Annotated in this window: 52 protein-coding genes and 1 pseudogene (2 of these 53 running past the window's edge); 20 read left to right on the forward strand and 33 right to left on the reverse strand. The window is 70.0% G+C overall.

Going from position 1 to position 57,317, the window contains the following annotated elements; all coding sequences use genetic code 11:
- Positions 1–403, forward strand: the 3' portion of a protein-coding gene (locus BDK92_RS17010; RefSeq protein ID WP_121157595.1) for an LURP-one-related family protein. It extends 176 nt beyond the left edge of the window; only the last 403 of its 579 coding nucleotides appear in the window; its start codon lies beyond the left edge, outside the window; its stop codon occupies positions 401–403.
- Between the two features lie 145 nt (positions 404–548).
- The gene (locus BDK92_RS17015) at positions 549–1,733 is read left to right on the forward strand and encodes a serine hydrolase domain-containing protein (RefSeq protein ID WP_121157596.1); all 1,185 of its coding nucleotides are present in this window, start codon (positions 549–551) and stop codon (positions 1,731–1,733) included.
- A 128-nt stretch (positions 1,734–1,861) separates the two neighbouring features.
- Here BDK92_RS17015 and BDK92_RS17020 read toward each other — a convergent pair whose 3' ends face one another.
- From BDK92_RS17020 to purD, 5 genes are all read right to left on the reverse strand, one after another.
- Complete coding sequence (locus BDK92_RS17020) at positions 1,862–6,970, reverse strand: DNA repair ATPase (RefSeq protein ID WP_246017083.1); 5,109 nt, start codon at positions 6,968–6,970, stop codon at positions 1,862–1,864.
- Entirely contained in the window at positions 6,963–8,987 is a 2,025-nt protein-coding gene (locus tag BDK92_RS17025) for a flotillin family protein (RefSeq protein ID WP_121157598.1), read from the reverse strand. Before BDK92_RS17025 ends, BDK92_RS17020 begins: the two co-directional genes overlap by 8 nt.
- Positions 8,987–9,634: a hypothetical protein gene (locus BDK92_RS17030; protein ID WP_121157599.1), complete on the reverse strand. Its 648-nt coding sequence runs from the start codon at positions 9,632–9,634 to the stop codon at positions 8,987–8,989. The genes BDK92_RS17025 and BDK92_RS17030 overlap by 1 nt, the downstream gene beginning before the upstream one ends.
- Before the next feature lie 183 nt (positions 9,635–9,817).
- Positions 9,818–10,477: a hypothetical protein gene (locus BDK92_RS17035; protein WP_121157600.1), complete on the reverse strand. Its 660-nt coding sequence runs from the start codon at positions 10,475–10,477 to the stop codon at positions 9,818–9,820.
- 138 nt (positions 10,478–10,615) lie between these two features.
- Positions 10,616–11,866 (reverse strand): phosphoribosylamine--glycine ligase, encoded by a 1,251-nt coding sequence (purD, locus tag BDK92_RS17040; RefSeq protein WP_121157601.1) that lies wholly within the window; start codon positions 11,864–11,866, stop codon positions 10,616–10,618.
- Positions 11,867–12,263: 397 nt separating this feature from the next.
- Here purD and BDK92_RS17045 point away from each other — a divergent pair, with 397 nt between their 5' ends.
- Positions 12,264–13,019, forward strand: coding sequence for an endonuclease domain-containing protein (locus BDK92_RS17045; RefSeq protein ID WP_246017084.1), 756 nt, complete (start codon positions 12,264–12,266; stop codon positions 13,017–13,019).
- Between the two features lie 119 nt (positions 13,020–13,138).
- Here the strand turns inward: BDK92_RS17045 and BDK92_RS17050 are convergent, their stop codons facing one another.
- Positions 13,139–14,425 carry an adenylosuccinate synthase gene (locus tag BDK92_RS17050; RefSeq protein WP_121157602.1) on the reverse strand — a complete coding sequence of 429 codons (1,287 nt, stop codon included), beginning with the start codon at positions 14,423–14,425 and terminating at the stop codon, positions 13,139–13,141.
- A 126-nt stretch (positions 14,426–14,551) separates the two neighbouring features.
- Between BDK92_RS17050 and BDK92_RS17055 the strand changes: the two genes are divergently transcribed.
- Positions 14,552–15,547 (forward strand): diacylglycerol kinase family protein, encoded by a 996-nt coding sequence (locus tag BDK92_RS17055; protein WP_121157603.1) that lies wholly within the window; start codon positions 14,552–14,554, stop codon positions 15,545–15,547.
- A gap of 91 nt (positions 15,548–15,638) precedes the next feature.
- Complete coding sequence (locus tag BDK92_RS17060) at positions 15,639–17,675, forward strand: MinD/ParA family ATP-binding protein (RefSeq protein WP_425462239.1); 2,037 nt, start codon at positions 15,639–15,641, stop codon at positions 17,673–17,675.
- Positions 17,676–17,757: 82 nt separating this feature from the next.
- Here BDK92_RS17060 and BDK92_RS17065 read toward each other — a convergent pair whose 3' ends face one another.
- Positions 17,758–18,186 (reverse strand): DUF3151 domain-containing protein, encoded by a 429-nt coding sequence (locus BDK92_RS17065; RefSeq protein WP_121157605.1) that lies wholly within the window; start codon positions 18,184–18,186, stop codon positions 17,758–17,760.
- 245 nt (positions 18,187–18,431) lie between these two features.
- On the opposite strand from BDK92_RS17065, the gene BDK92_RS17070 reads away from it, so the two are divergent.
- Positions 18,432–19,712 (forward strand): LOG family protein, encoded by a 1,281-nt coding sequence (locus BDK92_RS17070; RefSeq protein WP_425462240.1) that lies wholly within the window; start codon positions 18,432–18,434, stop codon positions 19,710–19,712.
- Positions 19,713–19,789: 77 nt separating this feature from the next.
- On the opposite strand, the gene fbaA is transcribed toward BDK92_RS17070, so the two are convergent.
- Positions 19,790–20,818, reverse strand: a complete 1,029-nt coding sequence (gene fbaA, locus BDK92_RS17075; RefSeq protein ID WP_121157607.1) for a class II fructose-bisphosphate aldolase — start codon at positions 20,816–20,818, stop codon at positions 19,790–19,792.
- A gap of 174 nt (positions 20,819–20,992) precedes the next feature.
- On the reverse strand, positions 20,993–21,376 hold the full coding sequence (locus BDK92_RS17080) for a phage holin family protein (protein WP_121157608.1): 384 nt from the start codon (positions 21,374–21,376) through the stop codon (positions 20,993–20,995).
- 203 nt (positions 21,377–21,579) lie between these two features.
- Here BDK92_RS17080 and BDK92_RS17085 point away from each other — a divergent pair, with 203 nt between their 5' ends.
- On the forward strand, positions 21,580–21,828 hold the full coding sequence (locus BDK92_RS17085; protein WP_121157609.1) for a hypothetical protein: 249 nt from the start codon (positions 21,580–21,582) through the stop codon (positions 21,826–21,828).
- Positions 21,829–21,857: 29 nt separating this feature from the next.
- Here BDK92_RS17085 and BDK92_RS17090 read toward each other — a convergent pair whose 3' ends face one another.
- Positions 21,858–22,964, reverse strand: a complete 1,107-nt coding sequence (locus BDK92_RS17090) for an LCP family protein (RefSeq protein ID WP_170208604.1) — start codon at positions 22,962–22,964, stop codon at positions 21,858–21,860.
- A gap of 350 nt (positions 22,965–23,314) precedes the next feature.
- Between BDK92_RS17090 and BDK92_RS17095 the strand changes: the two genes are divergently transcribed.
- From BDK92_RS17095 to BDK92_RS17120, 6 genes are all read left to right on the forward strand, one after another.
- Positions 23,315–24,898 (forward strand): LPXTG cell wall anchor domain-containing protein, encoded by a 1,584-nt coding sequence (locus BDK92_RS17095; RefSeq protein ID WP_121157611.1) that lies wholly within the window; start codon positions 23,315–23,317, stop codon positions 24,896–24,898.
- 121 nt (positions 24,899–25,019) lie between these two features.
- On the forward strand, positions 25,020–25,547 hold the full coding sequence (locus BDK92_RS17100; RefSeq protein ID WP_121162303.1) for a SigE family RNA polymerase sigma factor: 528 nt from the start codon (positions 25,020–25,022) through the stop codon (positions 25,545–25,547).
- Entirely contained in the window at positions 25,544–26,842 is a 1,299-nt protein-coding gene (locus BDK92_RS17105; RefSeq protein WP_121157612.1) for a hypothetical protein, read from the forward strand. Before BDK92_RS17100 ends, BDK92_RS17105 begins: the two co-directional genes overlap by 4 nt.
- A 136-nt stretch (positions 26,843–26,978) precedes the next feature.
- Positions 26,979–28,445, forward strand: a complete 1,467-nt coding sequence (locus BDK92_RS17110) for a 3' terminal RNA ribose 2'-O-methyltransferase Hen1 (RefSeq protein WP_121157613.1) — start codon at positions 26,979–26,981, stop codon at positions 28,443–28,445.
- Between the two features lie 81 nt (positions 28,446–28,526).
- The gene (locus BDK92_RS17115) at positions 28,527–31,064 is read left to right on the forward strand and encodes a polynucleotide kinase-phosphatase (RefSeq protein ID WP_121157614.1); all 2,538 of its coding nucleotides are present in this window, start codon (positions 28,527–28,529) and stop codon (positions 31,062–31,064) included.
- 183 nt (positions 31,065–31,247) lie between these two features.
- A complete protein-coding gene (locus tag BDK92_RS17120) occupies positions 31,248–31,958 on the forward strand; it encodes a DedA family protein (RefSeq protein ID WP_121157615.1) in 711 nt (236 codons plus the stop codon).
- A 358-nt stretch (positions 31,959–32,316) separates the two neighbouring features.
- Here BDK92_RS17120 and BDK92_RS17125 read toward each other — a convergent pair whose 3' ends face one another.
- The 14 genes from BDK92_RS17125 to clpB form a co-directional block, all read right to left on the reverse strand.
- Positions 32,317–32,694 carry an ArsR/SmtB family transcription factor gene (locus BDK92_RS17125; RefSeq protein WP_091081602.1) on the reverse strand — a complete coding sequence of 126 codons (378 nt, stop codon included), beginning with the start codon at positions 32,692–32,694 and terminating at the stop codon, positions 32,317–32,319.
- A 57-nt stretch (positions 32,695–32,751) separates the two neighbouring features.
- Positions 32,752–33,291 carry an orotate phosphoribosyltransferase gene (pyrE, locus tag BDK92_RS17130; protein WP_121157616.1) on the reverse strand — a complete coding sequence of 180 codons (540 nt, stop codon included), beginning with the start codon at positions 33,289–33,291 and terminating at the stop codon, positions 32,752–32,754.
- 189 nt (positions 33,292–33,480) lie between these two features.
- A complete protein-coding gene (locus BDK92_RS17135) occupies positions 33,481–34,293 on the reverse strand; it encodes an SDR family NAD(P)-dependent oxidoreductase (protein ID WP_121157617.1) in 813 nt (270 codons plus the stop codon).
- Between the two features lie 19 nt (positions 34,294–34,312).
- Positions 34,313–34,984, reverse strand: coding sequence for a hypothetical protein (locus tag BDK92_RS17140; protein ID WP_147457024.1), 672 nt, complete (start codon positions 34,982–34,984; stop codon positions 34,313–34,315).
- A 119-nt stretch (positions 34,985–35,103) separates the two neighbouring features.
- Positions 35,104–35,916: a hypothetical protein gene (locus BDK92_RS17145; protein ID WP_147457025.1), complete on the reverse strand. Its 813-nt coding sequence runs from the start codon at positions 35,914–35,916 to the stop codon at positions 35,104–35,106.
- A 130-nt stretch (positions 35,917–36,046) separates the two neighbouring features.
- Positions 36,047–37,639 (reverse strand): polyamine aminopropyltransferase, encoded by a 1,593-nt coding sequence (locus tag BDK92_RS17150; RefSeq protein ID WP_246017085.1) that lies wholly within the window; start codon positions 37,637–37,639, stop codon positions 36,047–36,049.
- Positions 37,636–38,517, reverse strand: a complete 882-nt coding sequence (locus tag BDK92_RS17155; protein ID WP_246017086.1) for a hypothetical protein — start codon at positions 38,515–38,517, stop codon at positions 37,636–37,638. Before BDK92_RS17155 ends, BDK92_RS17150 begins: the two co-directional genes overlap by 4 nt.
- On the reverse strand, positions 38,517–38,942 hold the full coding sequence (locus BDK92_RS17160; RefSeq protein WP_121157620.1) for a DUF350 domain-containing protein: 426 nt from the start codon (positions 38,940–38,942) through the stop codon (positions 38,517–38,519). Before BDK92_RS17160 ends, BDK92_RS17155 begins: the two co-directional genes overlap by 1 nt.
- A gap of 39 nt (positions 38,943–38,981) precedes the next feature.
- Positions 38,982–39,407: a DUF4247 domain-containing protein gene (locus BDK92_RS17165; protein WP_121157621.1), complete on the reverse strand. Its 426-nt coding sequence runs from the start codon at positions 39,405–39,407 to the stop codon at positions 38,982–38,984.
- Positions 39,404–39,991 (reverse strand): DUF2617 family protein, encoded by a 588-nt coding sequence (locus BDK92_RS17170; RefSeq protein ID WP_121157622.1) that lies wholly within the window; start codon positions 39,989–39,991, stop codon positions 39,404–39,406. The genes BDK92_RS17165 and BDK92_RS17170 overlap by 4 nt, the downstream gene beginning before the upstream one ends.
- A gap of 2 nt (positions 39,992–39,993) precedes the next feature.
- Positions 39,994–40,659: a DUF4178 domain-containing protein gene (locus tag BDK92_RS17175; RefSeq protein ID WP_121157623.1), complete on the reverse strand. Its 666-nt coding sequence runs from the start codon at positions 40,657–40,659 to the stop codon at positions 39,994–39,996.
- Between the two features lie 108 nt (positions 40,660–40,767).
- On the reverse strand, positions 40,768–41,745 hold the full coding sequence (locus BDK92_RS39690) for a hypothetical protein (RefSeq protein WP_147457026.1): 978 nt from the start codon (positions 41,743–41,745) through the stop codon (positions 40,768–40,770).
- Positions 41,746–41,829: 84 nt separating this feature from the next.
- Entirely contained in the window at positions 41,830–42,207 is a 378-nt protein-coding gene (locus BDK92_RS17185; RefSeq protein ID WP_121157625.1) for a hypothetical protein, read from the reverse strand.
- A 94-nt stretch (positions 42,208–42,301) separates the two neighbouring features.
- Positions 42,302–44,893, reverse strand: a complete 2,592-nt coding sequence (gene clpB / locus BDK92_RS17190) for an ATP-dependent chaperone ClpB (RefSeq protein WP_121157626.1) — start codon at positions 44,891–44,893, stop codon at positions 42,302–42,304.
- Positions 44,894–45,072: 179 nt separating this feature from the next.
- Here clpB and BDK92_RS17195 point away from each other — a divergent pair, with 179 nt between their 5' ends.
- The 3 genes from BDK92_RS17195 (at position 45,073) to BDK92_RS17205 (ending at position 47,392) form a co-directional block, all read left to right on the forward strand.
- Positions 45,073–45,573, forward strand: coding sequence for a cation:proton antiporter regulatory subunit (locus tag BDK92_RS17195; RefSeq protein WP_121157627.1), 501 nt, complete (start codon positions 45,073–45,075; stop codon positions 45,571–45,573).
- 4 nt (positions 45,574–45,577) lie between these two features.
- A complete protein-coding gene (locus BDK92_RS17200) occupies positions 45,578–46,789 on the forward strand; it encodes a cation:proton antiporter (RefSeq protein WP_121157628.1) in 1,212 nt (403 codons plus the stop codon).
- Between the two features lie 171 nt (positions 46,790–46,960).
- Positions 46,961–47,392 (forward strand): hypothetical protein, encoded by a 432-nt coding sequence (locus BDK92_RS17205; protein WP_121157629.1) that lies wholly within the window; start codon positions 46,961–46,963, stop codon positions 47,390–47,392.
- A gap of 59 nt (positions 47,393–47,451) precedes the next feature.
- Here the strand turns inward: BDK92_RS17205 and BDK92_RS17210 are convergent, their stop codons facing one another.
- From BDK92_RS17210 to BDK92_RS40820, 3 genes and pseudogenes are all read right to left on the reverse strand, one after another.
- Positions 47,452–47,640: a DUF397 domain-containing protein gene (locus tag BDK92_RS17210; RefSeq protein ID WP_170208605.1), complete on the reverse strand. Its 189-nt coding sequence runs from the start codon at positions 47,638–47,640 to the stop codon at positions 47,452–47,454.
- Positions 47,631–48,122: pseudogene (locus tag BDK92_RS40340) on the reverse strand (DUF5753 domain-containing protein); the annotation flags it as partial. The gene BDK92_RS17210 and the pseudogene BDK92_RS40340, both read right to left, overlap by 10 nt.
- A 12-nt stretch (positions 48,123–48,134) precedes the next feature.
- Positions 48,135–48,548, reverse strand: a complete 414-nt coding sequence (locus BDK92_RS40820) for a helix-turn-helix domain-containing protein (protein ID WP_342775827.1) — start codon at positions 48,546–48,548, stop codon at positions 48,135–48,137.
- A 121-nt stretch (positions 48,549–48,669) separates the two neighbouring features.
- Between BDK92_RS40820 and BDK92_RS38420 the strand changes: the two genes are divergently transcribed.
- The 3 genes from BDK92_RS38420 (at position 48,670) to BDK92_RS17225 (ending at position 49,902) form a co-directional block, all read left to right on the forward strand.
- On the forward strand, positions 48,670–48,864 hold the full coding sequence (locus BDK92_RS38420) for a hypothetical protein (RefSeq protein WP_147457027.1): 195 nt from the start codon (positions 48,670–48,672) through the stop codon (positions 48,862–48,864).
- Positions 48,861–49,139 carry a hypothetical protein gene (locus BDK92_RS17220; RefSeq protein WP_121157631.1) on the forward strand — a complete coding sequence of 93 codons (279 nt, stop codon included), beginning with the start codon at positions 48,861–48,863 and terminating at the stop codon, positions 49,137–49,139. The genes BDK92_RS38420 and BDK92_RS17220 overlap by 4 nt, the downstream gene beginning before the upstream one ends.
- 70 nt (positions 49,140–49,209) lie before the next feature.
- On the forward strand, positions 49,210–49,902 hold the full coding sequence (locus BDK92_RS17225) for a DUF6348 family protein (RefSeq protein WP_121157632.1): 693 nt from the start codon (positions 49,210–49,212) through the stop codon (positions 49,900–49,902).
- Here the strand turns inward: BDK92_RS17225 and BDK92_RS17230 are convergent.
- From BDK92_RS17230 to dnaK, 6 genes are all read right to left on the reverse strand, one after another.
- Positions 49,899–50,492: a class I SAM-dependent methyltransferase gene (locus tag BDK92_RS17230; protein ID WP_211349259.1), complete on the reverse strand. Its 594-nt coding sequence runs from the start codon at positions 50,490–50,492 to the stop codon at positions 49,899–49,901. The genes BDK92_RS17225 and BDK92_RS17230 overlap by 4 nt on opposite strands.
- Before the next feature lie 334 nt (positions 50,493–50,826).
- On the reverse strand, positions 50,827–51,900 hold the full coding sequence (locus tag BDK92_RS17235) for a serine hydrolase (RefSeq protein ID WP_147457028.1): 1,074 nt from the start codon (positions 51,898–51,900) through the stop codon (positions 50,827–50,829).
- Between the two features lie 168 nt (positions 51,901–52,068).
- A complete protein-coding gene (locus tag BDK92_RS17240) occupies positions 52,069–52,509 on the reverse strand; it encodes a heat shock protein transcriptional repressor HspR (RefSeq protein WP_121162311.1) in 441 nt (146 codons plus the stop codon).
- Positions 52,510–52,536: 27 nt separating this feature from the next.
- Positions 52,537–53,733, reverse strand: a complete 1,197-nt coding sequence (gene dnaJ / locus BDK92_RS17245) for a molecular chaperone DnaJ (protein WP_121157634.1) — start codon at positions 53,731–53,733, stop codon at positions 52,537–52,539.
- A 95-nt stretch (positions 53,734–53,828) separates the two neighbouring features.
- Positions 53,829–54,701 (reverse strand): nucleotide exchange factor GrpE, encoded by an 873-nt coding sequence (locus tag BDK92_RS17250; RefSeq protein WP_121157635.1) that lies wholly within the window; start codon positions 54,699–54,701, stop codon positions 53,829–53,831.
- Between the two features lie 161 nt (positions 54,702–54,862).
- Positions 54,863–56,752 carry a molecular chaperone DnaK gene (gene dnaK / locus BDK92_RS17255; RefSeq protein WP_121157636.1) on the reverse strand — a complete coding sequence of 630 codons (1,890 nt, stop codon included), beginning with the start codon at positions 56,750–56,752 and terminating at the stop codon, positions 54,863–54,865.
- A gap of 295 nt (positions 56,753–57,047) precedes the next feature.
- Here dnaK and BDK92_RS17260 point away from each other — a divergent pair, with 295 nt between their 5' ends.
- On the forward strand, positions 57,048–57,317 hold the 5' portion of the coding sequence (locus BDK92_RS17260; protein WP_121157637.1) for a GTPase domain-containing protein. Its footprint extends 1,596 nt past the window's final position; the window shows 270 of its 1,866 coding nt (coding positions 1–270); it begins with the start codon at positions 57,048–57,050; its stop codon lies off the right edge, out of view.

Below are 57,317 nucleotides of genomic sequence, written 5' to 3' on the forward strand. Positions count from 1 at the left end.
CGACACCAAGCAGCAGGCGGTGCTCGGCTTCAAGGCACGGCAGGCGATCGACCTCGGTGCGACGTACGACATCACCGACGCCGCCGGCAACGGCATCGGCCTGTTCCGCAAGGACTTCAAGGCGTCGCTGCTCCGCTCGACCTGGATCGTCGAGCAGCCCGGTCTCGGTGCCGCCCGTGGCCAGGAGCGGAGCCTGCCGGTGGCGCTGCTGCGCCGCTTCGTCGACTCGCTGAGCTGGCTGCCGTACCACTTCGACTTCCTGATCGGCGACCAGCCGGCGTTCTCGGTGGTCAAGAAGTGGGGCCTGCGTGACAGGTACGTCATCGAGGTGCAGAACCCGCAGCTCGACCGCCGTCTGGTGATCGCCATGGCGGTTGGCCTGGACGCGCTCCAGAGCCGCTGATCGACCAGCACACCCCCGACGGGCCGTCCGCACCGGACATCCAATGCGGACGGCCCGCTGTGCCACCCGTAAGGCGGCCGATCCGGGGAAGCCGGGGGTCGTGACCCGGATGTAGCGCGGGTCGCCGGCCGAAAGAGTGGATCGCATGAGATTCGCCAAGAGCCAAACCGGCGCCCTCGCGCTCCTGCTCGGTACGACCCTCGCCGTCGGCATCTCGGGCCCGGCTCTCGCGTCCGCTTCGAGGACCGCCGGACATCCGCCCGCCACCTGCCCGGCCGGCACCCTCGACGGCACCGGGCTGCGGGCTGCCATCGCCGACCTGCCGACCACCGAGGCGACCAGCGCCCAGGTCCGGCTGACCACCCCGGCCGGCTGCTGGACCGGCGCCAACGGCGTCGGGGACCTCCGGACCGGATCACCGGTGCCACCCGACGCCCGGTTCCGGATCGGCAGCGTCACCAAGGTCTTCACCGCCACCGTCGTCCTGCAACTCGCCGCCGAGCGCCGGGTGGACCTGGACGCCCCGGTACGCCGCTACCTGCCCGGCCTGCTGACCGCCGACTACGACCGGCTGACCGTACGGCAGCTGCTGAACCACACCAGCGGACTGCCGAGTCCGAAGCAGCCGGACGACATCGAGTGGGCGATCGACCACCGGTACGACCACTGGACGCAGGAACGGATCGTCCGCGAGGCGCTGCGCAACGAGCCGGTGTTCACGCCCCCGGGCTCGAAACAGCAGTACACGAACATGGGTTACATCGTGGCCGGCATGCTGATCGAGAAGGTCACCGGGCACCCGTACGCGCGGGAGATGCAGGACCGGATCTTCGGGCCGCTCGGGCTGCGGGACACCTCCGTACCCGGAAACGACCCGACCATCCGCGGCCCGCACGCCCACGGCTACCAGACCGTCAGCCGGAACGGGCAGACCGAACTGGTGGACGTGACCAACTGGAACCAGTCGATCACCCCGGCCGCCGGTGACATCATCTCCACCCTGGTCGACCTCGACCGCTTCGGCGCCGCACTGTTCGGCGGACGGCTGCTCCCGGCCGCCCAACTCGACGAGATGTTCACCGTGCCGCAGGTGGACGACCTCGACGGCAAGCCGGCGGTGTACAGCGTCGGCCTGACCGCGTTCAGGCTGTCCGAGAACGAGGTGATCTGGGTCAAGAGCGGTTCCCGGTACGGCTACTCCAGCGCCATCGCCGCCAGCCGGGACGGTAGCTTCCGGGCCGCCTTCTCGATCACCTCCACCGACGCCAAGGGTGACGAGCAGACCGGGGTCAGCGGAGCGATCATCGGGGCCGCCCTGGCGTTGCGCTGACCCTCCGAATGCCCGCCTTGACGGTCGTCCGCGCCCCCAGGCACGCGTTGATCATGAAGTTGGCGCGCTGTGAGCGCGAGAAATCCGCGCCAACTTCATGATCAACAGCCTGGGGTCGGGGTGGGGTGTCAGGGGGTGGGGCGGGTGGCCCGGGTTATGGCGGACTCGATGGCGGCGATGCGGTCGGCGAGCAGACCGAGAGCGCCGACCGCGCGACCGACCGCGTCGTCGGAGTCGCCGCCGAGTGCCCGCTCCCGCAGGTACGCGGCCTTCACCTCGGCCCAGCGGCGGGACTGCTCGTCGGTCAACCGACCCCGCAGCTCCGCCAGCTTCAACAGGTTCGCCTCGGCCCCCGCGGCCAGGGTCTGCGCCTCGCCGAGGTAGTGGTCGTCGATGACCCGTTCCAACTCCTCGTCGTTCATCACCGGCACGATCCGCTCGGTCAGCTTGTTCATGTTCCGGTACGAGCCCTGGAGCAGGAACGGAGGCTCGGTACGGGACGCGTCCGCCTGCGCCGCCGAGTTGATGTACGCCCGGTTGTTCGCCAGCACCACCTGCTGCACCCGGATCAGCTTGCGCAGCACGGAAAGGATCTGATCCAGTTCGACCGCGGCGTACGGATGGGTGAGCTGGTCCGCCCGTACCGTCTCGTCGCCCCGGGCCAACCGGACCAGCAGCTCCAGGTCACCCCGGTCCCGGCCGGCGAGCGGCGCCAGCACCGGGTTCGAGGTGACCGCGTTCTCCAGGTAACTGAGGGCGAAGACCTCGTCCCGCCCGGAGAGCACGTCACCGAGGTTCCACACGTCGGCCCGGTTCGCCAGCATGTCCGGCACCCGGAACCGCCGCCCCGACTCGGTGTACGGGTTGCCGGCCATGCACACCGCGAACCGCTTGCCGCGCAGGTCGTAGCTGCGGGTCCGGCCGTCCCAGACCCCTTCCATCCGGCGCTGCCCGTCGCAGAGGGAGATGAACTTCTGCAACAGCTCAGGCGAGGTGTGCTGGATGTCGTCGAGGTAGAGCAGGACGTTGTTGCCCAGCTCCAGCGCGAACGAGATCTTCTCGACCTCCTGGCGGGCGGTGGCGTTCGGCGCCTCGGCCGGGTCGACCGAGGTGACCGCCGAACCGAGCGCGGGCCCGTTCACCTTGACGAAAACCAGGCCGAGGCGGCTGGCGACGTACTCCATCAGAGTGGTCTTGCCGTACCCCGGAGGGGAGATCAGCAACAGCAGGCCCATCTGGTCGACCCGCTTGGTGTCGCCGCTGGCACCGATCTGCCGGGCCAGGTTGTCCCCGATCAGTGGCAGGTAGACCTCGTCCAGCAGCCGGTTGCGGACGAACGAGCTGAGTACCTTCGGCTGGTGCTCGGCAAGCCGCAACCGGGTCCGTTCGCGCGCCACCAGCTCGTTGCGGCGACGCTGGTAATCCCGGTACGCCGGCACCCGCACCCGCCGGAACCGCCCGGTCCGGGCGAGCAGTTCGTCGATCCGCAACGACAGCCGCCCGTCGACGATCCGGGGATGGGTGGCGAGCAGCCCCGACACCTCGACGGAGAGGGCCGCCGCGGACTCGTGCCGGGGCAGCCCGGCGCCGCAGAGTTCGATCGCCACCGCCTCCGGCAGGTCGTACGCGTCCAGCGGTTGCCCGGTGCCGGCTGACCCCTCCGCCATACGCAGGAACGAGGCGAGCCAGGCTTCGACGAGCTGGTGCCGGGCGGCGAGGTTGTCGCCGAGTGCCCGCAGGTCCTCGTCGAACTCCTGCACCGATTTCGACGCAGGGCCGCCGAGGGTACGCCGGAACCGGTCGAGCAGGGCGCGGGCACCGGCGCCGGTGACAAAACCGAACGGTGCCCGGGACAGTTCCTCGAAGAGGTACTCGGCGGCAAGCGGGGCAACCTCCGCCTGGTCCGGCAGGCCGGCGGCGCGAAGGAAGCTGCCGGCCGCGTCGGCCAGCTCCGCACGGAGCTCCTCGATCGCCGCCGAGGCGCCGAACGCCGTTCGTGCCCGCGCGAGTGAACCCGCGCGGGTGGACCAGCCGGTCCGGGTCGAGCCGTCCACGCCGAAGCTCCAGAAGAGCTGCGCGGCGGCCCGCGCGGCCGGTTCGTAACGGAGCAGTCCGGCGCCGTCGTAGAGGCGCAGCAGCGGGTCCAGGATCGCCGCCGCATCGTGGTCGTGGATGCCGCGTTCGTAACCTTCGTCGTACCGACCCTCGGCGAAGCGGCGGACCAGGTCCGGCAGCTCGGCTCCGCTGACCGCCGCCCGGTGCAGCTCCTCCAGGTCCAGTGTGGGCAGACCGGTGCCCGCCCTCCGACCGGCCTCGGCGGCGGCGAGGATCGAGGCGGCCAGGTATTCCGCCCGGCTCACCTCGGTGGACTCGGAGACCAACGACTGCTCCCAGAACGGCTGGGTCTGCTGGAACGTCTCGTCCCGGATCGGCGCCCGGTAGTCGGTGCCGGTGACCGCGACCGCCAGCCGGCCGTCCCCCGGCACCAGCGTGACGTCGACCTCCTGCGTGTTGACCGAGAAGCTGTGCCGGCCGAGCCGGATCGTCGCGCCGCCATCGGTGTAGAGATCCTGCTGGTCACGCAGGGCCCGGCCGGCCTCCTGCCGGGCGGCCTTGATCCGTCCGGCCAGTTCCTCGGCCCGTACCGGGTCGCCCAACGTACGCAGCTCGTCGGCGACCCCGCGCAGTTTCGCCACCATCGGGTCGGAGGCGAAGTACGTGTTGATCTCGTCGAGTGAGCGCAGCCCGGTGAGCCGCCGGTGCACGCTGGTCAGGATCCGTTCGGCGGAGCCGACCAGCCGGTCGGAGCGGCGGGCCCGCTCGTCCAGCAGCGCCTGTTTCCGAGCGGAGAACGCCTCGTAGATGTCGGTACGGCGGGTGCCCAGTTCGGCGAGGAAGTCGTCGAACTCGCCGAACCGGGACTCCAGGTTCTCCACCTGCAGGAGCAGTCGGCCCAGTTGTTCGTCGCAGCGTTCGGCCGTGTCGGCGACCGCGAGCGCACCGGTGACCGCCTGCCCGAGCAGGGCGAACTCGGCCGCGAAGCCGGCCCGCCCCTCAGCGGTGAGGAGTTGACCGCGACGGCCGTCCAGGATGGCCCGGGCCCGGTTGACCGAGGCGAGCACCTCGCCGATCCGGGCCAGGATCCCGGTCCGTACGGTCGCGTCGGCGATCTCCAGCGAGCCGACCACCTCGGTCACCACCTGGAGCCCTTCGGCCTGCTCGGCGAGGCGGTCGCGCAGCGGCGCGGCCTCGGCGACGGTCCCGATCGCGGCGGCGGTGGTCCGCAACCGCTCCACCTCGGTCTGGTAGTCACCGAACGCGTTGTCGCGTTGCAGGAAGGCGACCACCCGTTGACCGGTGGTGATGAGTTCCGTCCCCAGTTCGGCGCTGAGTTCGTCGATCCGGGCCAGGTCCACGTAACGCAGGTCGCGGAGGGTGACCAGGTGCCCCTCCGCCTGGCGGAGGCCGGCGAGCTGGCGTACCCAGTCGTCGGCGGTGCGGGGCGCCTCACCGCGTACCTGCCGAACCAGGGCGGCGTTGCGCTGCGCCGCCTCGTCCACCGTGGCGGCGGCGTGCGCGGTCAGCGACTGCACCTTCTCGAACTCGTCCAGCACCTGCTTGCCGGTGGCACGCACCTCGCTCAGCGGGGCTCGCAGGTCACCGAGGTCGGCCTCGCCGAGCCAGTGGTAGTGGTCGAAGACCCGGGCGCAGGCGGCGATCAGCGCCTCGAACACGGCGAGGGTCGGCGTCATCTCGTTGACCATGCGGGACACCGACAGGGCGTCCGAGATGCCGCGTACCAGGTCGGCGTTGCCGACCCGCTCCAACGGGCCGGTGCCGACCGGTTGCCCGGCGGCGTAGCTGTCGGAGAGGTACGGCGTCTGCCAGACCTGCATCGGGTGGACCCGGGTCGGCTCGTCCGAGGTGGCCCGGAAGACCACCAGCGTGCCGTCGTCGAAGATCGAGTAGCCGTGACCCGGGATGGGGGTGGCGACCTCCTTCCGGATCACGTTGTACGGCAACAGCAGGGTCCGGCCGGCGCCCCGGGCGTGGAAGACGTAGAGCACGTCCTCGCCGTTGGTCGACCGGATGGTCCGCTCGAACTCGAGTCCGGTGACGTCGGTGTCGAAGGTACGGCTGACTCCGGTGGCGAGGTAGTAACCGCCGGGGAAGATGATGCCGTGGTCCTCGGGCAGCCGTTGGCAGGCCTGCCCGATGCCGTCGAGCCGGACCACCTCCTTGGTCCTGGTGTTGAAGACCAGGTGCCGCCACTGGGTCTCCTTGTACGGCCGCATCCGCAACAGGATCAGCGGCCCGATCCGGGCGTGCTGGATGTCGGCGTCGGCGAGGCTCTGCAACGGCTCGTCGACCGGTTCCTCGTAGATTCCCTCGCCGGTCTCGGTGTTGTTCTCCACCTTGACGGTGAGGGTGCCGCCGACCGTCTCGACAAAGACCTCGTCGTTGATGGAGATGTGCGGGTGCCGGCCGAGGATGTGGTTGTCCCGGGTGGTCTCGATCCATTCGAAGTCGTGCGAGGGCGGGAAGACATGATCCCGCTCGCCCCGGTTGTCCAGGTAGCCGATGGTGCCGTCGGTGCCGACCTGCCACCGCAGCACCCGGATGTCCTCGGTACGCGGCCCGGTCTGGAAGACCGCCAACAGCCGCCCGTCGAGCCGTCGAAGCTGCGTCAACCGGGTCTCCCGGTAGTACCGGTACAGCTCGCCGAAGTCGCGCTCGAACTGCGGGTCACGCAGCAGGCCGGCGAGCTGACCCGGGTCGACGTCGTCGAACCGGAACGCGTCGGAGTCCCCCGGGTCCCCCGCGCCGATGGACTCCACCGCGGCCCGCCCACGGGCGAAGTGGTGCAGGGAGAAGACGTCGTCGACAGTGGTCTCGGGCTTGAGGCCGATGAAGACGTTGTAACCGAAGAGCATCAGCCCGCCGACCGACACGATGTCCCGGGGCACGCAGTTGTTCCGGGTCCGGATCCGTTCGGTGCCGATCAGCCGCAGTTCGGTGCCGCCGAAGACCTCCAGCCGGCGGGCGTTGAGCCACTCGGCGCGACGGGCCAGTTCGGCGGCGCGCTCGGCGAGCCGGGCCCGCAACACCTCGTACGTTCCCGCGTCGACGCCCTGCCGGTCGCTGCCCTCGGCGGTGGCGTCGACCGGGGTGGCCGGGCCGGCCGTCGTCGACCCGGTCGGGCCGGCGACGGTCGCCCCGGGCATTGGCTCACTCACCCGTACCCCGTTGCCTCGGGCCGTTCAGCGCGGCGAGTGGCGCGTCGGCCAGGCCGAGCTTCTGCGCCGCCTGGAGCAGGTCCCGCAGCTTGTCGGCGTTGGACCCGCCGGCGTGGATCTGCTGTAACAACCAGGCTGAGACGGTCAGGTTCTGTACGTCACCGGTGTTCAGCGAGCCGATCATCCGGGTCAGGTCCTCGGGAAAGCTCGCCTCCCCGTCCAGCCACGGCTTGGCAAGGCTCTGCGCGACCTCCGAGTGCTGGACGAAGCCGTCGACGCTCTTGCCGAGGGTGATCGAGTTGACCAGCCGGTCGAAGAACATGCTGTCCCCGCCGACGATGTCGATGTTCGCCTTTTCGAGCCCGGCCGCGAGTACCATTGCCTGGGACTCGGCCACCTGGTGCTGGGCCTTGATGCCGGCGAGTCGGAGTTCCTTCTCCGCCTCCAGCCGCAGCCGGAACTCCTCGTGTCCCCGGCTTGCCTCGTCCAGCGCGGCCATCGCCGCCGCCTTCTCGGTGAGACCCTCCGCCTCGCCCTTCAGCTTCTCCCGTACCGCGTCGGCGAGGACCAGCGCCTTCTCACGTTCGACAAGCGCTTCCGCCCGGCCGACCTTCTCGATCACCTCGGCGCCGCGCTCGCGTACCTGGACCTCGGCCAGACCGGCCGCGGCCGCTTCGGCCTGCGTACCCTCCGCCAACCGGATCTTGGCCCGGGTCTCCAGTTCGGCGGCCTGCTGCCGGGCCTCGGCCAGGACCAGGTTCTCCCGGGCCTTGTGCTTGGCGGCCTGCTCCGAAGCCTCGGCCGCCTTGATGTCCTTGACCAGAGCCTCCTGCGCCTCGGCCTCGGCCTGGATCACCACCGCCTGACGGGTCCGCTCGGCCTCCTCGACCACCCGCAGGCGCTTGATGTTCTCCTCCTGCTCGGCCACGGTCTTGTCCACCGCGATCCGCTCACGGATGACCTCGGCGATGGCCCGCCGCTCCACCTCGACCTCTTTGTCCTTCGAGATGGTGGAGAGTTCGGTTTCCCGCTGCCGGCCGATCACCTCCAGCATGCGGTCCTTCTCGATCCGCTCGGACTCGATCGCGATGACCCGTTCCCGGTTCTTCTCCGCCACCGCGATCTCGCGGGCCTTGTTCTCCTGCTGGATGCCCAACTGCTCGTCGGTACGGATGTGCGCCGTCTCGGCCCGGAGCCGCTCCTCCGCCCGTACCCGGGAGATTTCCGCGTCCTCCCGCGCCCGTAGCGTCTCGATTTCGCGGTGCTGCTTGAGTTCGGCGTCGGCCTGCCGCCGTTCGAGCTCGAGGATGGCCTCCCGGGCGTCGACGTTCTGCCGGGTGATCTCCTTCTGCTCGTTGCGCTGGAATTCGTTGGTCCGGATGTGCTCGATCGCGGTCAGCTCGGTGATTTTCCGAATGCCCTGGGCGTCGAGGATGTTCGCCGCGTCCAACTTGGACAGTGGCGTCTGCTCCAGGAAGTCGATCGCCGCGTCCTCCAGGCTGTAGCCGTTGAGGTCGGTGCCGATGACCCGGATGATCTGGTCCCGGAACTCGTTCCGCTTCGTGTAGAGGTCCACGAAGTCGAGCTGCTTGCCGACCGTCTTGAGCGCCTCGGAGAACTTCGCGTTGAACAGCTCCTGGAGCGTCTCCCGGTCACTGGCCCGTGCCGTACCGATCGCCTGCGCCACCTTGATCACATCTTCGGTGGTCTTGTTGACCCGGACGAAGAACGTGATCCGGATGTCGGCCCGGATGTTGTCCCGGCAGATCAGGCCCTCCTGGCCGGTCCGCTCGATGTCGATCGTCTTCACCGAGATGTCCATGATTTCGGACTTGTGCAGCACCGGGAGCACAACCGCGCCGGTGAAGGTCACGTCGACCCGCCGAACCTTCGAGATGATCAGCGCCTTGCCCTGTTCGACCTTCCGGAACAAGCGGCTGACCAGGAAGACGACGCCGATCGCGACGAGAAGAAGGACGGCCAGGAGTACGCCGACCCCGGTGGTGATCACATCCATCAGTGGTCCTTCGGTCCGTGGGGGTGGTAGTCGGGATCTCCGGTGGCACCGACCGGGAGCACCCAGAAGAACTCGCGGTCGGCGTCGTAGTCGTAGATGAGTGCGAGGCTGCCCGCGCCGAGCACGTCCGCACCGGCCTGTCGGACCTGGATGACCGCCGACGAGCCGTCCGCGGCGGTGACTTCCGCCTGTCCGAAGTCGACGCTCACCGCGCCGGTACGGATCACACAGACCTGACCGACGAAGGCGCTGCGGGAGACCGGCGGCTCGGTCTGGAAGAAGTGCCGCAGCGGACGGGTGAGCAGACGGGTGACCAGCCAGGCGGCGGCCAGCGCGACCAGCAGCAGCCCGACGGGGAGCAACACGGCGAGCGTGGCGGACCAGTCCGGTCGATCCAGCAGCACGCTGCCGACCAGGCTGACGAACCAGGCCACCACGATCAGCACCGAGAGCGCCACGGTCGACGGCAGTCCGCCGAGCCCGATCCCGCTCAGTAAACCGGTCCCGTCGCCCGCTTCCGTCTCCGCGTTCTCGTCGATGCCGACCGTCCCGAAGAGCACCAACGCCCAGTAGCCGACGACCACCACCAGCAGAAAACTGAAGAGCGCGGTCGGAAAGCCGAGCGCCACGTCCAGGAACTCACCCATCGAGCTCTGCCGACCCCCCTGCACAGTCAACAGCCGACACGGCACAGCCAGGAGAGAGCCGGGCATCGATCGGATTCGGTACGACAGGCTGATCATGGCACGGGTTGTCAACGAGGAACGCCCGGTCGTCGCACCGAACAGGTGGTCCAGATGGGATGATCGGCTAGCCCCGCACCGACCCGTTCACACACCCGCGATGTCGTAGACCGTCGCGCTCGCGGTGACGGTCCGGGTGTCGACGTACGTCCCGTGCTTCGCGGTGAGCTTGTAGGTGTGGTTCTCGACGCTGCCGGGGACGCCGCCGCAGGAGAACGTGAAGCTCTCCGTACCGATCGCGGGGTAGGTGCCGTAGAGGCCCGGCCCGTCCACCGCCAGTTCCACCCTCTCCGCCCCGGAGACCTTCCACTCCAGCGTCAGCGGCACGGCCTCGACCGGGAACTCCGAGGCCCCCTGTGGGCAGCTCGGCTTCTGCTTCACCCGGAACGACGTGATCCTCACCGGCGAGGCGGCGTCAGCAGGGCCGGCGGAGGTGGCGGTGCCGGGTTGGCCGGGCGCGTTGCCCGGCTGACCAGCCGGGGTAGCCGTCGGACCTGACCCGGTCTGGCCGGCCGACGCGGTCGGGACCGGGCCGGTGACACCGGGGTCGACCGACGCGCTGGCGGAGGGAGCCAGCTTGCCCGTCGGGGCCGACCGGCGGTCCTCCGCCGAACAACCCATCGTGGCCAGCGCCAGCACACCCACCAGGGGCGGAGCGAGAAACCGGGCGGCGCGACGGCGGACCACCACTGTGGACGCCCTGCTGGCGCGCTCCCCGACGTACCGGCCGGCCACGATCCTGTTCATCGGTGCTCCCTGCGGGAAACTCGCCCCGGCCGAGGCCCGGCCGGGTGTCGGATCCCAAGGTAGGGAGCGGACCGGCCTGAGCGAATCCCGCTTTCGTGCCGACCCCGACGATCAACCGCGAAGTCCCGGTACGGATGGCTACCGGGGCGGTGCGATCCGCCCCTCGATCGCCGCCAGCGCGATGTCCCGCCGGTGGTGGGAGCCGTCCAGCTCGATCCCCTCGATCAGGGCGTACGCCGCGTCCCGCGCGACCTCCAGGTCGGGGCCGATCGCCGTACCGGCGAGAACCCGGCCCCCGGCGGAGAGCAGGGCACCGTCGCTGTCCCGGCGCGCGGTGCCGGCGTGGATGATGCCGGGCCGGTCGGCGCCGGTGATGACGTCGCCGGTGCGGGCCGCCTCCGGATAGCCGGCCGAGGCCACCACCACGGCGACCCCGGCGCCGGCGCGCCAGCGCAGCGGCGGATGCGCGGCGAGCGTGCCGGTCGCGGCCGCGTTCAGCAGCCCGGCCAGCGGCGTCTCCAGCAGTGCGAGTACGACCTGCGTCTCCGGATCACCGAACCGCGCGTTGAACTCGATCACCTTCGGCCCACGGCTGGTGATCGCCAGGCCGACGTAGAGCAGGCCGGAGAAGGGGGTGCCCCGGCGGCGCATCTCGGCCAGGGTCGGCTGGACCACCCGGGCCATCACGTCCTCGACCAGGTCCGGCGACGCCCACGGCAGTGGCGCGTACGCCCCCATGCCGCCGGTGTTCGGGCCGGTGTCGCCGTCGCCGACCCGCTTGAAGTCCTGGGCCGGCAGGAGCGGCAGCGCGGCCTCCCCGTCGGTGACCACGAAGAGGGAGACCTCGGGGCCGGCCAGGTATTCCTCGACCACCACCTGACCGCAGGCGGCGGCGTGTTCGAGGGCGTGTGCCCGGTCCTCGGTCACCACGACGCCCTTGCCGGCGGCCAGCCCGTCGTCCTTCACCACGTACGGCGCGCCGAACTCGTCCAGCGCCCGGGCCACCTCGCCCGGGTCGGTGCAGGTGTACGCACGGGCGGTCGGCACGCCGGCCGCCGTCATGATCTCCTTGGCGAACGTCTTGGAGCCCTCGATCCGGGCCGCCGCACCGGAGGGGCCGAAGACCGCGATGCCCTTGGCCCGGACGACGTCGGCGACCCCGGCCACCAGCGGTGCTTCCGGGCCGATCACGACGAGGTCCGCGCCGACCTCCACCGCGAGCGCGGCGACGGCGGCCGGGTCGACCGCGTCGACCTGCCTCAGCTCCGCCACGCTGGCTATGCCCGGGTTGCCCGGGGCTGCGATGAGCTGCTCGACCGAAGGATCAGCGGCCAGCCCGAGCGCGAGCGCATGCTCCCGCCCACCACTGCCGATAAGAAGTACGCGCACGACGCCCGATCCTACGCGTTCCCCCACCCCGCCCTGTTGATCATGAAGTTGGCGCGCGTGCGGCGCGGTTTCCCTGGGTTCAACTTCATGATCAGCGCCCCTCGACCTCGCGCAGGTTATCCACAGGAGGGTGGGGGTTATCCACAGGGGGTGGAGGGGGCGGGGGTGGGCTAGCAGGTTGGGGGAATGGATGCATCGACGACCATTCGGCGAGTCGCCGCGAGGCAGGACGGCGTGGTGACCTCGCCTGGCCCCATAGGACTTATCCCACCTTTTGACCCGCGAGCAGGCGCGAGCCGCAGGACTGACGGACCGCGAGATCGAGCGACTCTGTCGCAGCCGAAGGTGGCGACGACTGGCGCGCGCGGCGTACCTCGTCGAGCCGGCCCTTGACCCCATGGCGACGCGACGCGCCCGGATCCGGGCCGTGGTGGCGTCATTCGGACCGGAGGCGACGGCCGTGCTCGGCACCGCCGCCGAACTGCACGGGCTCGCGGGATTACGCACCGACCCGAAGGTGCATGTCTCCGTACCCGGCGCGGTGGCGCGGCCACTGCGGTCCAGCGACCCCGCCGCCGTGGTGCACCAGCTGCTGATTCCGCCCGCACAACTCGGCACGGTCGCCGGAATCCCGACCACCACCGCCCCGCGTACCGCCGCCGACCTGCTACTCCGGCTGGATCGGTTCGCGGCGGTCTCGGTGCTGGACTCGGCACTGAATCGAGGGTCGGTCGACGAGACAGACCTGACCGGCGTACGCGCGATGCTCGCCCGACGACGTGGAGCCGTCGACGCCCGACGGTATCTGGCGGAAGCGGACGGGCGAGCCGAGTCCCCACTCGAAACGCGGGTACGCCTGCGCTGCGCTGACGGCGGAGTCCCCCCGGACGAACTGCAGCACCCGGTACGCGACGAGGACGGGTACCTGCTCGCGCTGGGGGACCTGGCCTGGCTCCGCGAGCGGATTATCGGCGAGGCGGACGGCGCCGAGGTGCACAGCACCCCGGACGCCCTCTACCGGGACCGCCGACGGCAGAACCGGATCGCCAACGCTGGCTGGCGCGTGTTCCGTTTCACCTGGGCCGACACCCAGGACCCCGACTACATCCCCTCGATCATTCGTGCCGCCCACCGACGACGCCGGACCCGTTGATCATGAAGTTAGCGCGCGGTTTCGGCCCGAATGACGCACCAACTTCATGATCAACAAGGAGATCGACGAGGAGATCGACGAGGAGATCGACGAGGAGATCGGGATGGACGACGGGTGGGTCAGAGGAGGGGGTGGCGGACGACGTTCTCCTCGCGGCCGGGGCCGACGCCGACGACGCTGACCCGGGTGCCGCAGAGTTCCTCGATCCGCGCGATGTAGCGACGAGCGTTCTCCGGCAGCTCAGCCTCGGTACGGGCCTTGGTGATGTCCTCCCACCAGCCGTCGTGCTCCTCGTAGATCGGCGTGGCGTGGTGGAACCCGGTCTGCGTCATCGGCATGTCGTCGAACCGCTCACCGTCGATCTCGTAACCGACGCAGATCGGCACCTTCTCCAGACCGGTCAGCACGTCGAGCTTGGTGACCACCAGGTCGGTGATGCCGTTGAGCCGGGTCGCGTACCGGGCGACCACCGCGTCGAACCAGCCCGTCCGCCGCTCCCGGCCGGTCGTGGTGCCGTACTCGACACCGACCTTGCGCAGGTGCATGCCGTTCTCGTCGTGCAACTCGGTCGGGAACGGGCCCGACCCAACCCTGGTGGTGTACGCCTTGGTCACACCGATGACCTTCGTGATCGCGGTCGGCGGGATGCCCGCCCCCACGCAGGCCCCGCCCGCGGTCGGGTTCGACGAGGTCACGAAGGGATAGGTGCCGTGGTCCATGTCGAGCATGGTCGCCTGGGCGCCTTCCAGCAGCACCGTCTCGCCCCGGTCCAGCGCGTCCCAGAGGATCGTCCGGGTCTCCGCGATGTACGGCCGCAGCCGCTTCGCGTACTCCAGGTACTCCTCGGTCACCGCGTCCACGTCCAGCGCCTTGCGGTTGTAGACCTTGAACAGCATCTGGTTCTTCTCGCGCAGCGCGAGTTCCAGCTTCTTGCGCAGGATGCCCGGATCGAGCAGATCCTGCAGCCGGATCCCCATCCGGGCGACCTTGTCGCCGTACGCCGGGCCGATGCCCCGACCGGTGGTGCCGATCCGGGCCGAGCCGAGGTAACGCTCGACCACCCGGTCCAGTGCACGGTGGTGCGGCATGATCAGGTGCGCGTCGCCGGAGATCCGCAGCCGGGAGACGTCGACGCCCCGCTCGGCCAGGCCGTCGATCTCCTCGAGCAGCACCTTGGGATCCACCACCACCCCGTTACCGATCACGATCATCGCGTTCGGGGAGAGGGCACCGGACGGCATCAGGTGCAACGCGTACTTCTGCCCGTCCGGCGTGATCACGGTGTGCCCGGCGTTGTTACCGCCGGAGTAACGGACGACGTAGTGGACCTGCTCTCCGAGCAGGTCGGTAACCTTTCCTTTGCCCTCGTCGCCCCACTGCGCCCCGATGAGCACGATCGCTGGCATCTCAACCCGCCTTCGAGGGGCTCGGGTGCCAGGTGGCGACCGCGTGGCGAGCCCGAGGTGTCAGATTAACAAGAAGTGACAGCCCCGCCGGTAGTGGCCGGGGAGACAGGCAGGAGGCCACCGCCCGTGTACGACGTGGTGCTACTGACCCTCGGGTCGGGCCGGGACGGCTCCGCCGGCTGCGGCAACGGTGACGGCTGCTGCGGTTCGGCCGCCGGCAGCGCTGACGAGAGCTGCACCGACACCCCCCGCGTACCCGTGCTGACCTGCGCGGACGCACTCACCGCCCGAGGCGCCCGGGTGGAGATGATCACCGCCCACTCGGACGCGGAGATCGACCAGGTGCTCGCCCGACTGGACGCACCGGCCCGCCCGGACGGCCTCACCTGGCCGGAACAGGACAGCAAGACCCGGCTGATCATCGCGACGGCGAGTGACGGACAGTTACGCGCAGTGATGCGCCGGATGGTCCGCAGGTACGCCCCGCCGCCGAGCAAGCGGCCGGCCGACCTCGCCGGCAACCGGACCGTGCCCGACCTGCCCCCGATCGGCCTGCTCCCGCTCGACCCGGCCGGCGCCGGACGCGACGGGGCGCCGACGGACCTGGTCGGCCAGCTCGGTCTGCCCCGCGACCCGGCCGACGTCGCCACCGCGCTCCTCGACGGCCCGGTCCGCCGCCTTGACCTGCTCCGCAACGACGGCGGCTCGGTCACCCTGGACGGGGTGCTGCTCGCGCACGCCGACGACGACGGCCGCACGGTTCCGTGGCGGGGCCGGGTCGAGGTGGACGACACCGTGCTCACCAGCGGAGACGATCCCGTACTCGCGTGTGCCGTCGGCAACGGCCGGGGCTACGCACAGCTCGCCACCCTCCCGTTGCTGGCCGAGGCCGACCTGGGCAGCGGCGTGGTCGAGGTCGCGGTTGCCGTCCCGGTGCTCGCCGGTCCCCGCTGGGGCCGCAAGAAGGTACGCATCGAGGTGCGCCGGGCCCGGGGACGCGCGGTCTCGGTCGTGCCCCGCGACGGTGACCTGCCGTACGTGGACGACGGCGTCAGCGGCAAGCTGGGGCGCAAGCGCTCCTGGTGGATCGAGCCCGGCGCGTGGGCGGTCTACAGCCGCTGACCTGGTATGTCGGCCCTCGGCCGGGCTCGGTGCCCGGCTCGAGCCGCCCCACGGGCATATCCTCGGGCGGAGCAGGGGGGAGTTTGCCGTGATGGACGACCAGCCGAACCAGCACTACCGGCCGGGCCCCGGGGCGGCGCCCCGGGACGTCGAGCCGTTCTGGCCGCCGGACGAGATCGTCGCCGAGCCGCAGCAGACCGGGCCGGCGGGTGCGAACAAGCCTCCGACCGGACCGGACGGCGGAGCACCGGGGCCCGGTTCGGCGACGACCGTGACGCCCGGAGTCGGCGCGGACGTGGCCTGGGGAGGCGTCCCGTTCCCACCACCCGCCCCGTCTACGGCGCCGCCACCGCCCCTCGCCCCGGCGCCAGTGGTTCCTCCGACGCCGGGGCCTGCCGTAACGCCCCCGACCCCGCCGGAGGCAGCGCCGGTGACGCCAGCTCAGCCACCGGCACCGGTTGAGGCCGACCCGTGGGCCCCTTCCGCTCCGACCCACGCTCCCGCCCGGGGTACGGCGCGCGGATCCGCCAGCCCACCGGTGCACCTGGACGACCCCTTCACGCTGGGCCTGTTGAACGACGGCACCGGCGGCGCCACCGGAACCACCGCACCGAGCGGCCCCGACCCCCGGGCGGTACGCGCCACCCCGCCGGAGTCACCCTGGGCGCAGCCACCGCAGCGTCCCGCCGCCGAGCACCCGGTCACGCCCCGCCACCCGGCCACGCCCAGCCACCCGGTCGAGCCGCCCACCGGCGAGCCCCGTCCGACGAACCCCGCGCACCCCTACCCACCCGACCCAGGGCACCCGCAGGGCGCGGGGCACCCGCAGGGCGCGGGGCACCCGCAGAGCGCGAGGCACCCGCACCATCAGGGACAGCCGCAGGGCCAGGGACAGCCGGCGGGCCCGGCACCGGGCGTGCCCGGACAGCCTGCCCAGACGCCCGGCGGAACGGGATACCCGCCCGGTGCGGGACATGCACCAGGCGCGGGACATGCACCAGCGGTCGGCGTACCCGGATATCCGCCGGCGCCGCGAACGGCGCCGCACCCACCGGTCGGCCCCCACCAGCCCCGCGCCGAGGTCCACCCCGGGGTCGCCCAGGTGCCCCAGCAGCCCTACCGGGAAGCCCCCGGAGTGACCCGGATGCCACCGCCGGGCCCCGCCTACCCCGAACCGGCCTGGACGCCCGACGACTCGACCCCGACCGCCGAGGAGTTCGCGCGCCGCCGGGCCAACCGGCCCGCCGACCCGATCGCCACCATGGGGGTGCGGGCGGCGGTCAACCGGAGCACGCTCGGCCTGGTCCGGCTCTCCCCCAGCCGGCACGAACAGGAGATCCGACAGGACGTCGAGATGGTCCGCCGGAACTTCGGCGGGCTGCGCCAGGTCACCGTGGTCAACCCGAAGGGTGGGGCGGGCAAGACGGTGGCGATCCTGCTGCTCGCGATGACCTTCGGACAGAAGCGCGGCGGATACGTCCTGGCCTGGGACAACAACGAGACCCAGGGCACCCTGGGCATGCGGGCCCAACAGGACTTCCACTCCCGTACCGTCCGGGACATGCTGCGCGACCTGGGGCAGTTCCAGGTCTCCCACGGGCGGGTCGGCGACCTGTCGCAGTACGTCCGCTCCCAGGGGGAGGGCATGTTCGACGTGCTCGCCTCGGACGAGTCGGCCACCGGCGGCGAGATGCTCACCGCGACCGCCTTCGCGGAGATCCGCGAAGTGGTCAGCCGCTTCTACAAGCTGATCTTCGTGGACACCGGCAACAACGTACGGGCGCAGAACTGGCAGGCCGCGATCGACGCCACCGACCAGCTCCTGATCACCATGTCGGCCCGGAACGACTCCGCCGAAACCGCCGCCCGGATGCTCGACCACCTCGAACAGAGCGGTCGGCAGCGGCTGGTACGGCAGGCAGTGACGGTGGTCTCCATGCCGCCGTCACGCAAGGAGATCGACCTACCGGCGATCCAGCGGCACTTCGCCGCCCGGACCAGGGCGGTACTGCTGGCCCCGTACGAGCGGTTGATCGACACCGGCGAACCGATCCGCTACGGCCAGCTCTCCAGCGCCAGCCGGGACGCCTGGCTCAAGATCGCGGCAGCGGTCGCCGAAGGGCTGTGACGGCTCCTCCCTGTTCCGTCGGAAACGACCGGAACAGGGAGGACACCTGCGGAGAAGGGGGTCGGTCAGCTACCGGCGTCGGTCAGCTACCGGCGAGGGCGTCGCCCGCCTCGGGGTCACAGTCACGCAGGAACTGGGCACAGCGGGCCGCCTCGTCCGACTCGCCGATCTCGCCGGCCGCCCGGGACAGCACGTGCAGGCAGCGCAGGAAGCCCTGGTTCGGGCCGTGCGACCAGGGCACCGGACCGTGTCCCTTCCAGCCGCTACGGCGCAGCTGGTCCAGCCCACGGTGGTAGCCGGTACGCGCGTACGCGTACGCGGTGACGACCTGGCCCTCGGCGAGGGACCGGGAAGCCAACGCCCCCCAGGCCGCACTGAAGGTCGGGAAACGCGCGGCGACCGAGGCGTACGCCTCGTCGGTGTTGGCCTCGACAGCCTCGGCGAGGGCGGCCTCGGCCGCGTCGTCGCTGGGGAGGAGGGTGGCCGGCGGTTCCGGCAACAGACTCTGCATCGCCCCATTGAACCTGCCGGACCTCGGCGATGGCGAGGCGGGATACCCGTCGGGCTGGCTGAAAGGCTGAGGCTTTGCTCACGCGTGCGGCCGGTGCGGGCGATGGCCGACTCGACTACAAATAGAGGTCCGGAGCCTCCCCAGGACCCGGTAAAGAGAGTCCGGTGACCTCGGTCACCGGACTCTCGCCGTACCAGCCGCCGGGCGGCGGGTGTGATCGCCGGGCGCGCGAGAGGATGGCGTACGTGCCCACGCCATCCCCGACCCACCTGCTCGGACCGGACGACACCACCGAGTTCGAGATCGAGTCCCGCGCCGAACTCGACCGCCACCTGCGTTCCGGCAGCCTCGCCGGGCTGACCGTGCAGGGACTACGGCTGGATCTCGAACCGCCGCCCGACCTCACCACCGTGGAACTGACCGACACGCTCTTCATCGGCTGCCGGTTCGCCTCCCGTCAGGTCGAGGTGGATCTCATCAGCCGCGGCGCCCACCTCCTGCCGCCCTTCGCCGACCTGCCGTACTCGACCCAGCCGCCCCGGCTCTACACCCCGGAGGAACTACTCGACGGATTCGCCACGGGTGGCTTCACCGGCATGTTCGACGCCCGGGTGTACGAGCACTTCACCGCACACGGTGGGGCGCTGCCGCCAGTACGCGAGGCGCTCGCCCAGCGGATGCACGACCATGGCATGGACAACGCGCTCGCCGACGCCACCCGGAGCTGGTTGGCGGTCCACGGGCCCGGTTCGGTGATCGGGGTGATGGGCGGGCACGCCGTACCGCGCGGCAGTGCGGCGTACCGGCTCGCCGCCACGCTCGGCTGGGAGCTGGCGCGGGCGGACCGGCTGGTGGTGACCGGTGGCGGTCCCGGCGTGATGGAGGCGGCGAACCTCGGCGCGTACCTCTCCGCCCGGTCAGCGGAGGAGCTGTCCGCCGCCATCGACCTGCTCGCCGAGGCTCCGGACTTCGCCGACCACGACCGGTACACCTCGGCGGCGGTACGGGTCCGGGCCGAGTTCGGGCCGACACCGGGCGGGCCGGGGTCGACCACGAGACTCGGTGTGACATCGGACGGTGGCGGTATCGCGCCGACGCAGCGGGCCGGTGACGAGGCCGTCGTGGCCGACACCGTCGGCTGGGCCCGGCGCGGCGGGCTCTCCATCCCGACCTGGCTCTACGGTCACGAACCGGCGAACCTCTTCGCCGGCCGGATCGCCAAGTACTTCTCGAACGCGATCCGTGAGGACACGCTGCTGCGACTCGCCCGGGGCGGCATCGTCTTCGCCGCCGGCCGGGCCGGCACGGTGCAGGAGGTGTTCCAGGCGGCGACCAAGACCTTCTACGGCACCGACGGGGCGAGCGGGGCGTACGTCTTCCTCGACCGCGCCTTCTGGACCGAAACGCTTCCGGTCGAGTCGCTGCTCCGCCCGCTGCTCGCCCTCACCCCGTTCGGTGACCTCACCGGCTCGATCCACGTGACCGACGACGTGCACGAGGCGGTACGGCTGCTCACCGCCGCCTGACCGGGTCCGGCAACTGGCGGACGCGACGGCCGGTCCCCGAATCCGGGAACCGGCCGTCGCGTCCGCGCAGCGGGTTACTACTTGCCGGCGAGGGTGGTGCCGGTGGAGCGAAGGTGCTCGCACGCCTCGACGACGCGCTGGGCGAGGCCGGCCTCGGCCTGCTTGCCCCAGACCCGCGGGTCGTACATCTTCTTGTTGCCGACCTCGCCGTCCACCTTGAGGACGCCGTCGTAGTTGCGGAACATGTGGTCGGCGACCGGACGGCTGAAGGCGTACTGGGTGTCGGTGTCGATGTTCATCTTCACCACGCCGTAGTCGAGCGCCTCCCGGATCTCCTCCAGCAGCGAGCCGGAGCCACCGTGGAAGACCAGGCTGAGCGGCTTGTCCTTGCCGTACTTGGCGCCGACGGCCTGCTGGATCTCGTTGAGGATCTCCGGACGCAGCTTCACGTTGCCGGGCTTGTAGACGCCGTGCACGTTGCCGAAGGTCAACGCCGCCATGTAGCGGCCCTTCTCACCCAGGCCGAGCGCCTCGACCATCTGGAGGCCGTCCGAGACGGTGGTGTAGAGCTTGTCGTCGATCGCGCCCTCGACCCCGTCCTCCTCGCCACCGACCACGCCGACCTCGATCTCGAGTACGACGTGCGCGGCGGCCGCGTCATCCAACAGCCCGGAGGCGATCTCCAGGTTCTCCGCGACCGGTACGGCGGAGCCGTCCCACATGTGCGACTGGAAGAGCGGCGCCTCACCACGGGCCACCCGCTCCTTGGAGAGCGCCATCAGCGGGCGGACGAAGCCGTCGAGCTTGTTCTTCGGGCAGTGGTCGGTGTGCAGCGCGATGTTGACGCCGTACTTCTTCGCCACCTCCGTGGCGAACAGTGCGAACGCGACCGAGCCACTGACCATGTCCTTGATCGAGGGACCCGAAAGGTATTCGGCACCACCGGTGGAGACCTGGATGATGCCGTCGCTCTCCGCGTCGGCGAATCCGCGCAGAGCGGCGTTGAGGGTCTGCGAGGAGGTCACGTTGATTGCGGGGTAAGCGAACCTGCCCGCCTTGGCGCGGTCCAGCATCTCCGCGTAGACCTCGGGGGAAGCAATGGGCATGTCGAACGCTCCTTACTAACCACTTCGGCCGCTACGGCCGCTGTCTCACGTGTACGCGCCGGACCGCGCTGTCCTTCGCGGGCAGTATCCCGCAGAACACCCCGCCGGACGCAACCGACCCGGATCGACACCGGTGCGGTTCGAAGCACCAGGCTCGGGCCGGTCGGGTACGCCTCACCGGCGGTCGAGCCGGTCGGGTACCACCAGGCTGATCAACCAGCTGACCACCGCGACCACGATGCCTCCCCAGAATGCCGCCCCGAAGCCGTTCACGTGGAACGGGAGGTCGAACTCGCCGGCGATCCAGTCGGTGAGGAGGAAGAGCAACGCGTTCACGACCAGGGCGAACAGTCCCAGGGTGAGTACGTAGAACACGCAGCCGACCACATGGATGATCGGCTTCAGCACCATGTTGACGACGCCGAAGATCACCGCCACGACCAGCAGCGTCAGCGCGTTCTCCCCGGCCGACCGACCGGAGACGTCGATCCCCGGCACCAGAAGCGTGGTGACCCAGAGCGCGACCGCCGTGATCACCAATCGGATCAGGTAGCCCACCGGCCCATGGTGTCACCGTCACCGCCCGCCGGGGCGCCAAACCGGTCGACTGGGGTCGGCACACGCCGCCCGCCCGGCGCTGGGCGGGCGGCGTGTGCCCTGGTGGGCGGGCCGTGCGCGTTCCTGTTTGCCGGCACGTACCCGGCGGACCGGCGGGCCAACCCGTACGGTGGGAGGGGCACCGCGGACCGGAGGAGGCGACGATGACCCAGCCCGAAGATGAATCTGTCCTCGGCGAGGAGTTCGCCCCCGGCGACCATCTCGACCCGGAGGAGCGGGACCCGGAGGCGTCCGCCGAGGACGCCGTCGAGCAGTCGGCCGCCGCTGATCCGACCGACGCCGGCCCCGCCTCGGCGACCGACGCGGGGCAACTGCCCCGTGGGCTCGAGGTGGACGAGTGGGACGCGTTGGAGCAGGCCCGGATCATCGGGCCGGAGGACGACTACCGGTAGCCGTCCGCGCCAGGGCCGGCGCGCCCGGTTCAGCCGTTCTTCGGCGCGACCATTTCGGGGTGGGCGGCCACGAAGCTCGGCAGTTCCCCGTCGCGGGCCGCGTGCAGCATCTCCAGCGACTCCTCGGTCAACCGCTGGTACGAAATTCCGTTGATCTTGACTTCGGCGAAGTTGCCCTGGTTCGTCTTGAGCACGACCAGGTCGTTCGCGGCGACGCCCTTGAGGGTGAAGATGAAGTCCACGATCGGCACACCCTGGGTGTCGAGGATGAACGCCTTGCCGGCGGCGGTGACAACCCGGTTGATCTTGCCGAGATCGGTGACCACGCCGGCGCTGGTGGCCTTGGTGACGATGGCACGGATGAGTTGCTGCTGGTGGCGCTGACGGTCGTAGTCGGTCTTCGGCAGGCCGTACCGGATCCGGGCGTAGTCGAGCGCGAGTTCCGCCGACATCGACCGGCAGCCGATCTCGTGCACGACGACCTTTCCGCCCGGCGGCACGTCGAAGACCCGGTGGCTGGCCTCGTCGAACTTGATCGGCACGATCTTGCCGTTGCGGTCGTACGCCAGGTGGATCGAGGAGGCGCGCTGGTCGACGCACATGTCGACACCGCCCAACTCCCGAATGACCGACTGGAAGCCCTGGAAGTCGATCAACGCGGCCCCGTTGAAGGTGAGACCGGTCTGGGCGTGCAGGGTCTTGGCGAGCAATTTGAAGCCCCGCGCCCGCTTCTCGAGCTCCGTACCGTCGCCCCGGTAACCGAATTCGAACGCAGCGTTGATCTTGTCCGTGCCACCTGGATAGTCAGTCTCGGGATTGGCCGGAATCGGTACCCGCCAGTCCCGTGGGATCGAGATCAGATACGCCTGGTCGTGCGTTGCCGGGATGTGCACGATCATGATCGTGTCGGACCGAGCGCCGGCATCCCATCCCGGCCGGACATCGATGCCGGCCAGAAGCAGGTTGAGGGCCCCGTCGATCTTCTTGCCACTGGGCGCGCTGGTCCTTCTCGGCGCACGGGCGTCGTCCGCGAGCAGGGTGGTCTGGGTGATGTTCGAGGTCGCCTTGTCGATCGCCACCCGGGTGACCGCATAGGCAGCCCCGCTCATCGCGAGCAGCACGCAGCCCGCGATCACCACCAACCTCGCCCACAACGGAGTACGCCGACCCGACCGCCGAGCACGACGCTTACTCTTTGTTACTTCACTGTCCACATCTGGTACGTCAACCAATACCGAGTCGCCACCCTTGGCTTTGCGAAACCGCATCGTCACCGTCCGGATCCCCTGTTGCGCTGCCCCTGCATCACTAAGGACGAAGCTGAACCAAGAAAGGGATGCAGAGTATCGACAACTTCGTGGATAAGTACGAGAAGGCTCTCATGATCGGCCGTTCGGTCAGAAATCGCGCCACAGGTCGATCTGTCGATGCGTCCGACCGTACGCTCCGAAAGCTTCGCCTGTACCCCCACGGGAGGACCCCTTTCATGCGTAACACCAATGCCCGGCGTTGGTTCGCCGGGTTTGGCGTCGTAGGCGCGCTCATCACCACCGCGGCTCCTGCGACCGCCGCACCCGAGCAGCCCAGCCTCGGTGTCTATTTCATGGACAGCACGATCGCGGCGGACGGTCCGGGCATCAAGGATGCCCCGATCCTGTACGGCTCCGAGTCGCTCGCCCTGCACAATGTCAAGATCACGTACGACTTCAGCGACCTGGCCGGAAAGGTACGCCTCCCCGACCAGGGTGACGGCGCGTGGTGCACGCCGACCGACGCCACCCACCTCGTCTGCTCGGCCCCGGCCGAGTTGGACCACGTCGACCTTGTGGACGAGTGGGGTACCTCCGGGCTCTACAGCGCCACCATCGTCCCGGTCAAGGGAGTCCAGGACGCCGAGGGCACCGTGAAGGTCAGCTTCGGCGCGGCCGGCTTCGACACCGTCACCCACGAGGCGCGGATCCGGATCGGCGAGGGTGTGGACCTGGCCACCGGGCCCGAGCAGCGGGCAACATCGCAACCGGGCGGGAAGTTCACCAGCCCGATCACCGTCCGCAACATCGGCGGAACCACGGTCAACGGAACCAACGCGCTCTTCTTCAACGACTACGCGATCCGCGCGGAGAAGCAGTTCAGCAACTGTACCTACGTGGCGGACGAACTCCGCTCCTGCCGCTTCGACGAACCGCTGGCCCCCGGCAAGTCGTACTCCGCGACCCTGCCGTACCTGCTGGGCACCGACACGTATGCGCCGGGCAGCGAATACGGCGAGATTTCATGGCTGACCACGGCCGAATTCGAAGACTTCTCCGCCTACCTCGCGACCAACGGCATCGAGATCGGCAAGCCGGGCACCGGCGGTGAGCTGAAGCTGGCGGAGGTGGCCAGCGCCAACTCCCGCAGGGCGCAGGCGGACACCGATCCGACCAACAACTGGAGCAACCTGGAGGTCACCGTCACCGGCAAGAACGGTGCCGACCTCGCCGCGGTTGGCGCCAGCGTCTCCGGTGCGGCCGGCAAGGTCGTCCCGGTGGCCATCGGATTCCAGAACAACGGCCCGGCGACGATCGACGCCAGCCGGCGTGGCGGTGCGGTCACCAGCGTGGACATCAAGGTACCGACCGGTACGACTGCGGTGACCGTACCCGAGTACTGCTTCCCGTTCGAGGGCGACGAATTCGACTGGGCGAACCCGGGCAAGCCCGGCGCACCCAACTACCGGTGCCACTCGGAATCGATCGTCGTCGCGGGCGAGAAGCACACCTTCGACTTCGGCTTCCGGGTCGACCAGGTGATCGCCGACGCGGCCGGCCAGGTCACGGCCAACCCCAAGTGCGAGTGCGAGAGCTACTTCCCCCAGGACCTGGACCCGGCGAACGACGTGGCCAAGATCCTGGTCAATGCCACCGGCAACGACGGCGAGGGGGACAGCGGCGCCGGCGGTGGTGCGGGCGGCCTGCCGATCACCGGCGCCTCGGCCGGCCTGATGGCGGGTGTGGGCGTGCTGGTGCTCGGTGCCGGTGCGGTCGGTCTCGTGCTGGCGCGGCGTCGCCGGATGCGCTTCGTCGCCTGATCCAATCCTGTTCGCGCACGCCCCGTTGGCCGGTGACCGGCCAACGGGGCGTGCGTCGTTTCCGATCCCCGCCGTGCAACAGCTCACCGCTGTGCGGCGTCCTGGGTCCGAGGAGGTGGAGATGCAGAGCGCGGATGGTCAAGCATTCGAGGAATTTGTCCGGGCCCGCTCGGCGGCCCTGGTCCGCTATGGATACGTACTGACCGGCAACCCGCACGACGCCACGGACCTGGCGCAGGAGGCGTTGGCCCGGCTCGGGTCGACCTGGTCGCGGCTACGCCGTAAGGACGATCCCGAGGGATACGTACGCACCACCATGGCTCGGCTGCACATCAGTTGGTGGCGGAAGCACCGGCGCGAGCGACTCACCGGCGAAATGCCGGAACAGGCGCACACCGAGCCGGGGTTCGCCGCCGCCGACGGTGACGGCGGGCTGTGGCAGGCGTTGGCCCTGTTGCCCCGGCGGCAGCGTGCCGTGCTGGTGCTGCGCTACTACGAGCACCGCAGCGACGAGGAGATCGCGGAACACCTGGGCGTCACCCGGGGAACGGTACGGAGTCAGGCGTATCGCGGGCTGAGCAAGTTGCGCGCCAGTTGGCATTCGGAGAGCACGACGAGGCAGGAAGGGATGGTGCAGAGCGGGCGATGACCGACCAACTGGAAGACGAACTGATCCGTACCCTGGCCCGCGCCGGGGCGACCGCACCGCCACCCGAGACGGACTTCGTACCCGAGGTCCGACGCCGCCAGCGGCGACGCCGGCAGCGGAGGGTCACTGTCGCCGCGGCCTGCGCGGTGGCGCTGACGATCGTCGGCGGCCTGGGCGTGCTCCGGCCCACCGAAACGGCCCCCACGCCGGACCCGGAACCGATCACCACCGCCACCGACTGGTCCGGGGAGATCCCGGAGTTCGCCACGCTCAAGTCACCTGAGCAGGTCTGGCCCCGAGCGGTCCGCAAGCTGCCCGGCACGCTCCCCAACGGCGACGAGTACGCCGTGATGGCGATCGTGGACCGGGATCGCTACCTGGTGGTCAGCACGGCCCGTCCCAGGGGTCCGTTGGTCTTCGACACCCGAACCGGCGCCATACGTCCACTCGCCGATCCGTCCACCGGCACCGGAAGCCCCATCGGCGGCGGGGTCACCTCTCTGGTGGTCGTGGGAGAAGAGGTGGTCTGGATAGCCGACGTGGCGAACCCGAGCAGTGCGGGATGGCTCGCACTCTGGGCGGCCCCACTCGACGGACGGACCCCGCCACGCCTGCTGTACACGTACGTCGAGATGGACCACGTGGGTCCACACCTCGGCACGGCGGGGGACAGTGTCTACTGGCGGCAGGACGAGGGCAGGCGCCCGGCCGGCATCTACCGGATCCCGCTGACCGGCGGGGAGCCGACCCTGGTTCCCGGGTCCGGGGCGTTCTACCTCAGCGGCCTCTCGCCCTGGGTGGACACCCACACCCGGCTGACCCCGGTGAACGGGGAACCGACCTCGGGTGAGCTGTGGAACCTGGTGACCGGTGAACGTCGTCCCTGGACGGCTGCCCCGACCATCGAATCTCTCCAGTGTGATCCGGTGCTCTGCCAGGCTGGGGCCCTGCACCAGCGGCCCTCGTTACAACGGTTGGACGGCAGTGGTCTCCAGCCGTTCGCGGACCGGTCCGGAACGACGGCCGGTGTGTGGGGAGGAATGACCACCGCGCTCGACGGCCGGTTCGCGACGGCCTGGTTCGAGACAGCGTTGAGCCGCTTCCCGTTCGTCTGGGATCGCTTCAGCGGGAAAGCAGCGGTGGTCAAGACGCCGCGACCAGCGACGGCGACGGGATCGTTCGGACAAAACAGGGGTTCCGATCCCTGGATGTTGACGAACTCCGGGAGCGCGCTCGTGCAGTGGTCCGACGGGAAGGGCGGCACCTACCTGCTCGATCTGCGGGCCATCCGGTAGGAGTCGACCGGTCAGGTGGAACGGCCGGCCCGTCGGCGGTCATCGCTGACGGGCTTCGGCCGTGCCGGTTTGCCGGATGCGGCCCCACCGGCAAATCCGGCTGACGCCGGTAGCTTCGGCTGGGATCATTCTCCGCGTGCTGCTCACCGTCACCACCACCCACCGGCCCGCCACCGACCTGGGCTACCTGCTGGTCAAGCACCCCGACCGGCAGCATTCGTTCGACGTACCGACGGGCACGGCGCACGTCTTCTATCCACAGGCCGACGAGACCCGCTGCACCGCCGCACTGCTGCTCGACGTCGACCCGCTGCGGCTGACCTCCGGGCGGGGCAAGGGCCGCGGCCGGGGTGCCGGCTCCACCCCGGAGGGCTTCACCCTCGGGCAGTACGTCAACGACCGCCCGTACGCGGCTTCGAGTCTGCTCTCCTCCGCCCTGGCCAAGGTCTTCCGGTCCGCGCTGCACGGCAGCTCGAAGGACCGCCCCGAGTTGGCGGCGACCGCGATCCCGCTGGAGATCAGCGTGCCGGTGCTGCGCTGCCGGGGCGGTGCGGCGCTGGCCGAGCAGCTCTTCGCCCCGCTGGGCTGGACGGTGGCCGCCGCCGCGATCCCGCTCGACGAGACCCGGCCCGACTGGGGCGACAGCCGGTACGTGGCCCTCTCCCTGCGCGGCACGCTCCGCCTGGCCGACGCCCTCAACCACCTTTACGTCCTGCTTCCCGTGCTCGACGACGCCAAGCACTACTGGGTGGCGCCGGACGAGATCGACAAGCTGCTCCGGGCAGGTGAGGGCTGGCTCGGTCAGCATCCGGAGCGGGGGCTGATCACCCGCCGCTATCTGGCCCACCGACGGGCGCTGGCCGGTGCCGCCCTGGCCCGGCTGGCCGAACTCCGGCTCAGCGACGACGCGGCCGACCCGGACAGCGTGGACACGACCGGCGAACAGGGCTCGGACGAGGAGGCCCACCTGCCGGTCGGTGCCCGGCGCCAGTCACTGGCGGTACGGCGCCGCGCGGCCGTACTGGCGGCGCTCGCCGCGACCGGCTCGACCCGGGTCCTCGACCTGGGCTGCGGTGCCGGCGCCCTGTTGGCGGACCTGATCCGGGACCGGCGCTACACCGAGATCGTCGGAACCGATGTGTCGCACCGGGCGCTGGAGATGGCGCAGCGGCGGCTCCGGTTGGACCGCCTGCCGGAGCGGCAGCGGGACCGGATCAAGTTGTGGCAGTCCGCGCTGACGTACCGCGACGACCGGCTGCGCGGGTACGACGCCGCGGTGCTGATGGAGGTGGTCGAGCACCTGGACCCACCGCGTCTGCCGGCGCTGGAGGAGGCGGTCTTCGGTCACGCCCAGCCGGCGACGGTGCTGGTGACGACGCCGAACGCGGAGTACAACGTCCGCTACGAGGGGCTGGCTGCCGGGGCGATGCGGCACCACGACCACAGGTTCGAGTGGTCCCGGGGTGAGTTCGCCGGCTGGGTGGAGCGGGTCGCGTCCGGCTACGGCTACACCGCGACGATCAGCGGCGTCGGCGACGACGATCCCGAGGTGGGCGCCCCCACCCAGCTCGCCGTCTTGACCCGCCCCACCCCCACCCTCTAGCCCTCCCATTCGTTAGGAAGGGCCCCTTCCTATACCGAAAGCGATAACAAGGGGCCCTTCCTTACCCCGAAGGAAAAACGTGTGAGCACCATCGACATCCCCGAACTGGCACTGGTCGCACTGGTCGGCATCTCCGGATCAGGCAAGTCGACGTTCGCCGGCCGGCACTTCGCGCCGACCCAGGTGCTCTCCTCGGACGCGTTCCGGGCGATGGTGGCCGACGACGAGAACGACCAGTCCGCCTCCGCCGAGGCGTTCGACGTACTGCACTACGTGGCGGGCAAGCGACTGCGGGCCGGCCGGTTGACCGTGGTGGACGCGACGAACCTGCAGTCGCATGCCCGCGCCGGGCTGGTTCGGGTGGCCCGCGAACACGACGTACTGCCGGTGGCGATCGTGCTCGACGCGCCCGAACCCCTCTGCTGGGAACGTACCCAGGCCCGGGCCGACCGGACGTTCGGGCGGCAGGTGCTCGGCCGGATGCAGCGGGACCTGCGCCGCTCGGTCGGACAGTTGGCCCGGGAGGGCTTCCGGAAGGTGCACGTCCTGCGTGGGGTCGAGGAGATCGACGCCGCGACGATCCGGTACGAACGGCTCTTCAACGACCGCAAGGAGCTGACCGGCCCGTTCGACATCGTCGGCGACGTGCACGGGTGCCGGGTCGAACTCGAGGCGCTGCTGATCCAGCTCGGCTGGACGCTGCACCGGGATCCGGACGGGCGCCCGGTCGACGCCACGCACCCGGACGGGCGTACCGCTGTGTTCGTCGGTGACCTGGTGGACCGTGGCCCGGACAGTCCCGGCGTGCTCCGCCTGGTGATGGGCATGGTCGCCGCCGGGCACGCGATCTGTGTGCCGGGCAACCACGAACAGAAGCTGCTGCGCAAGCTGCGCGGTCGCAACGTACAGATCACCCACGGGCTGGCCGAGACGCTGGCGCAGCTGGAGCAGGAGGACGCGGCGTTCGTCGCCGAGGCGTCCACTTTCATCGACGGCCTGGTCAGCCACTACGTGCTCGACGGCGGCCGACTGGTGGTCGCCCACGCCGGTCTGAAGGAGGAGTACCAGGGCCGGGCGTCGGGTCGGGTACGGGCGTTCGCGCTCTTCGGCGAGACGACCGGCGAGACCGACGAGTACGGCCTCCCGGTGCGCTACCCGTGGGCCCGCGACTACCGGGGCTCGGCCATGGTGGTCTACGGCCACACGCCGACCCCCACCCCCGAGTGGATCAACAACACGATCTGCATCGACACCGGTTGCGTCTTCGGTGGCACCCTGACCGCACTGCGCTACCCGGAGCGGGAGCTCGTCTCCGTACCGGCCGCCAAGGAGTACTACGCACCGGCCCGCCCCCTGGTTCCCGTCGGCGCCATCGGGCCGGAGCGGTCCGGGGAGGCGCTCGACCTGGGTGATGTCACCGGACGTCGGCACCTCGACTACGGGTACGGCACCGTGACCGTGGACGCCGAGCAGGCCGCCGCCGCGCTGGAGGTGATGAGCCGGTTCGCGGTCGACCCTCGGGCCCTGCCCTGGCTTCCGCCGACGATGGCGCCCTGCTCGACGTCGACCGTCGACGGTTTCCTGGAGCACCCGACGCAGGCGTTCGCCGACTTCCGGTCCGCCGGTGTCGACCGGGTCGTCTGCGAGGAGAAGCACATGGGCTCGCGCGCGGTGGTGCTGGTCTGCGAACGGGCGGAGGACGACCAGTTCGGTCCCGCCGGTGGGGCGGTGTACACCCGTACCGGGCGGCCTTTCTTCGGTGCGCCGTTGGACGCGGCTCTGCTGGCCCGGGTACGGGCGGCAGCCACCCGCGCCGGCCTCTGGGCGGAACTCGGGACCGACTGGCTGCTTCTCGACACCGAGCTGCTGCCCTGGTCGGCGAAGGCGACCGGCCTGATCCGCGAGCAGTACGCCAGCGTCGGCGCGGCGGGGCGGGCGGCGCTGCCCGCTGTGCTCTCGGTGCTGGACCGGGCCGCCGGTCGGGGGGTGCCGGTGGACGAGTTGCGTACCCGGATCGCCCGGCGCCAGGAGGACCTGGGCCGCTACACCGACGCCTACCGTGCCTACGTACGCCCGTCGGCCGGGCTCGACGGGGTGACGCTCGCCCCGTTCGTGCTGCTCGCCAGCGAGGGCGAGGTCCACACCGGCCGGGACCACGGTTGGCATCTGGGGTTGGCCGACCGGCTGCACGATGCCGACCCGGAGTTCTTCACCCGGACCCGGCACCGGGTGGTCGACCTGGCGGACGAGGCGGCGGTCGCGGAGGCCACCGACTGGTGGCTGGCGCTGACCTCGGCCGGTGGTGAGGGCATGGTGGTGAAGCCGTACGCCGGGCCGGCCGCGACCGACGGGCGGGGGCGGCTGCTCCAGCCCGGGATCAAGTGCCGGGGCCGGGAGTACCTGCGCATCATCTACGGTCCGGAGTACACCGAACCGGAGCAGTTGGCGCAGCTCAGAAACCGGTCACTCGGGCGGAAGCGGGGCCTGGCACTGCGCGAACACGGTCTGGGGCTGGCCGCGCTGGACCGGTTGGCGGAGGGTGCCCCGCTGTGGCGGCGGCATGAGCTGGTTTTCGCCATCCTGGCCTGCGAGTCCGAGCCGGTGGACCCGAGGCTCTGACACCGGCCGTACGGTGGTCGGCCCATCTCCGCCGGGCGGTGACGTCGGCGGGCGCGGGCCGACCGCCGCCGCCTAGACTGCGGGGGTGCCCGTCGCCAGCGGCGGAGGGGTCGTACTCTGCTCGGAATGTCCGCCGCCGTGCGGTAAGTCGCTGCCAGACCGGCAAACTTCGGAGGTCACCCCGTGCCGACGCCCACCACCACGCTGGCCATGGGCCCCGAGTTCCTCGACCCGGAGTGGCTGATCTCCACCTTCGGGCTGCTGGGCATCCTGGCCATCGTCTTCGCCGAGTCCGGGCTTCTGATCGGGTTCTTCCTGCCGGGTGACTCGCTGCTGTTCACCACCGGCCTGCTGACCTCGGACGGGCAGTACATCACCTATCCGATCTGGCTGGTCTGCCTGCTGATCACGATCGCCGCGATCGTGGGTGACCAGGTGGGTTACCTCTTCGGCCGGCGGGTCGGGCCGGCGCTGTTCCGCCGCCCGAACTCCCGGCTGTTCAAGCAGGAGAACCTGCTCAAGGCGCACGAGTTCTTCGACAAGTACGGTGCCCGCTCGATCGTGCTGGCCCGGTTCGTGCCGATCGTGCGGACCTTCACCCCGATCGTCGCCGGGGTGAGCAAGATGAACTACCGCACCTTCGTGATCTACAACGTGATCGGCGGCGCGCTCTGGGGCACCGGCGTCACCCTGCTCGGCTACTTCCTCGGCCAGATCGACTTCGTCAAGGAGCACATCGAGATCATCCTGATCGCGATCGTGGTGATCTCGGTGGTGCCGATCGCGATCGAACTGCTCCGGGCGCGGATGGCCGCCCGTCGGGGCACCACGCCGGCCGAGCAGGCGGCGTTGGACGAGGCCGCCCGGGAGAGCCAGCAGCACCGGCCGTACTGAGATTGCGCCGTACTGGGGATAGCCCGGGTTACCCACCCGACTGATTCTCCGCGTACCAGCGCTACCAATTGGTCCGTTACACACCTCGGGCCGGCACCACAGGGTGCCGGCCGAGGTAGGTAAGTAACCCAGCACGAATCACCGCCCGGAGGTCATACCGAGTGGTTGCCATTGGAGCCCGGGATGGGTTCCGGGCACGCCACATGACGGCCGGCCCGGGTGAGTCGCTTACGCGTTCACCCGGAGAGGCCGTCATCCACCGAGGCGGATCCGTCCTGTCGATCTCCACGCGAAACAGCCGTCGGACCGCCTGGTGCCACCCGGACAAGGGCGGACACCAGACGGGCCGCTCGCTGATTCAGCGAGCCTTCTTGGTGGCTCGCTTACGGGGCGGAGTCAACAGGTCGGCGATCGTCGCGATCGCCGACGGCACCAGCCTGTAGTAAGCCCACACGCCGCGCTTCTCCCGCTCCAGCAAGCCGGCCTCGGTGAGGATACGCAGGTGGTGACTGACCGTCGGCTGGGAGAGACCGAGGGGTGCGGTGAGGTCACACACGCACGCCTCGCCCTCCGGCGCCGACTGGATCAGGCTGAGCAGCCGAAGCCGGGCGGGGTCGGCGAGGGCCTTGAGGACCCCCGCAAGTCGCTCGGCGTCGGCACGTTCGATCGGCTCGCCGGCAAGCGGCGAGATCTGAGGCATAGTCATTTCAGCCAACGCAGTTCCCACGTTTTCCATCCTTCCACCAGCAGCATCGACCCGCCTGCATATCAGCAGATCCGAATCGTCAAACTTTTAGGCCACTAGGCCGAGGTCAGGCAACGTATAGGCCGCTCGGTATGGCAGTCCGGCCGCTCGAACGGCGTCGCCCGCGCCTCGATCAACAATAACCGCAACGCCTACAACCTCGGCCCCAGCCTCTTGCAACGCCTCGACCGCGGTCAGCACGCTGCCGCCCGTCGTCGAAGTATCCTCCACCGCCAGCACCCGACGACCAGCCACCTCTGGGCCCTCAATCCGCCGCTGCAGACCATGGGTCTTCTCGGCCTTGCGCACCACAAAGGCGTCCAGCCGGCGCCCCGCCGCCGAGGCGGCATGCAGCATCGACCCGGCAACCGGGTCGGCGCCCAGGGTCAGGCCGCCAACCGCGTCGAAGTCCCAGTCCGCGGTCAGGTCGAGCATTACTCGACCAACCAACGGTGCCGCCGCGTGATGGAGCGTCACGCGACGCAGGTCCACGTACCAGTCCGCCTCGCGACCGGAGGACAGCACTACCCGGCCGTGTACTACGGCCAGGTCAGAAATGAATTTACGCAGGTCGTCGTGGTCCCCCATGGCGCCCAAGGGTACTGCTCAAGTCTGAGGGCTGTTGGGTGGACCCGACCAGACAACAGTTTCCAGTCGGTAATGATCGTCAAGAATGACGGTGCATGACTACGCTGCGTATTCGGCCTCGGGCGGGGGTATCCGACACCCCGATGACGGTGGCCGTACCACCGACGGGACCAGGTCCCGTCAACAAGATCAACGTTCGTCTCGACCGATCCGGCCACGGGTATCGCCGGCGACCGTACGCAGCAGTCCGCGTGGCGCGTGCCGCAAACCGAAGACGGCCGCCTTGTACTTCCAGTCCGGAACAGAGACGAGCTTGCCTTTTCGCAGGTCACGCAAGGCTTCCGCGACCACGTCGTCGGCCGAGAGCCAGAGCCAGTCGGGCATCTTCGAGGTGTTGATGCCGGCCCGCTGATGGAACTCGGTCCGGACGTAGCCGGGACAGAGCACCATCACCCGGACCCCGAAGCGGCGGGTCGCCTGTCCCACCGACTCGCTGAAATTGGTCACCCACGCCTTGCTCGCCGAGTAGGTCGAGCCCGGCATTACAGCTCCGAAGCCGGCAACGGAAGAGACATTTATCACTGCCCCACTGCCGCGTTCGGTCATCGCCGGAAGTACCGCTTGGGTCAAGCGCATCACAGCGTGGACATTCAGCCGTAACAAACGGGCCTCGTCGTCCACCGTCGACTTCAGGAACGACCGAGCCAGACTGATTCCGGCATTGTTCACCAAAACTTCAATCGGTTCGACCACATCGGCGAGTCGCCGCTCCACGACCTCGCAGCCGGCATCGGTGCTGAGGTCGGCCGGAATCGTGCGTACCGAGACTCCGTGCCGCTCACTGAGTTCAGCCGCGGTGTCGGTCAGCCGCCGCGCATCCCTGGCAACCAACACCAGATGCCGGCCGTCGGCCGCGAACCGCCGGGCGAAGGCGGCACCGATGCCCGCAGTCGCCCCGGTCACCAGGGCCCACCCCGGACCGGTCTGAGGCTGGGCGGGCACGGCTGGCACGAGCGGGTCCTTACCAGTTCGGCGGCGGGGGCACCGGCGGCTGCCCCGATACCGACGTACGCCCACGGAAGTAGGCGTTCGCCGCGGGAAGCACCAGCAGCGTTGCTACTACAAAGTAACCTAGTGCCTGGGTGATCGAAAGCCCCACAGTCAACGGAACCCACCAGGACGGGTACGCGTCGCTCAGCGCGCCGGCCACCTCCGCCGACAGTTGCCCGTCCCCACCGGTGCTCAACGGCACGGACCACTGTGCGACCTGGACCGCCAGCACACAGCAGCCGGCGAGCAACCCCAGTCCGCAGACCACCCAGGTGGCGATCCGGGCCCCGTTGGCGCCGCGCAGGTTGGCCACGGCCAGTCCACCCAGTACGACCGCCGCCACGACGGCCACCGCCGTACCGATCCCCGCACCGATCCGCAGCAACGAGATCAGCGCGTCCACCTCCGACCGGTCACCGCCGACCTGCGCCGTAGCGGCCCGGAACCGGTCCACGGTGCCGCCGACCGTGGCCAATCCGACCAACCCGTGCACCAGGCCACCGACCGCCATCAGACCGAGCAGGGCAGCGGCGAGTAGGACCACGATCGGGCGCCGAGCCGGCGGCACGGGAACGATCGGCGTGGACCAACCCGCCGACGGCGGAACCACACCAGCGGGCCACATGTGCACTGGGTCCGACACGACAGATCCCCCCGAGTAGGCGTCGGAATGCAACCTACTCGGGGGGATCCGGGAAAAGCGCCATCGGAGGCCGCTCGATTCGACGATTCACCGATCGGATCGAACGACCGGCCTCTCGGTCAGCTCGTCGGCGGGCCGGAGCGCGGTGGCGCGGAAGACCCCGGCTCGTCGTCCGGCGTACTGCTCGGCGGTGCCGACTCACCGGACGGCGGACCGTACTGCTGGGCGGGGTCGCCCGGCGTCGGGTACGTCGGCGGACCGTACTGCTGCGGCGGACCGGACTGCGGGTAACCCGCCTGCGGGTAACCCGCCTGCGGGTACGCCGGGTAGGCGGCGCCGGGCACGGGCGGCTCCCAGACCGGCTGCGGCTTCCGGAAGAACTCGTTGGACGGCGGCAGGGCCAGCAGAACCAGTGCCGCCAGCAGGGCGAGCACCGTGATCACGCTCAGCGTCAGGGTCAGCGGGTTGTACCAACCGGGGAGGCGCTCGTCGAGCAGGCGCTGGATCTCGGCCTGGTCCGGAGTGTTGGCGTCGGTGGACGACGGAGCGAGCGCGCTACCGGCGGCGGTCAGCCCGAGGCCGGCGATGGAGCAGCAGAAGAAGAGCCCACCGAGCACCCAGGTCACGATCCGGGCGGGGTTCTTACCCCGGTTGTTCAGCAGGGCGAGCACGACCAGGCCCGCGGCGACGACCAGGCCCACCACGGCGCCGCCGATCAGGCTGGCCGAGCCGAACGCCGCCCCCGCGTCCGCCATGTCGGTGCCCGCGTACGCCTCGTCGAAGACGTCGTTGAAGGTGTCCAGCACCGACAGCGACAGCACCAACTGGACCACTTGCAAACCGGCGACCAGGTAGAGCAGATAACCGGCGATGGTGACGGTGCTCGGACGTGGCCGAGCCACCGGCGCGGCCGATGGATTCAGATCAGACACGGCGCTCCTTCCCTCAGATCGAGGCTCACCGTATCCGTACCCTGCCAGCCCTGCCGACCAAACCGGCGTGTCGCCCACCGCCACGCCCAGGTGACAGCCCGTCTCGACGGCACACGGGACGGTACGGCGCTCAGTAGCTGCGCCATTCCGCGCGGGCGTACTCCAGCACCCGGGGGTGGAGCAGCGTCGACGGCGGCAACTCCTGCCGGCGCCGGTCACGGGGGAAGTTCGCGGCCAACCGCAGTGTCTCCGCGTCGAGGAACCGCAACGGCGGTACGTCGGCCGCCAGCCCCAGCGTCGGCGCGACCGAACCCCTCGATGCGAGGACGAAGCCCCAGTCACCGAAGGAGGGAACGTCCACGTGGTACGGCGTGGTGGTGAACCCGGCGGCCCGGATGGACGCCTCGATACACCAGTACGACTTCGGTGCGAAATACGGCGATCCCGCCTGCACCACCACTCGACCATCGTCGGCCAACACGGCGCGTACCAGCGCGTAGAACTCGATCGAGTAGAGCTTCGCGGTCGCGGTCTCGTCCGGGTCGGGCAGGTCGACGACGATCGCGTCGAACCGCTCCCGCTCCGTACGCAACCACTGGAACGCGTCGGTGTTGACCATCCGTACCCGTGGGTCTTCGAACGAGTCGTGGTTGAGCGTACGTAGCTGCGGCTCGGTCCGGGCCAGCCGGATCACCGCCGGGTCAAGCTCGACCACGGTCACCGACCCGACGTCGGGATAACGGAGCAGTTCCCGTACGGCCAGCCCGTCACCGCCGCCGAGGACCAGCACCGAACCACGGGCGCCGCTCAGCACCGGGTGCACCAGCGCCTCGTGGTAGCGGTACTCGTCGACCGAGCTGAACTGGAGGTCGCCGTTGAGGTAGAGCCGCAGGTCGGTGACGCCCTGCGAGACGAACGGGACCGACCGGGTGAGCACGATCTCCTGGTACGCGCTGCGTTCGGCGTGCACCACCGGGTCCCGGAAGAGCTGCTGCCGTGCGGTCACCTCGAAGTCGTACGCGGTCAGGTACGCGTACCCGAGGACGAGCCCGACCACCACGGACCCGGCGGTGAGTCCGACCCGGGCCCGAGCGCTCAGCTCACGCCGGAAGACGGTGAAGACCAGCGCGAGCCCGGCGAGCGCGTTCACCACCCCGACCACCAGCACTCCCCGGAGCTGACCGAAGACCGGCATCAGCAGGAACGGGAACGCCAGACCACCGAGGAGCGCGCCGACGTAGTCGGCGGCGAACAGGTCCGCCACCGCGCTCCCGGCCGCCTGCGCCCGGATCCGCTGCAGCAGCACCATCAGCAGCGGAATCTCCGCCCCGATCAGCAGTCCGAGCAGGAAGGCGGTGCCGACCAGGGCCGGGGCGTAGAGGTCGAGCCAGGCGAACGCCGCGTAGAGGCCGAGCACCGAGAGCCCACCGAAGAGGGCGAGAGCCAGTTCGACGGCGGCGAACGCGGCGGCGGCCCGGGACTGCAACGGCTTCGCGGCGAGCGCGCCGATCCCCATGGCGAAGACCATCACGCCGAGCACGATCGACGCCTGCCCGACCGTGTCCCCGATCAGGTAACTGCCGAACGCCACCAGCGCCAACTCGTAGACCAGCCCGCAGGCGGCGCAGACGAAGACCGCCGCGAGCACCGCCGTACGAGCGGCCCGCCACCGGGTCGGCGACGACGGCGCCTCGGTCCCGGCGCCGGTCATGGCTTCGGTCATCGCTTCGGCGCCGGTCGTCGTGCGGCGCGGGCCGCGGCACGAGCCTCGGCAACGCGGGCCGCCGACAGCTGGTGCCGGCGTTCGAACCAGCCGACGGTCAGCAGGACCACGGTGATCCCGAAGAGGCCGCCGGCACCGACCAGGTACCCCCAGCGGTCACGCCAGAAGTCGTCGCCCGGATCGGGCAGGGACATCGGGGTCGGCGCCGCGCTCGGCTCCGCCCGCACCGGTACGGCCGGTGCCGCTCCCGCCTCCGCGACCAGCAGCGGAAGGAAGACCGCCGCCCGGCAGACCGCCCAACCGGGGTCGTCGATGAAGGCGTCGGGAGACAGACCCAACCTGGTCAGTCCGGTGTCGTAGTCGATGCCCGGGAAGTCGCCCGAACTGGTCACCCAGAACGAGGCATAGTCGTTGCTCTCACTGCTTTCCGAGGTATAGGTGACGTCGGCGACGACCTTCACCCAGCGCCGGCACCGGGTCGGATCACTCTCCACATCGACGCCGTCGCCGAGATTCGAACCCACGCTCACCCTCGGCACCAGCCCACCCTGGAGGTGCCAGCCGTAGCAGACGCCCTGTGCCCGGTACGCGTCTTCGAGCAGGACGACGGTGTCCGCCCGCTCGGCCGCCTCGGGCGGAGGTACGGCCGTACCCCCGCCACCGTCGCCGCCGGGCCACGTGGCGGCGACGAAGACGATCACGATGGTGCCGACCAGCAGCGCCACCGCCCAGAAGGCGACGACCTTGGCCCGGCGGGCGGCCCGCCTGTCCCGCGTCAGGCGACCGCCGATGCCCTCGCGCCGATCGGCAACCGGTTTCGCCGTACCCTTGCGCCCTTCGGGCGACTGCTCCGGGCCCGGGCCTGACTCGACCGCCATCAGCTGATCGCGGCGGCGATCACGGCACCCGTGGCGAGGTGCACGACCGCGGAGACCCAGACCGCCGGGTGGGGTTCCGGGTCGACCAGGATCTCCCCCAGCCGCCCCGGGGTGACCAGGTCGAGCAGGAGGAACGCGCCGGCCATGATGACCAGCCCGACCAGGCCGTACGCGGCGCTGCCGACCAGCCCGGCGGCGAGGTCGTCCTCGCTGGCGACGATGGCCGTGGTCACGATGATGCCGACCCCGGCCAGGTTCGAGGTGAGCAGCAGCGCCGCGTTGCGGTTGCGGTCGGCCCAGATCAGCTCGTGCAGCCGGCCGGGTGTGGCCATGTCCACCAGGAGGTAACCGATGCCCATCAGCACCACACCAACGATGCCGTAGGCGAGGGTGGCCAGCAGGTCCGTGGCGAGGGTCGTCAACATGAGGCTCCCAAGGGGTGAGGAGAGATCTGGTCCGCCGCTCTACTTGCCGGCACCCGGGCCACCGCCGCGTACGGTCACACCCCGCCCCCAGCCCCAGGCGTTGCCGACGGTGCCGTGGTAGCGCGGGTATGCGGTCCGGAGCCCTTCGAGCAGAATCAGCGAACCGCCCGCCAGCGGCAGGATCACCACGGAGTCGTCGTCGTAGCGGAGGTAGACCCCGCTGCCGTCGACGTACTGGTCAGCCGGCTTCCAGGCGCTGGTGACCTCCTCGGCCACCTCGCTCGGCGACTTGTCGGAGCGATACGCCGTGGCCTGTGACGCGATGTCGCGCGCCGCCGTGCGGGAATAGTGGTCCTCGACGTAACCGCGCGGAGAGAAGCTGCCGTAGAAGATCGCGAAACCGGCGAGCACCGCGCCGAGCAGGGCGAACGCCGTCCCGACGAAGAACCATCTGCGGTACGTCATGCCGCCCCCACCACCGTCTCGGTCTCGACCAGTTCGCCGCTCTGCGGGTACGCGTGCCAGGTGCGCCAACCGATCTCGCCCGCCCCGATCGCACCCGTCCCGAGCGCGCCCACCCCGATTTCGTCCACCCCGTCGGGCCGGGTACGCACGTCGGAGCGGTGCAGCCGCAGGGCGGTGATCGCGTCGGGTCCGCCGGGGAAGACCCCGATCAGCGCGTACGGGTCCTCGGCGAGTTCCCGCCGCAGCGCGGCGGTACGGGCCGACATCGCCGCCGAATCGGGTCGCAGCACCCGGGCGGTGAACCGGTAACCGGTCGCCGGGTCGGCCAGCGCCGCCGGCAGCTCAGGACGCCGGCCGGGCAGGCAGGCGACCGTCTCGACCAGCGCCGGCCGCAGCACGTTCGGATCGCGGTGGAGCACCACCTGGTGCGAGGCGCCGAGCAGGCGCAGCAGCAGCCGTACGCCGGGCCGGTCCGGATGGACCAGGTCGAGCACGTGCAGCGCCGGTAGTTCCGGTGAGCCCAGGGCGAGGCTCAGCTCGGCGGCGGTGGTGTCCGCGTACGGGGTGTCCAGGGTGACGAGCATGCTCAGCCGGCCCGCCCGGTCGGCTTGTCGTCGGGCCCGGCCGGGGCCTGCCCGTAGATCAGCACCTCGGCGCGGGTGAGCAACTCGCCCCTGGACATGTCCCAGTCCGTATCGCTGCCGTAGGCACTGAACGAGAGGCGGACGCCGGCACCGTCCAGATAGTCGTGGTAGCGCACCGTACCGGTGGGGTCGAGCCCGGTGGTGCCGGCGGCGGTGTAGCTGGCTCGTCCCGACTCGTCGAGGGTGTAGTGCTGGCCGTCGTACTCGATCCGGGTGCCGCCCGGCAGCACCGGCTCGTCCGGGGTCGGCAGCGCGGTCCAGAGCACCAGTTCCAGGTCGGGGTCCTCCTCGACCGAGAGCCAGAGCTTCGCCCCGCGCGCGTCGTCGAGCAGGTGCTCGCTCCAGCCCCAGCTCCCCTCGGTGAAACGCAGGGTGCCGCGCACACCGTACGAGCTGCCCCTGATCTCCACCACGTCGCCCGGCCGCAGTTGGCGGGGGTCGCCGCGAAGCGCGTCGGCGTCGTTGTCGGCCGCACGGAACGGATCGCGCTCGGCGGGGCGGGCGGCCTGTTTGCGTCGTGACCGCAGGGCGAGCACCGCCACCACCACGCCGGCCACCGCGATCACGCACCCGATCGCCGCCACCAGGTACGCCGTCGCCCCGTTCACCGGATCCGCCTCTCTCGAACTGCTGCGGGCGCCGACGGTAACAACCGCGCGCACGCCCCATAATCCGGTCGCGCCGACCAGCAGCCGTTCATCGTGATCTCACGAAACTCACCCGGCCGACGGTGGGGGCGGGTCGACCGCCGGCCCGTCGGCCCTTTCCGTCCTGTCCGAACTGGGCGGATCCTCCGAGGTTCCCGAGTCGGTTGTGGCGGTTGGGTCACCGAATGCGGGTGCCGGGCTCGACCCGACCCCGCCGTACGGCGGCGCAGGCGTGAATCCGGGCGGGTAGCCCGGCGGGAGGTATCCCACCGGCGGGTAACCCACGGGCGGCGGGTAGCCGTAGCCGGGCCAGTACGTCGGGAGGTGCCGGCGGGCGGAGAAGTAACGGTTTGCCGACGGCAGCAACAGCAGCACCGCCGCGCCGGCGGCCAGCGCGGTGGCGATCAGGACGAGCACCGGGGAGAGGAGCGTAACCGTGTCCCACACCGGATCCGACTCGCTGTAGAGCTGGCCGTAGAAATCGGATTCGGCATAGTCCGGGTAGTCCGGGTCTCCTCGGTAGTCCGGGTCTCCTGGGTAGTCCGGGTCGGTCGGGAAATCCGGGTCGATCGGAGGCGCGCCGATCATGGGATCCGTCAGTCCACCGAAGATGAGCAGCGGGATGATCGACGCCACCGCGCCCTGGCCGGCACAGCAGAGCAGCGTCAGACCGACCGGGATCAGGGCGAAGATCCGGGCCACGTTCCGTCCCCGCAGCAACGGCGGTACGCAGGCCGCCAGCCAGATCACCAACAGCAGCGCCAGCGCACCGGGGATCAGCGTCGTCACCATGTTGCCCAGCCGCTCGCCGGTCACCTCGTCCGGCGCGGCCCGGGTCAGCGCGGCGATCCGGTCGATCCGGTTGTGGTAGGAGATCGCGTACACCACCTGGAGCGCGATGTCGACCAGCAGCACGGCAGCGGCGGCGAGGAGCAGCCAGCCGGCGACGGTCACCCCGGACGGACGTCCGGCCGAGGGCGTCGCCGGGAACGGAAGGAAGCCGGGCGACGGAGGTCCTGCGGCCGGGTACGTCGATGCGTCGCTCACCGCCGTGAGGTTAATGATCGGTCCGGGCTGGCGACAGTACGCGATCAGCCGGTCCGTGCCACCGTACGGATCAACACGTACGGATCAGGGGTGGTCGAGCTGTGCGGCGGCGTACTCGCCGAGCGTGGTCCGGTCCATCAGGCAGCCGGTGCAGGTGGTGAACTCGGCCGATTCTCCGGTGAGCGACTCCCAGGCGGCACGGGCCGCGGCCGGGTCGAAACGGTTGAGCAGGGTCGCCGCGTAGACCTTGCCGGCGGCCGAGCCGTTCGCGAGCAGCCAGGAGATCTGCGAGCGCACCTCGTCCACCTTGCTGGGCAGCGCCACCTCCAGGACGTGGTACGCCTCCGTCGGGGGCAGGACCTGGCCGGCGATGCCCACCCCGCCGAACGCCACCACCTCGGCGACGCGGAGTTCGCGCACCGCCTCGGCGATGCCGTCACTGGGTTCCGTGGACTGGGCCATGTGCCGATTGTGCCCCAGTCGGGGCCTTCCGAACCCGGATCCCGGTGGTTGCCTACCGCCCGTCCAACGGTCGCGACCACCGGGATCCCGTCCGTCAGCCGGCGGAGACCGCCAGCGCGTCCTTGCTCTCGGCCAGGTCGACCCGGACCACGTCGCCGTCGCGAATGTCACCGGCGAGCAGGGACCGGGCGAGCCGGTCGCCGATCGCCGACTGCACCAGCCGGCGCAGCGGGCGGGCGCCGTAGATCGGGTCGTACCCGTGGTCGGCCAGCCAGTCGCGGGCCGGGTCGCTGACGACCAGGGCGAGCCGCCGATCGGCCAGCCGTCGGCGCAGCCGGTCGAGCTGTATGTCCACGATGGACCTGAGGTCGACGCCGGTCAGGGCCGCGAAGACCACGATGTCGTCGAGCCGGTTGAGGAACTCCGGCTTGAAATGGGTACGGACCACCGCGAGCACCGCGTCGCGACGCTGCTCCTCGGAGAGGGTCGGATCGGCGATCTGCCCCGAACCGAGGTTGGAGGTGAGGATCAGGATCGCGTTGCGGAAGTCGACCGTACGCCCCTGCCCGTCGGTGAGCCGACCGTCGTCGAGCACCTGGAGCAGCACGTCGAAGACGTCCGGATGGGCCTTCTCCACCTCGTCCAGCAACACCACCGAGTACGGCCGGCGGCGCACTGCCTCGGTGAGCTGGCCGCCCTCCTCGTACCCGACGTAGCCGGGCGGGGCACCGACCAACCGGGCCACCGAGTGCTTCTCGGCGTACTCGCTCATGTCGATGCGTACCATGGCCCGCTCGTCGTCGAAGAGGAACTCGGCCAGGGCCTTGCCCAGCTCCGTCTTGCCGACCCCGGTGGGGCCGAGGAAGAGGAAGCTGCCGGTGGGCCGGTCCGGGTCGGCGACGCCAGCGCGGGCGCGACGGACCGCGTCGGAGACGGCGGCGACCGCTTCGGCCTGCCCGACCACCCGGGAGCCGAGTGAGTCCTCCATCCGCAGCAGCTTGGCCGTCTCGCCTTCGAGGAGCCGGCCGGCCGGAATGCCGGTCCAGGAGGCGACCACGGCGGCGATGTCGTCGGCGCCGACCTCCTCCTTGAGCATCGCCCCGGCGGCCTGGAGTACGGCGAGTTCGGCCTCTGCCTTGGCCAGTTCGCCCTGCATGGTCGGGATGCGGCCGTACCGCAGTTCGGCGGCGCGCTCCAACTCACCGTCGCGTTCGGCCCGTTCGGCCTCGCCACCGAGCCGTTCCAGCTCCTCCTTGGCGGCGGAGAGGCGGGTGATGTGCTCCTTCTCCAGTCGCCACCGGTCGCTGAGCGCGGTGAGCTGTTCGCGCTTGTCGGCCAGTTCCTTGCGCAGCCGCGTCAGGCGCTCGGCCGAGGCGGCGTCCGGCTCCTTGGCCAGCGCCATCTCCTCGATCTCCAGTCGCCGTACCGCCCGCTCGATCTCGTCCACCTCGACCGGACGGGAGTCGATCTCCATCCGGAGCCGGGAGGCGGACTCGTCGACCAGGTCGATCGCCTTGTCCGGCAGGAAGCGTTCGGTGATGTACCGGTCGGAGAGGGTGGCGGCGGCGACCAGGGCGGCGTCGGTGATCCGTACGCCGTGGTGCACCTCGTAGCGCTCCTTGAGCCCACGGAGGATGCCGATGGTGTCCTCGACGGTCGGCTCGCCGACCAGCACCGGCTGGAACCTCCGCTCCAGCGCCGGGTCCTTCTCGATGTGCTCGCGGTATTCGTCGAGCGTGGTGGCACCGACCATGCGGAGTTCGCCCCGGGCGAGCATGGGCTTGAGCATGTTGCCCGCGTCCATCGAGCCCTCGCCCTTACCGGCGCCGACCACGGTGTGCAGCTCGTCGAGGAAGGTGATCACCTGGCCGTCGGAGCCCTTGATCTCTTCCAGCACCGACTTGAGGCGCTCCTCGAACTGCCCCCGGTACTGCGCCCCGGCGACCATCGCGCCCAGGTCGAGCGAGACCAGCTTCTTGTCCCGCAGCGACTCCGGTACGTCCCCGGCGACGATGCGCTGGGCCAGCCCTTCGACGATCGCGGTCTTGCCGACCCCGGGTTCGCCGATCAGGACCGGGTTGTTCTTGGTACGCCGGGAGAGCACCTGGATCACCCGACGGATCTCGGAGTCACGCCCGATCACCGGATCGATCTTGCCGGCACGGGCGCTGGCGGTCAGGTCGACGCCGTACTTCTCCAGGGCCTGATAGGTCTGCTCCGGGTCGGCGCTGGTCACCCGGCGGTCGCCGCCGCGTACGGCAGGGAAGGCCGCGACCAGGTTCTCCTCTGTGACACCCGCGCTCTTGAGCGCCTGGGCCACCACGCCACCCACCCGGGCCAGCCCGGCGAGCAGGTGTTCGGTGGAGGTGTATTCGTCGCCCAGCGGGCGGGCGATCTGCTCGGCCGCGCCGATCGCGTTGGCGAACTCGCGGGAGAGACTGGGTTCGGCGACACTGGCACCACGCGCGGCGGGCAGGTTCTCGACCGCGCGGGCTGCCGCCCGACGGATCTCCACCGCGTTGGCGCCGACGGCGCGCAGCAGGCCACCGGCGGTGGAACCACCGGTGTCCAACAGCGACAACAGCAGGTGCCACGGTTCGACGGTGGCGTGTCCGCGCTGGTTGGCGATGGCCACCGCACCGGTGATGACTTCGCGGCTCTTCGTGGTAAGGCGTTCGGCGTTCATGGGCTCCCCTGATCGGCGTGTCCACTGGTGACGACACAACCAGAGTTGAGTCTATTCCGCTCAACTCTACGCTGTGATGGCGATCACTTCTCGTCCCGCTCCACTGGGCCCCTACCGCCTGTGATCAGCACTCCCCTGCTCCTGCGGCACGTGAGCCGGCACACGGTACCGTTGCGCCCGTGCGAGTACGCGTAGAACAGACCGCCCTACCCGGGATCGGCGTACGTCACGACATGGTGACCACGTCCGGGCGCCGGTTAGGTGTGGTCACCCACCGCAGTGGCCGACGTGACCTGGTCTTCTACGACCGGGACGACCCCGATGCCTGCACCGCGGACATCCCGCTGACCGACGACGAGGCGGAGGCGCTGGCCGACATCCTCGGCGCCTCGCTGATGCTGGGTCAGCTCTCCGGACTGCGCCAGCAGGCCGCCGGCCTGCTCACCGAGCAGATCTCCATTCCGGCGGGGTCACCGTTCGTCGGACGGCGACTGGGCGACACCAAGGCTCGCACCCGGACCAGCGCCTCGATCGTGGCAGTGCTGCGCGAGCGTGAGGTCATCGCCTCCCCGGACCCCGCATTCCGCTTCGAAGCTGGCGATGTGGTGGTCGTGGTCGGCACCCGCAAGGGTCTCGACGGCGTCACCGCGATCCTCGCCGACGGCGATCCGGACGGCTGAGCGGATGCACGATCAGACCGTCCTGCTCATCGAAGTCGGCGCACTGCTGCTCGGGCTCGGCCTGCTCGGCCGACTCAGCCGGCGGATCGGTCTCTCTCCGATCCCGCTCTACCTCCTCGCCGGCCTGGCCTTCGGCCACGGCGGCATCGTGCCCCTCTCGGCCAGCGAGGAGTTCTTCGCCGTCGGCGCCGAGATCGGCGTGATCCTGCTGCTGGTCATGCTGGGGCTGGAGTACACCGCCAGCGAACTCGTCGGCAACCTGCGTGCCGCCGCCCCGGCCGGACTGATCGACGGGTTGCTCAACGCACTGCCCGGAGCGGCCTTCGCGCTCCTGCTCGGCTGGGGCTGGCTCGCCGCCGTGGTGCTCGCCGGCATCACCTGGGTCTCCTCGTCCGGCGTGATCGCCAAGGTCCTGGCCGACCTCGGCCGGCTCGGTAACCGGGAAACCCCGGTGATCCTCTCGATCCTGGTCATCGAAGACCTCGCGATGGCGCTCTACCTGCCGCTGGTCACCGCGCTACTGGCCGGGATCGGGCTGCTCGGCGGCGCCCAGGCACTGGTGATCGCGGTCGCCACCGTCGTCGTGGTGCTGGTGGTGGCCATCCGGTACGGGCACATCATCTCGCGCATGTTCGCGCCCCAGGACCCGGAGGCGCTGCTGCTCGGCGTACTCGGGTTGACCCTGCTCGTGGCCGGACTGGCGGCCGGGCTGAAGGTCTCGGCGGCAGTTGGCGCGTTCCTCGTCGGCATCGCGCTCTCCGGGCCGGTGGCGCACCACGCGACCCAACTGCTCTCGCCGCTGCGGGACCTCTTCGCCGCGGTCTTCTTCGTCTTCTTCGGGCTCGCCACCGATCCGGCCGACATGCCGCCGGTGCTGCTTCCGGCACTGGGCCTGGCGATCGTGACCATGGGCACCAAGGTGCTCACCGGCTATCTGGCCGCTCGTCGGGTCGGGATCGCCCTACCGGGCCGTTGGCGTACGGGACTCGCGCTGGTGCCCCGCGGCGAGTTCTCCATCGTCATCGCCGGGTTGGCGGTCACCTCGGCCGGCGTGGCGATGGAACCGCAACTGGCCCCGCTCGCGACGGCGTACGTCCTGATCACCGTGGTCACCGGACCGATGCTGGCCCGGCTGCCGGACATGCGCTGGTTCAAGGACTGGCTGCGCCGCAAGGCACAGTCGGCTGCGATGAGTCCGGCACCCGTTGCGGACTGAATCGCCCCGGTACGGGGGACTCTCCGTACTTTTGACGTAACGGCTTGATGAAATGGCACGTCAGGGTTCTTCCCCAGATCGGCGGCGACACGCTACGGTGTCGCCGCAGCAGGTTAGTGGTGTGCACGGGATGCCTCGGGTGTCCCGTGCTCGCGAGCGGAAGGTCGCCGGGTGAGCGTGCAAGAGACCGCGTTCCAAGGCTTCTCCAACCCGGTGGACCCGTCTCCGGCAGAGTTGCGCGCCTGGGCCTACCAACCGGACTCGGTGCCGCTGCAATCCATGCCACAGGACTGGGACCTGCTGGTCTCCGGTGACCGGCTCATCACCACCCTCTTCGAACTGGCGATGGACCGCTCCTGCCCGGCCCGCCGGTTCGCGCTGCACTGCCTCTACATCTACGCCGCCGACGGGATCCGGACCAAGTTCCGGGCCCACCCGAAGCGGCGGCTGCGCAAGCTCGTCGAGCAGGCCGAGCAGACCGGCGACGAGCCGATGCTGGTCTGGGCGCACAACAGTCGGGTCCTGCTGGCCAGGCCGGAACTCTTCAACTACCACGAGTGGTGCGAGGGTGGCCTGGTCCGCCAGGGCCGCCGCCTCGGCTGAGAGCAACGCACAGACAACGCCCCGCACCGGTCCCGGTACGGGGCGCGTCAAGCTTTCGTTCAGTGTTGTTTCGTGAGCGCCACGAACGCCCGCCACGTGGCCGGGCCGAAGGCCAGCATGCCGCCGTCGCGGTCCTTGCTGTCCCGCACCAACACCCGGCCGGGCAGGTTGTCGGCAACCTCGACACACGCGCCGCCGTTCGTGCCCGACCTGGTCGACTTCCGCCACCGGGCGCCGGTCACATCCATGTCTTTGCCACTTCCCTCACCACGTCCAGCGTCTGCCTGCCGGGGAGAGCCTCGCTGGTCAGGCCGTCCCACCGCACATTGAGCCTAGCAACGTCCACCTGGCGCTCGAAGACCTGCGCGTCGAGCTGGTTGTCGATGTAACCGGCCCGCGTCCCGTTCGACAGGTCGGCGATGATGAAACCGCCCTGTAGTCCGGGGTAGATGCCGTGGTCGACCGGGATCACGCTGACGTGGATGTTGGGTCGCTCCATCTGGGCGAGCAGATGCTCGATCTGGTGGCTCATCACGTCATGGCCGCCGCAGATCCGGCGCAGCACCATCTCGTCCAGCACCAGGAACATCTCCGGCGGGTTCTCCCGGTCGAGAATCGCCTGTCGCGACATCCGCTCGGCCACCTTCTCGTCGAGCCGGGCACCGGAGAGACCGCCGGTCCGGAACAGCGCCCGCGCGTACGCCTCGGTCTGCAACAGGCCGGGCACGAAGGCGGGTTCGTACTAGCGCAGGGTGAGTGCGTCGCGCTCGTATTCCAGCCATTCGCGGAGCCAGACCGGCGAGGCGGCGTCCCGGACCAACTCCTCCCAGAGGTTGACGAAGAAGCCGCCGGTTTCGAGCGCCTCGTCCAGCAACCTCAGGAACTTCTCGTCGGGCGTCGCCCTTCCCTGCTCGATGTTGCTGATGTGCGAATCCGAACAGAAAGTCCGCTTTCCCAACGCGACCTGGTTCATGTTGGCGGCGACCCGACGGCGCCTGATTTCACGGACCAAAAATTCCGAGGGAGAAATTCCCACGCCTGCCACACCTCTCCACGATTTCGGGATTTGCCGATCGACCATCACTCGCGGTGCTGGTTCGTCCACGAAGCGGGTTGTGCTGTTCCGACAGTAAGGGCTTTCGCACCACAGTGTCATCAAGGAACCGCTCGGACCCTCCCGGCGCAAACGACCGGACGTGGACGGGCGGAACTGGGGGCCGTCCCGCGCTCCGTCCCCGTCTGACCGGGGCGGCCCCACCTGACGCCGAGGAGGTGCGATGTTTCTCGTCCAGCGCTGGTGGAACCGACTCCGCTTCGTCTCCACCGACCCGACTCCGCCGCCCCCGTCCACGAGGGAAACCCCGCCGCCGGCCTGGGCCACCGGGCCGACCCGCGTGTACATGCCGATGACGCTGACCCTGGGTCAACGCACTGGATACCGGGTGAACCGCCACCGCGGTGACCGGGCATGAACGAGCCACCGCCCGCCCCCGCGTCGCACCAGCCGCTACGCCCGCTCTGGGTCTGCCGGATCGACGCCTACCCGTGGCCGTGCGCCGACGCCCGGCTCCACCTCACCGCCGAATTTCGCGGCAGGACCCTCGCCCTGACCCTGTTCCTCGCCACCCACTACGTCGAGGCGCTCGGCGACCTGCACACCATCGATCCCGAACTGGGTGCCCCACCAGACTCCCGCGTCCTCTACGAACGGTTCCTCGGCTGGGTGCCCGTACGACGCCACGAGTAGTACCTTGACCACAAACTGCACAGGTTTGCTCGGCTCACGGCACCCAGCGTTGCCGGTACGCTGAGCCACCATGATCGACCCACGGCCGCTGCCACAGCCACTCCCTGCCGAACGTGTGCTGGAGCTTGCCGCGCCGATGCTTGCCGAGGTGGGTGGCGAGTGGCAGCTAACCGACGGGCCGATGCTGCGGTCGGGATCGTTGGGCGTCCGGGTTCTTCCGGCGGACAGCGACGATTACCGCCACCTGGACCTGGAGATCCTGCTGAATGTGGACCGGCCGGACGCGCCAACGGTCGTCGACTGCACCCTTGGCCTCGCGGCCGATCCGGTCGAGGCCGCCCGTCAGGCGATCCAGGCGTGGATTGAGACCTGCCTGGTGACGGTCCTGGAGATGATTGAGCAGCAAGGGCGACTGGCAAACCACTTCAGCTCCGGCGACCAGGGCGGATTCGCCGGCTGGCACGCGATCGTCAGCAATGTGACCGGGTGGTCCGTCGACGGATCGCAGGGCAAGCAGGAGTGGTTCGCCGAGGCGATGCCGTGGTCGACCCTGGCGCCTGTGATCACGGCCGGGCTCGACCGCCCATATCTCAATGGCGTTCGCATGCTCGTCGGCCAGGGTGGTGACTTCACCGAGTGCGAGGTCCGGATCAACGGCCAGCGGCACGAACCATCCGCTGCGGCGCTCGCTGCCCTGGACTGGCCGCGCACCGACCGTTTCGGCCTGGCACGCACCTTCGTCCTCCTGGTAGGCCCCGACTAGGACCGACGAAGCCGGTACCAGCGCGGAGAGGTCCTGTTCATCGGCCAGCCGAGCCCCCCGGTCGGCGCCGGGTCGACAGCGAGCAGCGTCCAGCCCGGGAAGGCCGCTCTCACCTCGTCCTGCGAGACACCACCCGCCAGCGCTCGGAACCAGGTCGGGCCGAAGGCCAACATCAGCAGCGTGGCCCCGGGGTTGGCGATCGCCGTGATGCCCCGTCCCACCGCCTGTCGCTGATTGGCGTCGAAGCCCTGGAAGCAGCCGACGTCGAAGAAGAAGTCAAACGTCCCTAGACCGGCCCCGCCCAGGTTGGTCGCGTCCGCCACGACGTAGGTCACGCCGTCGACGTCCTTGCTGCGGGCCGCTTCGATCGCGGCCGGTACGTAGTCGATGCCCGTGGCCTCCCAGCCCCGGCGAGCAAGCTCGGGAGTGTACTGGCCCCGGCCGCAACCGACGTCGAGCGCCCGACCCAGTGGGCGCGAGCGCTCGACCTCCTCCTGGTCCAGCAGCGTGGCGATGCTGCCAGCGGCGGCCCTTCCGTAACCCTCCCAAGGGGTGATTCCCCAGCGGTACATGCGGGCGTAGTTCGTCATATAGTTCCCACCTCCCCGGTCGCCATTGAAGCACGTCGAGGCGGCCGGCCTTCCCGGCCCGGCACAGCAGTGAGGTGGCCCGCGCAGTCGAGCGTCCCGAAGCAGCTATCCCGGTCGTCGCGGGCAGCGAACCGGGGCAAGTACTTCGAGACACGCCCTAGTGCCCTAATAACGAACGTTTGTGGTGTTGGGGTCACGCTGCTCGGGTGTCGGCCTGGCGCCAGCGTCGTTGGCGTTCGCTGAGGATGCGGGCGCGCCGCCCGACCTACACTCAGAGCGGCACGTCACCCACACCGCGAGCATTTGTGGTCAGGGCAGTAGCCCGTTGGCAGCGTCAGCTCGGGCGTACCACGACCTGGGCTGGTGTCTTCGCCCCGAACAGCACCGCCGCGATGTCGCTGAGCGTCTGCCCACCGAGCTTCAGGGAGTCCTGGCCCGCCGGCATGTCGTACATCATCGCCAGGACATAGCGCTGGTCCGGGCCGACGAAGCCGACCGAACTGGTAAGCCAATGATCCTTGCCGTTGTCGGTCTCGACCGACCAGCCATTCTTGTTGCCCGGCTGCTGGTTGGCACCGGCGGCCCACACTCCCCAGTGCTGGATCGGGTCGGTGTCCCGCATCGCGCCGACCAGGTACGACCGGTCCTTCGGGTCAAGCGTCTTCAGCACGTACGACATCAGCGCCGCCAGATCGGCCGGCGTGCACTTCATGAACCCCCAGTACCGGGCGGACCCGGCGAAAGCGAGCTTCGACATCCCGTACCGGCTGGTGAACCGGCCGACCATGGTGTCCCGACCGAACTTGTTCCAGATCTCGTCGGCCGCCTCGTCCGACGAGAACGCCAGCATGTCGGCGATGTTCTTCCGGTCAGCGTCGGTGAGCGTCACCTCGCCCGCACGTGCGCGTTCCAGCACGCTGGTGACCATGGCGAGCTTGATGGTCGACCCGGTCCAGTACAAATGTGTGGTCGCACCGACCCGCCACACCGCACCGGTCCGCCGGTCCCGCAGCTCGACCCCGAGCGAGCCGGGCTTCTTTCCCACCAGTTCGCTGACCGTGGCGAACCGCTTCTGCCAGGTGCAGTCCCAACCGTTGACGGGACGACAACCGGCAGGTCCGGAGGGGGATGCGCTCGCACCGCCGGGACCCGGTGCCGGGCTGGGGACGCCGGTCGTACCCGCCGCTGAGCCCCACCCGGCGACCGCGCCTCCGGCAGCGGCGGCATCGCCCCCACCAGCGGCAGCATCGTCGCCGCCGCCACAGCCCGCGACCGGGAGCACCGCCAGCATCAGGCCGACCATGGCCGTCAGGGGCCGGCGTGACCAGGCCGCCCGGCGATCCGGCACTCGCCGGCTGTCCGGCTGGTGGAACCCGCCCCGCGCCCGGACATCGAATCGCAAGATCACACCAACGACCTTACGGATCATCGTTCGGCCGGGCCCGGCCGCCTCCCGCTGACCCGGTCCGGATCGGGACCCCCCGTGAATCCCGACCCGAACCGGCAGTCCCAAACTAGGCCAACGCCCCGCATCCCGGGCGGGAATGCGGGGCGTTCGGGTCTTTCGTCGGACGGATTACGGGCGGCGTGGGCGCCAGACGACGAGGGCTGTCGACACCTGGTTGGTCGGCACCAGGTCGCGGCGCGGGAACGGACCGGCGGCAGCCGCCGCCTCCAGTTCCGCAACCCGGCGGTACGCGTGCTCCAACTCGCTCTCGAGCTGTTCCATCCGCTGCTGCAACTCGTCGACGAGCTGTTCCAGCCCGATGATCCGCTTGATGCCGGCGAGGTTCACCCCGTCGTCCTGGCTGAGCCGCTGCACCTCACGGAGCAGGGCGACATCGCGGGCGCTGTACCGCCGCCCGCCACCGGCCGCCCGACCCGGCTGGACCAGGCCCATCCGGTCGTACTGGCGGAGGGTCTGTGGGTGCATCCCCGCCATCCGGGCCGCCACCGAAATCATCAGCACCTTGGCATCGGACGACTGCTCGACCGAGATGATGATCTCTTCAGGCATCGCCACTCACCTCCGCTTCCGTCACCACTAACTAACCCGACGCACCCGGGCGTCAAGATGTTCCCGCGCGGCCGCCGGACTCTGCTTGGCGAACATTTCCAGTGCCTCGCGCGCCTCCGGGGAGAGCTGCGACGGCACCATCACCTCCACGGTCACCAACAGGTCACCCTGCTGTCCATCGCGGCGGACCACGCCCTTACCCCGCGCCCGCAGGATCCGGCCGCTCGGCGTGCCGGGTGGCACCCGCAGGGTCACCGCACCGTCCATGGTCGGCAGCCGCAGGTCGGTGCCGAGCGCCGCCTCAGCGAAGGTGATCGGCACGGTCAGGGTCAGGTCGTCGCCGCTGCGCCCGAAGAGGTCGTCGCCACGGACCTTGACCAGGACGTACAGGTCGCCGGCCAGACCGCCGCGCTCGCCCGGTTCACCCCGGCCGGCGAGCCGGATCCGCTGACCGTCAGCGACCCCGGCCGGGAACCGTACGTTGAGGGTGCGGGTCTTGGTCACCCCGCCGGTGCCGAGGCACTCCGGGCACTTCTCCTCCACCACCGTGCCGACGCCCTGGCACTCCCGGCACGGCTCGGAGAAGCTGAACGACCCCTGGTTGCGGGTGACCACGCCGGCGCCGTGACACTGCGGGCAGGCACGCGGCTGGGTGCCGGGCTTGGCGCCGTCACCGTGGCAGGTGTCGCAGACACCGGGCGCCCGCAGGGTGAGCGGCAGGGTCACCCCGCGTACGGCGTCGTTGAAGTCGAGCGCCACCTCGGCCTCGACGTCACGCCCGCGCGCCGGGCCACGGGCACCGGGTGCGGCGGCGCCACCGCCCGAGAAGATCGAGCTGAACAGGTCGGAGAAACCGGCACCGCCGAACCGGCGGTCACCGGCACCGCCGGCCTGACCGGCGTTACCGAACAGGTCGGAGACGTCGAACGGGTAACCGCCCGGGCCGGGCTGACCACCGGCGCGGGCGTTGCGCCGGAACGCGCCCGAGCCGAAGAGCGACCGCATCTCGTCGTACTCGCGGCGCTTCCGCTCGTCGGAGAGAACGTGGTACGCCTCGGAGACGGCCTTGAACCGCTCCTCGGCCTGCGGGTCCCCCGGGTTGTGGTCCGGGTGCGACTCCCGGGCCAGCTTCCGGTACACCTTCTTGATTTCGTCGGAGGAGGCGGACTTGCCCACACCCAGTACGGCGTAGAAGTCCTTCTCCAGCCAGTCCTTGGAACTCATCAGTCGTCCACCCCCTCCCTGGTGTCGTGATCGGGGCGTACCCCACCCGCCGTGTGACGGCTCCGGTGCGCCCCGATCATGACAGTCGAATTCAACTACTCCGGGTCTGCGACGGCCACAAGTGCGGGCCGCAGCAGCCGTTCACCGAGCTGGTATCCCCGGCGCATCACCTCGACGCAGGTGGGCTCGGTGACCTCGGCCGAGGTCTGATGCGCCACCGCCTCGTGCCGGGTCGGGTCGAACGGGTCGCCCTTCTCACCGAACGCGGTCAGGCCGAACCGGGTCAACGCCCCGTTGAGCTGGTCGGCGACGGAGCCGAACGGTCCGACCAGGTCGCCGTGCTCACGTGCCCGGTCCAGGTCGTCCAGTACGGGCAGCAGCGCCGTCAGCACCGAGCCCATGGTCTGTTCAGCCGCCACGCCCCGGTCCCGGTCGACCCGCTTGCGGTAGTTGGCGTACTCCGCGGAGACCCGCTGGAGATCCTTGGTCCGCTCGTCCAGCTCGGCCCGGAGCGCCTCCAGTTCGGCACCGAGCGGGGCCGCCTCGGCCGGGGCGCCGCTCACCGGCTTGGCCGGCGCGTCCACCACGGCGCCCTCGGGGCCGCTCGGTTGGTCCAGCTTGGGCCCGCGTGCCTTGCCGTCGGCGAGTTCGACCTCGACCTCGGCCTCCTCGACCAGCTCGTCCAGGACCGGGGTGTCCGACCGTTCCGACTCGTCCGTCGACTCGTCGTCAGCGGCCAGGTCGTCCGGGTTGACCAGATCGGCCTCGTCGGCCGATTCCCCGGTGTCGACGGGGCCGGGCTCGTCGGCGGTCGCGCCGGCTGCCGGACCGCTGTCACCGTCGGGGTGGGTGATCTTCCGATTGTTCCGGATGACGACCCGCTCGCCGGCCTGCTCCTCACCCGGGCCGGAGCCACCCGGCGCCGACCCGGTGGTCTCCGGGTCGGCGGCTTGTGGCTTCTCCGTCATGGCTTCTCCTCGCTCCGCTCGGCCGCGCCACGGTCCACCGGACCGTGCGCGCCGATTCCCTTGCGCTGTTCGGCCACGCGACTACCTCGAACCGGACGGAGTCGAAGGCAGCCCCGGTCCCGGTCGCCCGACGGCGACCGGGCCGGTCTGGTGGCGACGGGTCACTTCTTGTCGTCCTCGTCGACGATCTCCGCGTCCACGACGTCGTCGGCACCGCCGGCCGGCTTGCCGGTCGGGCCGGCACCGGTCGCGCCGGCACCGGCACCCGCGGCGCCCGGCTGCTCGCCCTGCTCCGCCTGCTGGGAGTAGAGCAGCGAACCCGCCTGCTGGGAGACCGTGGCCAGCTTCTCGTGCGCCGACTTGATCGCCTCCAGGTCGTTGCCGCCGAGGGCGCCACGCAGCTCGCCGAGGGCCTCGCTGATCTGGTCGCGGGACTCCGCCGGAAGCTTGTCACCGCTTTCGGCCAGGAACTTCTCGGTCTGCCACTGGAGCTGCTCGGCGACGTTGCGGGTCTCCGCCTCCTCGCGACGACGCTTGTCGTCGTCGGCGTGGTCCTGCGCGTCGCGCATCATCCGCTCGATGTCGTCCTTCGGCAGCGCCGAGCCGCCGGTGATCGTCATCGACTGCTCCTTGCCGGTGCCCAGGTCCTTGGCGTTGACGTGGACGATGCCGTTGGCGTCGATGTCGAAGGTGACCTCGACCTGCGGCACCCCGCGCGGCGCCGGCGGCAGCCCGGTCAGCTCGAAGGTACCGAGCTTCTTGTTGTACGCCGCGATCTCGCGCTCGCCCTGGAAGACCTGGATCAGCACCGACGGCTGGTTGTCGTCAGCCGTGGTGAAGACCTCGGAACGCTTGGTCGGAATGGCGGTGTTGCGCTCGATCAGCTTGGTGAAGATGCCACCCTTGGTCTCGATGCCCAGGCTGAGCGGGGTCACGTCGAGCAGCAGGATGTCCTTGACCTCGCCCTTGAGCACACCGGCCTGGAGCGCGGCGCCGACCGCGACGACCTCGTCCGGGTTGACGCCCTTGTTCGGGTCCCGGCCGATGAGCTGCTTGACCAGCTCGGAGACGGCCGGCATCCGGGTCGAGCCACCGACCAGGATGACGTGGTCGACGTCGGAGACCTTGATCCCGGCGTCCTTGATCGCCTGCTCGAACGGGCCCTTGCAGCGGTCCAGCAGGTCCTGCGTCATGCGCTGGAACTCGGCCCGGGTGAGGGTCGCGTCCAGGTGCAGCGGGGCCGAGGGGGCACCGTCGCTGCCCGCCGGACCGGCGGTGATGTACGGCAGGTTGATGCTGGTCGTGGTGGCGGCGGACAGCTCGATCTTGGCCTTCTCGGCCGCCTCGCGCAGACGCTGCATCGCCATCTTGTCCTGGGCCAGGTCGACGCCGTGCTGACCACGGAAGGTCTTGACCAGGTGGTCGATGATCCGCTCGTCCCAGTCGTCGCCGCCCAGGTGGTTGTCACCGCTGGTCGACTTGACCTCGATCACGCCGTCGCCCAGCTCCAGCAGCGACACGTCGAAGGTGCCGCCGCCGAGGTCGAAGACCAGGACGGTCTGCTCCTTGGAGCCCTTGTCGAGCCCGTAGGCGAGCGCCGCCGCGGTCGGCTCGTTCACGATCCGCAGGACGTTGAAGCCGGCGATCTCGCCAGCCTCCTTGGTCGCCTGCCGCTGCCCGTCGTTGAAGTACGCCGGGACGGTGATCACCGCGTCGGTGATCCGCTCACCCAGGTACGCCTCCGCGTCCCGCTTGAGCTTCATCAGCGTCCGCGCCGAGATCTCCTGCGGGGTGTACTTCTTGCCGTCGATGTCTACCGACCAGTTGGTGCCGACCTCCCGCTTGACCGACCGGATGGTCCGGTCCGGGTTGGTCACCGCCTGACGCTTGGCGACCTCACCGACGAGCACCTCGCCGTTTCGGGCGAACGCGACGATCGAAGGAGTCGTCCGCGAGCCCTCGGCGTTGGCGATGACGGTTGGCTCACCGCCTTCGAGAACGCTTACGCAGGAGTTCGTCGTGCCGAGGTCGATGCCGACCGCACGTGCCATCTTCGCTTCCTCGCTTCGTTACTAGGCAGGTGACGGGCACCGCCCGCAGCACACCCACCGCAAGTTGAGTGGACCGGACTCAATAGTGCCACGATCATGCCCAGCGTCAAGTCGGAGTTGAGTCACATCGACGCAACCCGACCGTCCGACCCTCCCCGCCGATCCCGTTGATCATGAAGTTACCGCAGCCCGGCGCCCAAAAGCGGCGCCAACTTCATGATCAACGGGATCTGGGGGTGCGGGTGCGGGCGGGGCGAGTGTTGTCTGTCTTGCATACATCAGGCAGGCTTTACCCGTGACGACGCACGGCGATCCGGCGAGCGGTCCCGGCGCGCCTGCCCTCGTGGTGAAACCTCCCACAATATCCGAATCTTTCTCCTCTGCCGCTGACGAGACCCAGTCCACTCCGCCGACCCCCGACCCGACCGGAAGACCAGACCTCCGGTCCACGCTGCTCGATCTCCGCTCGGCGATCAGCGACACCGCGTACCCGCTGGTCCTGCCCTCGGCGGAGGAGGCCCGGCGAACCGGCGCGGCGGTCACCGCGCAACTCGACGACTACCTG

It is taken from the genome of Micromonospora pisi (genome assembly GCF_003633685.1).
GTDB classification, from domain to species: Bacteria; Actinomycetota; Actinomycetes; order Mycobacteriales; family Micromonosporaceae; genus Micromonospora_G; species Micromonospora_G pisi.

Bases quoted from the DNA above. Each gene is read 5' to 3' on its own strand.
- BDK92_RS17250 (WP_121157635.1), bottom strand. From the start codon at position 54,701: ATGACGGAGAAGCCACAAGCCGCCGACCCGGAGACCACCGGGTCGGCG.
- BDK92_RS17160 (WP_121157620.1), bottom strand. From the start codon at position 38,942: ATGTTGACGACCCTCGCCACGGACCTGCTGGCCACCCTCGCCTACGGC.
- BDK92_RS17230 (WP_211349259.1), bottom strand. From the start codon at position 50,492: ATGACGAACTACGCCCGCATGTACCGCTGGGGAATCACCCCTTGGGAG.
- clpB (WP_121157626.1), bottom strand. From the start codon at position 44,893: ATGAACGCCGAACGCCTTACCACGAAGAGCCGCGAAGTCATCACCGGT.
- BDK92_RS17155 (WP_246017086.1), bottom strand. From the start codon at position 38,517: ATGGCGGTCGAGTCAGGCCCGGGCCCGGAGCAGTCGCCCGAAGGGCGC.
- BDK92_RS17220 (WP_121157631.1), top strand. From the start codon at position 48,861: ATGAACGAGCCACCGCCCGCCCCCGCGTCGCACCAGCCGCTACGCCCG.
- BDK92_RS17165 (WP_121157621.1), bottom strand. From the start codon at position 39,407: ATGACGTACCGCAGATGGTTCTTCGTCGGGACGGCGTTCGCCCTGCTC.
- BDK92_RS17030 (WP_121157599.1), bottom strand. From the start codon at position 9,634: ATGGGTGAGTTCCTGGACGTGGCGCTCGGCTTTCCGACCGCGCTCTTC.
- BDK92_RS17170 (WP_121157622.1), bottom strand. From the start codon at position 39,991: ATGCTCGTCACCCTGGACACCCCGTACGCGGACACCACCGCCGCCGAG.
- BDK92_RS17240 (WP_121162311.1), bottom strand. From the start codon at position 52,509: ATGCCTGAAGAGATCATCATCTCGGTCGAGCAGTCGTCCGATGCCAAG.
- BDK92_RS17100 (WP_121162303.1), top strand. From the start codon at position 25,020: ATGCAGAGCGCGGATGGTCAAGCATTCGAGGAATTTGTCCGGGCCCGC.
- BDK92_RS17200 (WP_121157628.1), top strand. From the start codon at position 45,578: ATGCACGATCAGACCGTCCTGCTCATCGAAGTCGGCGCACTGCTGCTC.
- BDK92_RS17025 (WP_121157598.1), bottom strand. From the start codon at position 8,987: ATGGATGTGATCACCACCGGGGTCGGCGTACTCCTGGCCGTCCTTCTT.
- pyrE (WP_121157616.1), bottom strand. From the start codon at position 33,291: ATGGGGGACCACGACGACCTGCGTAAATTCATTTCTGACCTGGCCGTA.
- BDK92_RS17045 (WP_246017084.1), top strand. From the start codon at position 12,264: ATGGCGACGCGACGCGCCCGGATCCGGGCCGTGGTGGCGTCATTCGGA.
- BDK92_RS17105 (WP_121157612.1), top strand. From the start codon at position 25,544: ATGACCGACCAACTGGAAGACGAACTGATCCGTACCCTGGCCCGCGCC.
- BDK92_RS17185 (WP_121157625.1), bottom strand. From the start codon at position 42,207: ATGGCCCAGTCCACGGAACCCAGTGACGGCATCGCCGAGGCGGTGCGC.
- fbaA (WP_121157607.1), bottom strand. From the start codon at position 20,818: ATGCCCATTGCTTCCCCCGAGGTCTACGCGGAGATGCTGGACCGCGCC.
- BDK92_RS17065 (WP_121157605.1), bottom strand. From the start codon at position 18,186: ATGCAGAGTCTGTTGCCGGAACCGCCGGCCACCCTCCTCCCCAGCGAC.
- BDK92_RS17085 (WP_121157609.1), top strand. From the start codon at position 21,580: ATGACCCAGCCCGAAGATGAATCTGTCCTCGGCGAGGAGTTCGCCCCC.
- BDK92_RS17050 (WP_121157602.1), bottom strand. From the start codon at position 14,425: ATGCCAGCGATCGTGCTCATCGGGGCGCAGTGGGGCGACGAGGGCAAA.
- BDK92_RS17060 (WP_425462239.1), top strand. From the start codon at position 15,639: ATGGACGACCAGCCGAACCAGCACTACCGGCCGGGCCCCGGGGCGGCG.
- BDK92_RS17150 (WP_246017085.1), bottom strand. From the start codon at position 37,639: ATGACCGAAGCCATGACCGGCGCCGGGACCGAGGCGCCGTCGTCGCCG.
- BDK92_RS17015 (WP_121157596.1), top strand. From the start codon at position 549: ATGAGATTCGCCAAGAGCCAAACCGGCGCCCTCGCGCTCCTGCTCGGT.
- BDK92_RS17095 (WP_121157611.1), top strand. From the start codon at position 23,315: ATGCGTAACACCAATGCCCGGCGTTGGTTCGCCGGGTTTGGCGTCGTA.
- BDK92_RS17225 (WP_121157632.1), top strand. From the start codon at position 49,210: ATGATCGACCCACGGCCGCTGCCACAGCCACTCCCTGCCGAACGTGTG.
- dnaJ (WP_121157634.1), bottom strand. From the start codon at position 53,733: ATGAGTTCCAAGGACTGGCTGGAGAAGGACTTCTACGCCGTACTGGGT.
- BDK92_RS17210 (WP_170208605.1), bottom strand. From the start codon at position 47,640: ATGGATGTGACCGGCGCCCGGTGGCGGAAGTCGACCAGGTCGGGCACG.
- BDK92_RS17035 (WP_121157600.1), bottom strand. From the start codon at position 10,477: ATGAACAGGATCGTGGCCGGCCGGTACGTCGGGGAGCGCGCCAGCAGG.
- BDK92_RS40820 (WP_342775827.1), bottom strand. From the start codon at position 48,548: ATGACACTGTGGTGCGAAAGCCCTTACTGTCGGAACAGCACAACCCGC.
- BDK92_RS38420 (WP_147457027.1), top strand. From the start codon at position 48,670: ATGTTTCTCGTCCAGCGCTGGTGGAACCGACTCCGCTTCGTCTCCACC.
- dnaK (WP_121157636.1), bottom strand. From the start codon at position 56,752: ATGGCACGTGCGGTCGGCATCGACCTCGGCACGACGAACTCCTGCGTA.
- BDK92_RS17125 (WP_091081602.1), bottom strand. From the start codon at position 32,694: ATGGAAAACGTGGGAACTGCGTTGGCTGAAATGACTATGCCTCAGATC.